The 54,165-nt window shown below is 73.1% G+C and carries 53 protein-coding genes (2 of these 53 running past the window's edge); 28 read left to right on the top strand and 25 right to left on the bottom strand.

The window, feature by feature from the left end; all coding sequences use genetic code 11:
- The 6 genes in view from bchM to bchF are tightly spaced (at most 16 nt apart) and all read right to left on the bottom strand, a layout consistent with a single transcriptional unit that may run on beyond the window.
- On the bottom strand, nucleotides 1-720 hold the 5' portion of the coding sequence (gene bchM / locus ACLBX8_RS22225) for a magnesium protoporphyrin IX methyltransferase (protein ID WP_020095253.1). 30 nt of this gene lie to the left of the window's left edge; only the first 720 of its 750 coding nucleotides appear in the window; the start codon lies at nucleotides 718-720; its stop codon lies off the left edge, out of view.
- 16 nt (nucleotides 721-736) lie between these two features.
- Nucleotides 737-1,630, bottom strand: a complete 894-nt coding sequence (gene bchL, locus ACLBX8_RS22220) for a ferredoxin:protochlorophyllide reductase (ATP-dependent) iron-sulfur ATP-binding protein (RefSeq protein ID WP_091926007.1) — start codon at nucleotides 1,628-1,630, stop codon at nucleotides 737-739.
- A complete protein-coding gene (locus ACLBX8_RS22215; RefSeq protein WP_447715754.1) occupies nucleotides 1,627-5,331 on the bottom strand; it encodes a magnesium chelatase subunit H in 3,705 nt (1,234 codons plus the stop codon). The genes bchL and ACLBX8_RS22215 overlap by 4 nt, the downstream gene beginning before the upstream one ends.
- Complete coding sequence (gene bchB / locus ACLBX8_RS22210; protein ID WP_447700685.1) at nucleotides 5,306-6,898, bottom strand: ferredoxin:protochlorophyllide reductase (ATP-dependent) subunit B; 1,593 nt, start codon at nucleotides 6,896-6,898, stop codon at nucleotides 5,306-5,308. The genes ACLBX8_RS22215 and bchB overlap by 26 nt, the downstream gene beginning before the upstream one ends.
- Nucleotides 6,899-6,902: 4 nt before the next feature.
- Nucleotides 6,903-8,177 (bottom strand): ferredoxin:protochlorophyllide reductase (ATP-dependent) subunit N, encoded by a 1,275-nt coding sequence (locus tag ACLBX8_RS22205; protein WP_020095249.1) that lies wholly within the window; start codon nucleotides 8,175-8,177, stop codon nucleotides 6,903-6,905.
- Nucleotides 8,174-8,680, bottom strand: a complete 507-nt coding sequence (gene bchF, locus ACLBX8_RS22200; protein ID WP_447700684.1) for a 2-vinyl bacteriochlorophyllide hydratase — start codon at nucleotides 8,678-8,680, stop codon at nucleotides 8,174-8,176. The genes ACLBX8_RS22205 and bchF overlap by 4 nt, the downstream gene beginning before the upstream one ends.
- Before the next feature lie 317 nt (nucleotides 8,681-8,997).
- On the opposite strand from bchF, the gene ACLBX8_RS22195 reads away from it, so the two are divergent.
- The 9 genes from ACLBX8_RS22195 to ACLBX8_RS22155 all read left to right on the top strand — a co-directional run bounded on the left by ACLBX8_RS22195 (nucleotide 8,998) and on the right by ACLBX8_RS22155 (nucleotide 17,960).
- The gene (locus ACLBX8_RS22195; RefSeq protein ID WP_447715753.1) at nucleotides 8,998-9,888 is read left to right on the top strand and encodes a cobalamin B12-binding domain-containing protein; all 891 of its coding nucleotides are present in this window, start codon (nucleotides 8,998-9,000) and stop codon (nucleotides 9,886-9,888) included.
- Between the two features lie 29 nt (nucleotides 9,889-9,917).
- Nucleotides 9,918-11,363, top strand: a complete 1,446-nt coding sequence (gene ppsR, locus ACLBX8_RS22190; protein ID WP_020095246.1) for a transcriptional regulator PpsR — start codon at nucleotides 9,918-9,920, stop codon at nucleotides 11,361-11,363.
- 348 nt (nucleotides 11,364-11,711) lie between these two features.
- Nucleotides 11,712-12,596 (top strand): chlorophyll synthase ChlG, encoded by an 885-nt coding sequence (gene chlG, locus ACLBX8_RS22185; RefSeq protein WP_091682495.1) that lies wholly within the window; start codon nucleotides 11,712-11,714, stop codon nucleotides 12,594-12,596.
- Complete coding sequence (locus tag ACLBX8_RS22180; protein ID WP_020095244.1) at nucleotides 12,596-13,927, top strand: BCD family MFS transporter; 1,332 nt, start codon at nucleotides 12,596-12,598, stop codon at nucleotides 13,925-13,927. Before chlG ends, ACLBX8_RS22180 begins: the two co-directional genes overlap by 1 nt.
- A gap of 4 nt (nucleotides 13,928-13,931) precedes the next feature.
- Nucleotides 13,932-15,158 (top strand): geranylgeranyl diphosphate reductase, encoded by a 1,227-nt coding sequence (locus tag ACLBX8_RS22175; RefSeq protein WP_020095243.1) that lies wholly within the window; start codon nucleotides 13,932-13,934, stop codon nucleotides 15,156-15,158.
- Nucleotides 15,155-15,652: a TspO/MBR family protein gene (locus ACLBX8_RS22170; protein ID WP_447700682.1), complete on the top strand. Its 498-nt coding sequence runs from the start codon at nucleotides 15,155-15,157 to the stop codon at nucleotides 15,650-15,652. The genes ACLBX8_RS22175 and ACLBX8_RS22170 overlap by 4 nt, the downstream gene beginning before the upstream one ends.
- On the top strand, nucleotides 15,652-16,023 hold the full coding sequence (locus tag ACLBX8_RS22165; RefSeq protein WP_020095241.1) for a hypothetical protein: 372 nt from the start codon (nucleotides 15,652-15,654) through the stop codon (nucleotides 16,021-16,023). The genes ACLBX8_RS22170 and ACLBX8_RS22165 overlap by 1 nt, the downstream gene beginning before the upstream one ends.
- Nucleotides 16,024-16,044: 21 nt before the next feature.
- On the top strand, nucleotides 16,045-17,661 hold the full coding sequence (locus ACLBX8_RS22160) for a cytochrome c (RefSeq protein ID WP_447700681.1): 1,617 nt from the start codon (nucleotides 16,045-16,047) through the stop codon (nucleotides 17,659-17,661).
- A 125-nt stretch (nucleotides 17,662-17,786) separates the two neighbouring features.
- Nucleotides 17,787-17,960: a YqaE/Pmp3 family membrane protein gene (locus tag ACLBX8_RS22155; RefSeq protein WP_012318839.1), complete on the top strand. Its 174-nt coding sequence runs from the start codon at nucleotides 17,787-17,789 to the stop codon at nucleotides 17,958-17,960.
- 4 nt (nucleotides 17,961-17,964) lie between these two features.
- Here the strand turns inward: ACLBX8_RS22155 and ACLBX8_RS22150 are convergent, their stop codons facing one another.
- Nucleotides 17,965-19,491 (bottom strand): L,D-transpeptidase family protein, encoded by a 1,527-nt coding sequence (locus ACLBX8_RS22150; RefSeq protein WP_447700680.1) that lies wholly within the window; start codon nucleotides 19,489-19,491, stop codon nucleotides 17,965-17,967.
- A gap of 441 nt (nucleotides 19,492-19,932) precedes the next feature.
- On the opposite strand from ACLBX8_RS22150, the gene ACLBX8_RS22145 reads away from it, so the two are divergent.
- A complete protein-coding gene (locus ACLBX8_RS22145; RefSeq protein ID WP_447700679.1) occupies nucleotides 19,933-20,184 on the top strand; it encodes a DUF1640 domain-containing protein in 252 nt (83 codons plus the stop codon).
- Nucleotides 20,185-20,241: 57 nt separating this feature from the next.
- On the opposite strand, the gene ACLBX8_RS22140 is transcribed toward ACLBX8_RS22145, so the two are convergent.
- The 5 genes from ACLBX8_RS22140 to ACLBX8_RS22120 all read right to left on the bottom strand — a co-directional run bounded on the left by ACLBX8_RS22140 (nucleotide 20,242) and on the right by ACLBX8_RS22120 (nucleotide 25,314).
- A complete protein-coding gene (locus ACLBX8_RS22140; RefSeq protein ID WP_447700678.1) occupies nucleotides 20,242-20,973 on the bottom strand; it encodes a papain-like cysteine peptidase in 732 nt (243 codons plus the stop codon).
- The gene (locus ACLBX8_RS22135) at nucleotides 20,970-21,932 is read right to left on the bottom strand and encodes an acetyl-CoA carboxylase carboxyltransferase subunit alpha (protein ID WP_447700677.1); all 963 of its coding nucleotides are present in this window, start codon (nucleotides 21,930-21,932) and stop codon (nucleotides 20,970-20,972) included. Before ACLBX8_RS22135 ends, ACLBX8_RS22140 begins: the two co-directional genes overlap by 4 nt.
- A gap of 127 nt (nucleotides 21,933-22,059) precedes the next feature.
- Nucleotides 22,060-23,268, bottom strand: coding sequence for a DUF2252 family protein (locus ACLBX8_RS22130; RefSeq protein ID WP_447700676.1), 1,209 nt, complete (start codon nucleotides 23,266-23,268; stop codon nucleotides 22,060-22,062).
- A gap of 130 nt (nucleotides 23,269-23,398) precedes the next feature.
- Nucleotides 23,399-24,772 carry a PleD family two-component system response regulator gene (locus ACLBX8_RS22125; protein ID WP_091682506.1) on the bottom strand — a complete coding sequence of 458 codons (1,374 nt, stop codon included), beginning with the start codon at nucleotides 24,770-24,772 and terminating at the stop codon, nucleotides 23,399-23,401.
- 170 nt (nucleotides 24,773-24,942) lie between these two features.
- Nucleotides 24,943-25,314 (bottom strand): response regulator, encoded by a 372-nt coding sequence (locus ACLBX8_RS22120; RefSeq protein WP_007560977.1) that lies wholly within the window; start codon nucleotides 25,312-25,314, stop codon nucleotides 24,943-24,945.
- Between the two features lie 74 nt (nucleotides 25,315-25,388).
- On the opposite strand from ACLBX8_RS22120, the gene ACLBX8_RS22115 reads away from it, so the two are divergent.
- Complete coding sequence (locus tag ACLBX8_RS22115) at nucleotides 25,389-25,691, top strand: DUF3572 domain-containing protein (RefSeq protein WP_307188484.1); 303 nt, start codon at nucleotides 25,389-25,391, stop codon at nucleotides 25,689-25,691.
- A 9-nt stretch (nucleotides 25,692-25,700) separates the two neighbouring features.
- Here ACLBX8_RS22115 and ACLBX8_RS22110 read toward each other — a convergent pair whose 3' ends face one another.
- Together ACLBX8_RS22110 and ACLBX8_RS22105 are read right to left on the bottom strand one after the other, a co-directional pair.
- Nucleotides 25,701-26,600: a cell envelope integrity EipB family protein gene (locus ACLBX8_RS22110; RefSeq protein ID WP_091682508.1), complete on the bottom strand. Its 900-nt coding sequence runs from the start codon at nucleotides 26,598-26,600 to the stop codon at nucleotides 25,701-25,703.
- Nucleotides 26,601-26,685: 85 nt separating this feature from the next.
- Complete coding sequence (locus tag ACLBX8_RS22105; protein ID WP_447715752.1) at nucleotides 26,686-28,590, bottom strand: ABC transporter ATP-binding protein; 1,905 nt, start codon at nucleotides 28,588-28,590, stop codon at nucleotides 26,686-26,688.
- A gap of 392 nt (nucleotides 28,591-28,982) precedes the next feature.
- On the opposite strand from ACLBX8_RS22105, the gene ACLBX8_RS22100 reads away from it, so the two are divergent.
- The 3 genes from ACLBX8_RS22100 to ACLBX8_RS22090 all read left to right on the top strand — a co-directional run bounded on the left by ACLBX8_RS22100 (nucleotide 28,983) and on the right by ACLBX8_RS22090 (nucleotide 29,982).
- Nucleotides 28,983-29,294 (top strand): helix-hairpin-helix domain-containing protein, encoded by a 312-nt coding sequence (locus ACLBX8_RS22100; protein ID WP_427508057.1) that lies wholly within the window; start codon nucleotides 28,983-28,985, stop codon nucleotides 29,292-29,294.
- Nucleotides 29,295-29,368: 74 nt separating this feature from the next.
- Nucleotides 29,369-29,563, top strand: coding sequence for a type II toxin-antitoxin system HicA family toxin (locus ACLBX8_RS22095; protein ID WP_447700674.1), 195 nt, complete (start codon nucleotides 29,369-29,371; stop codon nucleotides 29,561-29,563).
- A gap of 5 nt (nucleotides 29,564-29,568) precedes the next feature.
- Complete coding sequence (locus tag ACLBX8_RS22090; RefSeq protein ID WP_447683189.1) at nucleotides 29,569-29,982, top strand: type II toxin-antitoxin system HicB family antitoxin; 414 nt, start codon at nucleotides 29,569-29,571, stop codon at nucleotides 29,980-29,982.
- A gap of 9 nt (nucleotides 29,983-29,991) precedes the next feature.
- On the opposite strand, the gene trpB is transcribed toward ACLBX8_RS22090, so the two are convergent.
- The gene (gene trpB, locus ACLBX8_RS22085) at nucleotides 29,992-31,233 is read right to left on the bottom strand and encodes a tryptophan synthase subunit beta (protein WP_447683188.1); all 1,242 of its coding nucleotides are present in this window, start codon (nucleotides 31,231-31,233) and stop codon (nucleotides 29,992-29,994) included.
- A 142-nt stretch (nucleotides 31,234-31,375) separates the two neighbouring features.
- On the opposite strand from trpB, the gene msrA reads away from it, so the two are divergent.
- Nucleotides 31,376-32,104 carry a peptide-methionine (S)-S-oxide reductase MsrA gene (msrA, locus tag ACLBX8_RS22080; protein WP_447700672.1) on the top strand — a complete coding sequence of 243 codons (729 nt, stop codon included), beginning with the start codon at nucleotides 31,376-31,378 and terminating at the stop codon, nucleotides 32,102-32,104.
- A gap of 147 nt (nucleotides 32,105-32,251) precedes the next feature.
- On the opposite strand, the gene ACLBX8_RS22075 is transcribed toward msrA, so the two are convergent.
- Together ACLBX8_RS22075 and ACLBX8_RS22070 are read right to left on the bottom strand one after the other, a co-directional pair.
- Nucleotides 32,252-33,211 (bottom strand): prephenate/arogenate dehydrogenase family protein, encoded by a 960-nt coding sequence (locus tag ACLBX8_RS22075; RefSeq protein ID WP_447700671.1) that lies wholly within the window; start codon nucleotides 33,209-33,211, stop codon nucleotides 32,252-32,254.
- Nucleotides 33,204-34,319, bottom strand: a complete 1,116-nt coding sequence (locus tag ACLBX8_RS22070; protein ID WP_091682520.1) for a pyridoxal phosphate-dependent aminotransferase — start codon at nucleotides 34,317-34,319, stop codon at nucleotides 33,204-33,206. Before ACLBX8_RS22070 ends, ACLBX8_RS22075 begins: the two co-directional genes overlap by 8 nt.
- A gap of 191 nt (nucleotides 34,320-34,510) precedes the next feature.
- On the opposite strand from ACLBX8_RS22070, the gene ACLBX8_RS22065 reads away from it, so the two are divergent.
- From ACLBX8_RS22065 to cysC, 7 genes are all read left to right on the top strand, one after another.
- Nucleotides 34,511-34,804, top strand: a complete 294-nt coding sequence (locus ACLBX8_RS22065) for a hypothetical protein (protein ID WP_056523934.1) — start codon at nucleotides 34,511-34,513, stop codon at nucleotides 34,802-34,804.
- A 170-nt stretch (nucleotides 34,805-34,974) separates the two neighbouring features.
- Complete coding sequence (locus tag ACLBX8_RS22060; RefSeq protein WP_020095222.1) at nucleotides 34,975-35,142, top strand: hypothetical protein; 168 nt, start codon at nucleotides 34,975-34,977, stop codon at nucleotides 35,140-35,142.
- Between the two features lie 120 nt (nucleotides 35,143-35,262).
- Nucleotides 35,263-35,442, top strand: a complete 180-nt coding sequence (locus ACLBX8_RS22055) for a hypothetical protein (RefSeq protein ID WP_091682522.1) — start codon at nucleotides 35,263-35,265, stop codon at nucleotides 35,440-35,442.
- A 162-nt stretch (nucleotides 35,443-35,604) separates the two neighbouring features.
- Nucleotides 35,605-36,810, top strand: coding sequence for a homoserine O-acetyltransferase MetX (gene metX, locus ACLBX8_RS22050; protein ID WP_020095220.1), 1,206 nt, complete (start codon nucleotides 35,605-35,607; stop codon nucleotides 36,808-36,810).
- A gap of 5 nt (nucleotides 36,811-36,815) precedes the next feature.
- Complete coding sequence (gene metW / locus ACLBX8_RS22045) at nucleotides 36,816-37,574, top strand: methionine biosynthesis protein MetW (protein WP_447715751.1); 759 nt, start codon at nucleotides 36,816-36,818, stop codon at nucleotides 37,572-37,574.
- 573 nt (nucleotides 37,575-38,147) lie between these two features.
- Entirely contained in the window at nucleotides 38,148-39,242 is a 1,095-nt protein-coding gene (locus ACLBX8_RS22040) for a hypothetical protein (RefSeq protein WP_132367560.1), read from the top strand.
- A 90-nt stretch (nucleotides 39,243-39,332) separates the two neighbouring features.
- The gene (cysC, locus tag ACLBX8_RS22035; protein ID WP_447715750.1) at nucleotides 39,333-39,992 is read left to right on the top strand and encodes an adenylyl-sulfate kinase; all 660 of its coding nucleotides are present in this window, start codon (nucleotides 39,333-39,335) and stop codon (nucleotides 39,990-39,992) included.
- 184 nt (nucleotides 39,993-40,176) lie between these two features.
- Here cysC and ACLBX8_RS22030 read toward each other — a convergent pair whose 3' ends face one another.
- From ACLBX8_RS22030 to ACLBX8_RS22020, 3 genes are read right to left on the bottom strand one after another with little or no spacing between them, the layout of a single operon-like run.
- Nucleotides 40,177-41,544 (bottom strand): ATP-binding protein, encoded by a 1,368-nt coding sequence (locus ACLBX8_RS22030; RefSeq protein WP_447715749.1) that lies wholly within the window; start codon nucleotides 41,542-41,544, stop codon nucleotides 40,177-40,179.
- A complete protein-coding gene (locus tag ACLBX8_RS22025) occupies nucleotides 41,541-42,209 on the bottom strand; it encodes a response regulator transcription factor (protein ID WP_447715748.1) in 669 nt (222 codons plus the stop codon). Before ACLBX8_RS22025 ends, ACLBX8_RS22030 begins: the two co-directional genes overlap by 4 nt.
- Before the next feature lie 12 nt (nucleotides 42,210-42,221).
- Nucleotides 42,222-42,536, bottom strand: coding sequence for a PepSY domain-containing protein (locus ACLBX8_RS22020; protein ID WP_091980259.1), 315 nt, complete (start codon nucleotides 42,534-42,536; stop codon nucleotides 42,222-42,224).
- 112 nt (nucleotides 42,537-42,648) lie between these two features.
- Between ACLBX8_RS22020 and ACLBX8_RS22015 the strand changes: the two genes are divergently transcribed.
- Together ACLBX8_RS22015 and ACLBX8_RS22010 are read left to right on the top strand one after the other, a co-directional pair.
- The gene (locus ACLBX8_RS22015) at nucleotides 42,649-43,146 is read left to right on the top strand and encodes a thermonuclease family protein (RefSeq protein WP_447700665.1); all 498 of its coding nucleotides are present in this window, start codon (nucleotides 42,649-42,651) and stop codon (nucleotides 43,144-43,146) included.
- A gap of 168 nt (nucleotides 43,147-43,314) precedes the next feature.
- A complete protein-coding gene (locus ACLBX8_RS22010; protein ID WP_447715747.1) occupies nucleotides 43,315-43,569 on the top strand; it encodes a hypothetical protein in 255 nt (84 codons plus the stop codon).
- Nucleotides 43,570-43,628: 59 nt separating this feature from the next.
- Here ACLBX8_RS22010 and ACLBX8_RS22005 read toward each other — a convergent pair whose 3' ends face one another.
- Both ACLBX8_RS22005 and ACLBX8_RS22000 read right to left on the bottom strand, forming a co-directional pair.
- Nucleotides 43,629-44,615, bottom strand: a complete 987-nt coding sequence (locus tag ACLBX8_RS22005; protein WP_056523911.1) for a catalase family peroxidase — start codon at nucleotides 44,613-44,615, stop codon at nucleotides 43,629-43,631.
- Nucleotides 44,616-44,872: 257 nt separating this feature from the next.
- Nucleotides 44,873-47,242, bottom strand: coding sequence for a transglycosylase SLT domain-containing protein (locus tag ACLBX8_RS22000; RefSeq protein ID WP_447700663.1), 2,370 nt, complete (start codon nucleotides 47,240-47,242; stop codon nucleotides 44,873-44,875).
- 200 nt (nucleotides 47,243-47,442) lie between these two features.
- Here ACLBX8_RS22000 and dapA point away from each other — a divergent pair, with 200 nt between their 5' ends.
- The 3 genes from dapA to ACLBX8_RS21985 all read left to right on the top strand — a co-directional run bounded on the left by dapA (nucleotide 47,443) and on the right by ACLBX8_RS21985 (nucleotide 49,621).
- Complete coding sequence (dapA, locus tag ACLBX8_RS21995) at nucleotides 47,443-48,342, top strand: 4-hydroxy-tetrahydrodipicolinate synthase (RefSeq protein ID WP_447700662.1); 900 nt, start codon at nucleotides 47,443-47,445, stop codon at nucleotides 48,340-48,342.
- 15 nt (nucleotides 48,343-48,357) lie between these two features.
- On the top strand, nucleotides 48,358-48,831 hold the full coding sequence (gene smpB, locus ACLBX8_RS21990; protein WP_020095208.1) for an SsrA-binding protein SmpB: 474 nt from the start codon (nucleotides 48,358-48,360) through the stop codon (nucleotides 48,829-48,831).
- A 220-nt stretch (nucleotides 48,832-49,051) separates the two neighbouring features.
- Nucleotides 49,052-49,621, top strand: coding sequence for a peroxiredoxin (locus ACLBX8_RS21985; protein WP_091925962.1), 570 nt, complete (start codon nucleotides 49,052-49,054; stop codon nucleotides 49,619-49,621).
- A 4-nt stretch (nucleotides 49,622-49,625) separates the two neighbouring features.
- Here ACLBX8_RS21985 and ACLBX8_RS21980 read toward each other — a convergent pair whose 3' ends face one another.
- The 3 genes from ACLBX8_RS21980 to rpoZ all read right to left on the bottom strand — a co-directional run bounded on the left by ACLBX8_RS21980 (nucleotide 49,626) and on the right by rpoZ (nucleotide 53,518).
- A complete protein-coding gene (locus ACLBX8_RS21980; protein ID WP_447700661.1) occupies nucleotides 49,626-50,267 on the bottom strand; it encodes a LabA-like NYN domain-containing protein in 642 nt (213 codons plus the stop codon).
- Nucleotides 50,268-50,628: 361 nt separating this feature from the next.
- The gene (locus ACLBX8_RS21975; RefSeq protein WP_091682570.1) at nucleotides 50,629-52,902 is read right to left on the bottom strand and encodes a RelA/SpoT family protein; all 2,274 of its coding nucleotides are present in this window, start codon (nucleotides 52,900-52,902) and stop codon (nucleotides 50,629-50,631) included.
- A gap of 205 nt (nucleotides 52,903-53,107) precedes the next feature.
- On the bottom strand, nucleotides 53,108-53,518 hold the full coding sequence (gene rpoZ, locus ACLBX8_RS21970) for a DNA-directed RNA polymerase subunit omega (protein WP_010685409.1): 411 nt from the start codon (nucleotides 53,516-53,518) through the stop codon (nucleotides 53,108-53,110).
- Between the two features lie 303 nt (nucleotides 53,519-53,821).
- Here rpoZ and fabD point away from each other — a divergent pair, with 303 nt between their 5' ends.
- Nucleotides 53,822-54,165: the 5' portion of an ACP S-malonyltransferase gene (gene fabD / locus ACLBX8_RS21965; protein ID WP_447715746.1), read on the top strand. 601 nt of this gene lie beyond the right edge of the window; 344 of the gene's 945 nt are visible here — the first part of the coding sequence; its start codon is at nucleotides 53,822-53,824; its stop codon lies off the right edge, out of view.

Genomic DNA, 54,165 nt, shown 5'->3' with positions numbered 1-54,165 from the left:
ACCATCCGCGCGGTGAGGCAGGGCGCGCGTCAGCGCCACCGCGTTCGACAGGTAGAATCCGCTGTTGATCCGGTGCGACCGCGCCCAGGCGAAGCCGTCGAGGGCCCTTTCCGAGGCGATCCGCCGCCGCAGCCCGCCCTCGGTCACCGGCACGATGGCGGGCGAGCGATCGCCGCGCGGGAAGAACTTTCCGGCCGCGTGCATCACCGTCAGGAGCGCCGTGCGCGGCGCTACGGTGAACAGCACCGAGCCGTCCGTGCGCGCGCCCAGCACCGCCAGCGCCCGGGCGATGTCGGCGGCGCGGTAGTGGATCAGCGAATCCATCGCCACGACGTGGTCGAACCGGCCGAGTGCCGGATCGAGCATGTCGCCCACCCGGAAGTCGATGCGCCCCGCGCCCGCGATCGCCGGCAGCCGCTCCTGCGCCAGCCCGATCAGCGTCGGCGAGACGTCGATCGCCACCACCTCGGCGCCCCGCCGCGCCGCCTCGACGCTGAGCGCGCCGGTGCCGCAGCCGGCATCGAGCAGGCGTGAGCCCGTCATGTCGGCCGGCAGCCAGGAGAGCAGCGTCGCCCGCATGGCGTCGCGCCCGGCCCGCACGGTGGCGCGGATCCGGCTCACCGGGGCGTCCGAGGTCAGGCGCGACCACGCCTCGACCGCGGTGCGGTCGAAGTAGGTGGTCAGCTCGCCCCGGCGGGCGTCGTAGCTGGCGCTGGCCATCGGTCGAACTCCAGACTCAATCGAAACCGAGGAACTCGAACAGGTCGCGGTCCTTCATGGGGATCGCCTCGCAGGGCTCGCCCCCGGCCCAGAGCGTCTCGGCGAGCCGCATGTACTCGGCGGTCACGGCGTCGAGCTCGGGCGAGGACTCCATCTCGAACAGGGTCGACTTCTTGAGCCGCGAGCGCCGGACCACGTCGAGGTCGGGGAAGTGGGCGAGGCGCTTCAGGCCGACCGCGTCGTTGAACCGGTCGATCTCGTCGGTCTTGGCCGAGCGGTTGGCGATGACGCCGCCGAGCCGCACGCCGTAGTTCTTCGACTTGGCGTGGATTGCCGCGACGATCCGGTTCATCGCGAAGATCGAGTCGAAGTCGTTGGCGGTGACGATCAGTGCCCGGTCGGCGTGCTGGAGCGGCGAGGCGAAGCCGCCGCAGACCACGTCGCCCAGCACGTCGAAGACGACGACGTCGGTGTCCTCCAGGAGGTGGTGCTCCTTGAGGAGCTTCACGGTCTGGCCGACCACGTAGCCGCCGCAGCCGGTGCCGGCGGGCGGGCCGCCGGCCTCGACGCACATGACGCCGTTGTAGCCCTCGACCACGAAATCCTCGACCCGCAGTTCCTCCGAGTGGAAGTTCACCGCCTCAAGCGCGTCGATCACCGTGGGGGCGAGGCGCTTGGTCAGCGTGAAGGTCGAGTCGTGCTTCGGGTCGCAGCCGATCTGCAGCACCCGCTTGCCGAGCTTCGAGAAGGCCACCGACAGGTTCGACGAGGTGGTCGACTTGCCGATCCCGCCCTTGCCGTAGACCGCGAAGACCTTGGCGGTCTCGATCTTCAGGTCGGGGTCGAGGGCGACCTGAAGGCTCCCCTCCTCCTTCCGGGCGACGACGGGATTGCGGATCGCGATGTTCATGCGGCCACTCCTGCGGTGACGCCTTCCAGGCGGTCCTCCAGCTCCTCCTCGGCCCGGTCGAGGGCGTCGCGCATCTCTGCGTCGGGGGTCCAGAAGCCGCGGCGGTGCGCCTCGATCAGCCTTTGGGCGACCTTGGCGGAGGCGGTGGGGTTCAAGGCGGCCATGCGCTCGCGCATGTCCTTGTCGAGGACGTAGGTCTCGGTGATCCGCTCGTAGATCCAGGGCTGGACCGCGTTGGCGGTGGCCGACCAGCCGACCGTGTTGGTGAGATGCGTCTCGATCTGGCGGACGCCCTCGTAGCCGTGGCCGAGCAGGCCCTCGTACCATTTCGGGTTGAGCATCCGGGTGCGCGTCTCCAGCGCCACCTGCTCCTCCAGGGAGCGGACGCGCCCCTCCCCGCGGGTCTGGTCGCTGATGTAGATCGGCACCGACTCGCCCTTGGCCCGGGCCACCGCCCGGCCCATGCCGCCGAGCCCGTCGAAGTAGTGATCGACGGAGGTGACGCCGACCTCGACCGAGTCGAGGTTCTGGTAGGCCATGTCGACGGAGGCCAGCACCGCCTGCATCAGGGCGCGCTGCGGCGCCGGGCGGCCGGTGCGGCCATACGCAAAACTCTTGCGGCGCGAGAAGGTCTCGCAGAGTTCCGCGTCGTCGTCCCAGTTCCCCGAATCGACGAGGTGGTTGACGTTGGCCCCGTAGGCGCCCTCGGCGTTGGAGAAGACCCGGAGCGCCGCCGTCTCCAGGTCGCAGCCCTGCTCGGCCTGGATGGCGAGGGCGTGCTTGCGGACGTAGTTCTGCTCCAGGGGCTCGTCGGCAGTGGCGGCGAGGTACGAGGCTTCTGCCAGGAGCTTCGTCTGCAGGGGCAGGAGATCGCGGAAGATGCCGGAGAGGGTGACCACCGCGTCGATGCGCGGGCGGCCGAGGGTCTCCAGCGGGATCAACTCGGCGCCGCTCAGGCGGCCGTAGCCGTCGAAGCGGGGCGCGGCGCCGATCAGCGCGAGCGCCTGGGCGATCGGGCCGCCCTCGCTCTTGAGGTTGTCGGTGCCCCACAGGACCAGCGCGACGCTCTCCGGGCAGGGCTTTCCGTCGGCGGCGAAGCGCTCGAGGATCCGGGCGACCTGCCGGGCGCCGTCCGTCACCGCGAAGGCGGAGGGCAGGCGGTAGGGGTCGAAGCCGTGGAGGTTGCGGCCGGTCGGCAGCACGGCCGGGTTGCGCAGGATGTCGCCACCCGCCACCGGCGGCACGAAGCGGCCGTCGAGCGCCCGCAGCAGCGCCGGCACCTCGTGGTCCCGGGACAGCAGCCGGTCGGTCTCGGCGAGGTTCTTGAGTATCTCGCGGTTGGTCTCGTCGGCGGAGAAGCCGGAGGCCTTCAGCACCGCCTCGATGCCCCGGCCGGCGACGAGCGCTTCGATGCCGGCCCGCTCCGGCTTCACGCCGTGCGCAGACTCGGCGAGCGCCAGGAGCAGATCGACCCGCTCCTCTTCCGGCGTCCCCTGCCCGACCACGTGCAACCCGTGCGGGATCAGGGTCTGCTCCAGTTCCTGCAGCGCGGTCCAGAGGCCGGAGACCCGCGCCTCCAGATCGCCGCTCCAGCCCGGATCGGCCGCCGCGAGGTCGACCGCCGCGCCCTGGTCCTGGATCAGGCGGGCCAGGGTCTCGCGCTCGCCCGCCGCCTCGGGGCCGAGGCCGCGCCAGCGCTCGATCGAGCTCTTCAGGTCGATCAGCCCACGGTAGAGCCCGGCAGCCGCGAGGCTCGGGGTGAGGTAGCTCACCAGCGTCGCGGCCGACCGGCGCTTGGCGAGCGTCCCTTCCGAGGGGTTGTTGGCCGCGTAGAGGTAGACGTTGGGCAGCGCCCCGATCAGCCGCTCCGGCCAGCAGGATTCGGACAGGCCGGTCTGCTTGCCGGGCATGAATTCGAGGGCGCCGTGGGTGCCGAAATGCAGCACGGCGTCGGCGGAAAGATCCTCGCGCAGGTAGCGGTAGAAGGCCGAGAACGCGTGGGTCGGCGCGAAGCCGCGCTCGAACAGCAGCCGCATCGGATCGCCCTCGTAGCCGAAGGCGGGCTGGACCCCGACGAAGACGTTGCCGAACTGCGCGCCGAGGACAAAGATCTCGGCGCCGTTAGTCTGGTGGCGGCCGGGCGCCGGGCCCCACTGGGCCTCGATCTCGGCGAGGTAGGGCTCGCGGCGCAGGTGATCCTCGGCCGGGATGCGGGCGTGGACGTTGGCCTGGGTGCCGTAGCGTTTGGTATTGCCCTCCAAGATCGCCGCGCGCAGGGCATCGACGTCTTCCGGGATCTCGACCGTGTAGCCGTCCGCCGCCAAGCCCTTCAGGGTGTTGAGCAGCGAGGCGTAGACCGACAGGAACGCGGCCGTGCCGGTGGCGCCGGCATTGGGCGGGAAGTTGAACAGCACCACGGCGAGCTTCCGCTCGGCCCTCGCGGTCCGGCGGAGGGAGACCAGCCGCGCGACCCGCTCGGCGAGGCGGGCCGCCCGCTCGGGATGGACCCGCATGTCCCGGGCGTTGTCGCTGCCGGAAGCGGAGGACCGTCCGCCGAACACCATCGGGGCGGTGGCGCCGTCGAGTTCGGGGATCGCGACCATCATGGTCGCCTCGACCGGCGACAGGCCGCGGTCGCCCGCCTCCCACTGCTCCAGGGTCTGGAATTCCAGCGCCTGGGCGGCGAGGTAGGGCACGTCGAGCCTGGCCAGCATCGACTCGGCGGCGGCGGCGTCGTTGTAGGCGGGTCCGCCGACCAGCGAGAAGCCGGTGAGCGAGACCAGCGCATCGATGCAGGCGCGACCGTCCCTCATGAAGAAGGAATCCACCGCTGGGCGGTTGTCGAGGCCGCTGGCGAAGGCCGGCACGACGTCGAGGCCCTGCGCCTCAAGGGCGGCGATCACCCCGTCGTAATGGGCGGTGTTGCCGGCGAGCACGTAGCTGCGCATCACCAAGAGGCCGACGCGGCCCTTCGCGCCCGCGAGGCGGGGCAGCCGTGACGGGTCGGCGCCGATCCGGCCGGGCAGCCGCGGGTGGTAGAGGCCGGTCTCGGGGTAGTCGAGGGGTGCGGGCGCCGCCGGGCCGTCACGCCAGGCGGCCCGCTCGCCGGCCGCGTAGCGGTGCACGAGGAAGCGCACCAGCGCGGCGACGTTCTCGTCCGAGCCCGCGAGCCAGTATTGCAGGGTGAGGAAATAGGCGCGCACGTCCTGGGCCGAGCCCGGGATGAAGCGCAGGATCTTCGGCAGCTTGCGCACCAGGGCCATCTGCCGTCCGGCATTGCCCTGCTGGCCCGGCTTGCCGCGCAGCTTCTTGAGGAAGTCGAGGGCGCCGCGCTTGGTGCCGCTCATGTCGAAGCGGCCGAGCTTCGTGGTCTTCACCACCTCGCCGGCCGAGAGGCAGCCGACCATCGCGTCGCAGGCGTCGCGCCGCGCCGCCAGCGCCGGCAGGATCGCCCGCACGTGCTCGTCCATGAACAGCATGGCCGAGAGCACGATGTCGGCCTGCGCGATGTCGGCCCGGCAGGCCTCCAGGGTCGCGGGGTCGTTGTCCCATTCGGCCGCCGCGTGGAAGCCCAGAACCAGCCCGGGCATCTCGGTCCGGAGGCGCAGGCGCGCCCGTTCCACCGCGCTCGCCAAGTGATTGTCGAGCGTGACGATGACGACGCGGATCGGCGGCCTATCGGCCGAAATGCGCTTTGGCATCGTAGAGGGTCTCGACGGTGATGAGCGGCAGGTGCCGCTCCCGGGCGAAGGTCTCGGTGTTGGTGCGCGCCTTGCCCCGCACGAAGAACGGGATCTTCTTGAGTTCCTTCTCGGCCTCGGGCGACCACGCTGCGGCCCGGTCCAGCAGAATCGGAACGGGCGCCGGCGTCGGAGGGGTGTCGGCCGGCGCCCGTTCCGCGGCCTCGAACGCCCCGTCCGCCGGAGTCCCGTAGGACTTGCCGCCGAGATGCGAGGGGCCGACGCCGTCGTGGAATTCGGGATCCTCCCGGAACATGCCGAGGAGGTGCTCTTCGAGGCCCATCATCAGCGGATGGACCAGGGTGTCGAACAGGACGTTGGCGCCCTCGAACCCCATCTGCGGGGCGTAGCGGGCCGGGAAGTCCTGGACGTGCACCGGCGCGGAGATCACCGCGCAGGGGATGCCGAGCCGCTTCGCGACGTGGCGCTCCATCTGGGTACCGAGCACCAGTTCCGGCGCGGCCGCGCGGATCGCCGCCTCGACGTCGAGGTAATCGTCGGTGATCAGCGCCTCGATGCCGTGCTCGGCCGCCTCGGCGCGGACCTCGCGGGCGAGTTCGCGGCCGTAGGTGCCCAGTCCCACGACGGTGAAGCCGAGTTCCTTGGCGGCGACCCGGGCGATGCCGATGGCGTGGGTCGCGTCGCCGAACACGAAGACGCGCTTGGCCGTGAGATACGTCGAATCGACCGAGCGGGAGTACCAGGGCAGCCGCGAGCCGGGGCCGTCGAGCACCGGTGCCGGGTCGATCCCGGCGAGGCTCGCAACCTCCTCGACGAACCGGCGGGTGCCGCCGACGCCGATCGGGACGGTCTGCGTGAACGGCTGCCCGAAACTCTTCTTCAGGTAGTCCGCGGCCGACCGGGCGGTCTCGGGGTAGAGCACGACGTTGAAATCGGCCTCCCGGAGCCGGCCGAGATCGGCGGGCGTGGCCCCCAGCGGTGCCACGACATTCACGGCGATGCCGAGCGAATCGAGCAGCCGGCGGATCTCGATCAGGTCGTCCCGGTGGCGGAAGCCCAGCGCCGTCGGTCCCAGGATGTTGCAGAGCGGACGCTGCCCGGGCTCCCGCGCCGGATGCGGGGCGGGCGGACCGGCGAGCGCCCGGACGAGGCGGTAGAAAGTCTCCGACGCGCCCCAGTTCTCCTTCTTCTGGTAGGCGGGCAATTCCAGCGGGATCACCGGGATCGGCAGGTCGAGGGCCTTGGCGAGGCCGCCCGGATCGTCCTGAATCAGCTCGGCGGTGCAGGAGGCGCCGACGATCATCGCCTGGGGCTGAAACCGCGCGTGGGCGGCCGAAGCCGCCTGCTTGAACAGCTCGGCGGTGTCGCGGCCGAGATCCTGGGCGCGGAAGGTCGTGTAGGTGACGGGCGGGCGGGCGTCCCGCCGCTCGATCATCGTGAACAGCAGGTCGGCGTAGGTGTCGCCCTGCGGCGCGTGCAGCACGTAGTGCAGCCCGGACATCGCCGTGGCGACGCGCATCGCGCCGATGTGAGGAGGTCCCTCGTAGGTCCAGAGCGTGAGCTGCATGGCTCTACACCTCCAGCAGGGCGCGGCGGCGGAGCGGGCGCACGAACAGCTCCGCGAGGTCGCCGGCCTGCTCGTAGCCCTGCACGGGCGTGAACAGCAGCTCGATCGACCACTTGGTCGACAGCCCCTCCGCCTCCAGCGGATTGGCGAGGCCGAGGCCGCAGACCGTGAGATCCGGCCGTTCCGCCCGGCAGCGGTCCATCTGGTCGTCGAGGCTCTGGCCCTCCGTCACCCGCGTGCCCGCGGGCAGCAGCTCGATCTCGGCGGCGAGATGCCCCCGGTGCAGGTACGGCGTCCCGACCTCCACGAGGTCCGCGCCGAGCTCCCGGGCGAGGAAGCGGGCGAGCGGAACCTCCAGCTGCGAATCGGGGAAGAAGAACACGCGCTTGCCGCCGAGCCTCTCGCGGTGGGGGGCGAGCGCGGTCTCGGCGCGGGCGCGGCCCGCTTCCGTGGCCTGTTCGAAGGCGGCCTCGGAGACGCCGAACGCCTCGGCGGCTGCCCGAAGCCAGCCGGTGGTGCCTTCGGCGCCCAGAGGGAACGGCGCGGGCAGCCGGCGGGCGCCACGCTCGTCGAGGGCCCGGGCCGTGTCGGTCAGGAAGGGCTGGGCCAGCAGATAGCGGGTGTTGCGCCCAACAGCCGGCATCGCGTTCGCCCGGCGGGCGGGCAGGAACCGGACATCCGCGATCCCCATCGCGGCGAAGAGCCGGAGAAACTGATCCTCCACCACGTCGGCCAGCGCCCCGACCACGAGGAGCGAAGGGACCGCCGTCTCGGCCTCGCGGGGCAGGTCGGGCACGAGGGCGGCGAGGCAGGCATCCTCCCCTTGCGTGAAGGTCGTCTCGATGCCGGAACCCGAGTAGTTCAGCACCCGTACGGGGGCGAGCCGTCCCGACAGGCGCTGGGCCGCCCGGGACAGGTCGAGCTTGATCACTTCCGACGGGCATGAGCCCACGAGGAACAGGAGCTTGATGTCCGGCCGGCGCTCGATCAGCCGGGTCACCACCCGGTCGAGCTCCTCGTTGGCGTCGGCGAGGCCGGCGAGGTCGCGCTCGTCGATGATCGCCGTGGCGAAGCGCGGCTCGGCGAAGATCATCACGCCGGCGGCGGACTGGATCAGGTGCGCGCAGGTGCGCGAGCCGACCACCAGGAAGAAGGCATCCTGGATCTTCCGGTGCAGCCAGACGATGCCGGTCAGCCCGCAGAACACGGCCCGCTGACCCTGCTCCTGGCGGAGCTCGATGCCGCCGCAGGGTGGCTGATGGACCAGGGGAGCGTTCACGGCAGCGCCTCCGCGAGACGCGGCGCACGACTTCCGGCACTCTCCATGCGCGCGGCCCGGAGCTTCAGGAGGAACTGGGCCGCGTTGATCACGTAGGTCGCGTAGGCCGCCAGCGCGAGGAGCAGCAGCGCCTGACTCCTGAGCGCGCCCGTGGCGAGGGCCGCGAGGTAGGCGGTGTGGAGAGCCAGCACCAGCATGCTGACCGCGTCCTCCCAGAAGAAGGCAGGCGCGAAGAGCCACCGCCCGAATACGACCTTCTCCCAGATCGAGCCGGTGACCATGATCGCGTAGAGGGCCAGGGTCTTCACGACGACCGAGATCTCGGCCGCGCGCAGGCCGTCGTCGGTGGCCAGGGCGCGCACCACCAGGACGAGGCTCACCAGGAAGATCGCGAACTGGAGGGGCGCCAGCACTCCCTGGACCACGGTCCAGAGCGACGAATCGCGCCGGCGCCGTTCGGCGGGCGTGTAGAGCGGTCGTGCCGGCCGGTCCTCGGGACCCATGCATCCGCTCCCTAGTCGTCGGCGGCGCCTCAGGCTCCGTCGTTGACAGAGGCTAGGGCGGGGGTCCGGGAAGTGTCAAGTGCGCTTGACGCTTTCACGACATGACAGTGGCAGGGATATTTTTTCTTCGAATAAGATCATTGCCAAGATCGTCAGGAAGCGTATCGTCGGCCGTGGCGGCAGAGATTGCTGCCGTTCGGCTTGTCAGACTCAGGAACTGACGGACACGAAGAATAGACGGGCGAGCAACGCCACACCGAGCGCGCGAGCGGATCCGCCGGCCCTTCCGGGACGGGGCCGTCTCAGGGAGGATGCCGATGGGAAACTGGAGGCATTTCGGTGGCCGTCTGGATCACGGTCCGTCCGCGGCCGGCTGCAGCCCCGTGAGCGACGGGCTCCCCGTGTTCCGCGACGCGGCCCTCGGCTGGCCCGACCTGCACAGGCCCGTGCCCGACGCGCTCGCCAAGGTCGTCGAGGCGGAGATCCTGCCCCGCCTGATGCTCGCCCACCGGCCCGCCGGCCGCGCCGTCCCGGCGGACCGGGCGCCGAGCGCGCGGGAGATCGCCGACTTCAGCGCCCTGCTCCTGGCCTCCGGCCCGGTCGACCTCGACGCCCGCGTGGACGCCCTGCGCGACGGCGGCTTGCCGCTCCCGCGCCTGCTCCTCGACCTGCTCGCCCCGGCCGCCCGGCACCTCGGCGCCCTCTGGGAGGAGGATGCCTGCGACTTCCTGGCGGTGACCGAGGCCCTCGGGCGGCTCCACACCGTGAGCCGCCGCCTCTGCGCCGAGCTGGAGAGCGAATCGGTCCCGGCCAACGGGCGCAGCGTCCTGCTGCTGCCCTGCCCGGGCGAGACCCACGTCTTCGGCCTGTCGCTGGTCGCGAGCTTCTTCCGGGAGGCCGGCTGGGACGTGACCACCGCGGTGCCCGGGCCGGGGGTCGCCCCCCTGGACCTGCTCCGGTCCGACTGGTTCGACGTGGTCGGCCTGTCGCTCTCCTGCGACGTCCTGCTGCCGGTCCTGACGGCGACGGTGGCGGAGGTGCGCCGCGATTCGCGCAACCGGCACGTCCGGGTGCTGGTCGGCGGCCCCTTCTTCGCGCGCCACGGCGGCGAGGCGGGGATCGTCGGGGCGGATGCCTGCGCGTCGGACGCGTGCCTCGCGCCCGCCGCGGCCGAAGCTTTGCTGGACAGACAGGCCTTGGCCTGCTGAAAGGGCCTCCAACCGACTATCACATTGCGGTGACCGTGACCCCTCAGCCCCGCCCCTCCCCGCAGTCGCCGCCCGCGGCCCTGCAGCAGGTGGCCGGCCTCCTCCAGGGCGAGGCGGTCGGGCGCATCGTCGCGGCGTCCGCGGACCTCTCCCTGGTGATCGACGCGGACGGGGTGATTCGGGACGCCACGGTCGGCGCCGACCTCGCGGCCGAGACCGTGGCGGGCTGGCTGGGCCGGCGCTGGATCGACACCGTCACGGTGGAGAGCCGCCCGAAGGTCGACGCACTGCTGCGGGACGCCGGGGCCGACGGCATCACCCGCTGGCGCCAGGTGAACCACCCCTCGCCCGACGGCGCCGACCTGCCGATCCGCTACGCGTCGATCCGGCCCTCGGAGGGCGGCCCGATCCTCGTGCTCGGGCGCGACATGCGGGCGGTGGCCGCCCTGCAGCGCCGGCTGGTGGAGACCCAGCAGGCCCTGGAGCGGGACTACGACCGGCTCCGCGCCGCCGAGACCCGCTACCGGCTCCTGTTCCAGATCTCCGGCGAGCCGGTGCTGGTGGTCGATGCCGGCACGCGCCGGGTGGCCGAGGCCAACCCGGCCGCGGCGCGCCTCCTCGGGCGCCCGGCCAAGCGCATCGCCGGGCAGGACGCCGTCGAGCTGTTCGACCCCGCCAGCACCCGGGCCCTGGAGGCGCAGTTCGCCGCCCTGCGGGCGACCGGGCAGGCGGGCGAGATCCGGGCGGCGCTGCAGCACGGGCGCGGGGAGGTCACGGTCTCGGCCTCGCTGTTCCGGGGCGAGGGCGGCGCGAGCGCGCTGCTGCAGCTGGTCGCCGACCCGGCGACGGCGGCGCCCGGGCCCGACCAGGAGGCGCCCACCGCCGCGGTGATCGAGGCGATGCCGGAGGGCTTCGTGGTCACCGATTCGGCGCGGCGGATCCTCATGGCCAACGCCGCCTTCCTGGAGCTGGCGCAGCTCGCCACGGTGGGCCAGGCCCGCGGGCGCACCCTCGACCACTGGCTCGGCCGCGACGAGACCGAGGCGCAGGCGCTGTTCGCGACCCTCGTCGACCACGGCGCCGTGCGCCGCTTCGCCACCGTCGTCCGCGGCGCCTACGGCGGCATGGAGGACGTGGAGGTCGCCGCCGTGTCGGTGGCCGGCGCCCGCCCCTGCCTGGGCTTCGCCATCCGGTCGGGCCCGCGGCGGATCGCCGAAGGGCGCCCCGGGGTCGGGCGGGAGGTGCCCCGCTCGGTGGAGCAGATGACCGAGCTGGTCGGCCGGGTCTCGATGAAGACCCTGGTGCGCGAGACGACCGACCTGATCGAGAAGCTCTGCATCGAGGCGGCCCTGCGGATCACCCGGGACAACCGGGCCTCGGCGGCCGAGATGCTCGGCCTGAGCCGGCAGGGCCTCTACGCCAAGATGCGGCGCTACGGCGTCGGCGACCTGGACGGCCCGGTCGAGGACATCTGAGGATCCGGACGCGGCGGGACCCGTCCCATCCAATCCCATCCCATCCCATCCTTTCCCATCCCCCGAAGGTGCGCGCGGCGGGGCCCGCCGGACCCCCTCGGATCCCGGCACCGAAGGCCTCGAAGATCCCGGAATCGTCCTCGCGGACGGGGGTCGCCGGGAGCGCCCGGGGCGCCGCCGGAGCGCCGGAAAGCGCCCGCGCGGGCGGTCCCGCCGGCACGGTTTTTCGGTGTTCCGGATAATGTATTTCTGGTCCGCCGCTGCATTTATTCGACAAACGTCGCGCACATGCTGGCGCGCGGTGTAAATCTGGCTTGACACCCCGCCGGGCGCCGGTAGCCTCCCGTCATGACCGCTACGCCCGCCCCGAGCGCAGTCATCGAGCTGCTGAAGCCGCTCACGTGGTTCGCGCCGATGTGGGCCTTCGCCTGCGGGGTGATCTCCTCGGGCCAGCCGGCCAGCGGCCAGTGGCCGGTGATCGCCGCCGGCATCCTGCTGGCCGGCCCGCTGGTCTGCGCCACCAGCCAGGCCGCCAACGACTGGTTCGACCGCCACGTCGACGCGATCAACGAGCCGAACCGGCCGATCCCCTCCGGGCGGATCCCGGGCCGCTGGGGGCTCTACCTCGCGCTCGCCTGGACGGCGCTGTCGCTGGCGGTGGCCGCCGCGCTCGGGCCCTGGATCCTCGGGGCCGCGCTGTTCGGGCTGGTCCTGGCCTGGATCTACTCGGCGCCGCCGGTGCGGCTGAAGCGGAACGGCTGGTGGGGCAACGCCGCGGTGGCGCTCTGCTACGAGGGGCTGCCCTGGTTCACCGGCGCCGCCGTCATGGCCGCCGCCCTGCCCGACCGGCGGGTGCTCCTGGTGGCGCTGCTCTACGCGGCCGGGGCCCACGGCATCATGACCCTCAACGACTTCAAGTCCGTGGAGGGCGACCGCCGGATGGGGCTGCTGTCGCTGCCGGTGCAGATGGGCTCTGAGCGCGCCGCGCGCTTCGCCTGCCTGGTCATGGCCCTGCCGCAGGTGGCGGTGATCGCGCTCCTCGTCGGCTGGGAGCGCTACTGGCACGCCGGCCTCGTCGCCGCGCTGCTCGCCGGGCAGTTCGCCCTGATGGCCCGGTTCCTGGAGAATCCCCGGGAGCGGGCGATCTGGTACAACGGCACCGGCACCACCCTCTACGTCCTCGGCATGCTGGTCTCGGCCTTCGCGCTGCGCCCGCTGGTGGGAGGGGCGTGATGGCACCGGACCCCGGCACGGGCCTCGGCTGGCCCCAGATCGTCCGCCTCGGCCTCGTCCAGACCGCGCTGGGCAGCGTCGTCGTGCTGATGACCGCCACCCTCAACCGGGTCATGGTGGTGGAATTGGCGCTGCCCGCCCTCGTGCCGGGCCTGCTGGTCGCCCTGCACTACGCCGTGCAGGTCCTGCGCCCGCGCTGGGGCTACGGCTCCGACCGCAGCGGCCGGCGCACCCCCTGGATCGTCGGCGGCATGGCGGCCCTCTGCCTCGGCGGGTTCGGCGCCGCCTGCGGCACCGCGCTGGCGGCCGAGAGCCTCGCCCTGGGGCTGGCGCTCGCCGCCCTCTCGTTCCTGTGCGTCGGCATGGGCGTCGGCGCGGCCGGGACCTCCCTCCTCGTCCTGCTCTCGGGCGGCGTCGCGCCGGCCCGGCGGGGCGCGGCCGCCACCGTCGTCTGGGTGATGATGATCGTCGGCTTCGCCGTCACGGCGCCGCTCGCCGGGCACTTCCTCGACCCGTTCTCCGGCCCGCGCCTCGCGGCGGTGTCGGGCACGGTCTCGCTCGTCGCCTTCTGCGTGGCGGCGCTCGCGGTCGCCGGCGTCGAGCGCCGCCTGCCGGTCCGGGCGCCCGAGCCCGCGGAGGCGCGCCGCCCGTTCTTCACCGTGCTGGCCCACGTGCTGGCCGACCCCGTGAGCCGGACCTTCACGATCTTCGTCTTCGTGTCGATGCTGGCCTACAGCGCCCAGGAGCTGATCCTGGAGCCCTATGCCGGCCTCGTCTTCGCGATGAGCCCCGGCGCCACCACCAAGCTCGCCGGCCTCCAGCACGGCGGCGTGCTCGCCGGCATGCTGCTGGTGGCGGCGGTGACGCTCCTCGCCCGCGGCACCGTCCTCGCCTCCCTGCGGCTCTGGATCGGGATCGGCTGCGCCGGCTCGGCCGCCGCCCTCTTCGCCCTGGCGAGCGGCGCGGCGGCGGGATCGGACTTCCCCCTGCGCGCGACGGTCTTCGCCCTCGGGGTGGCCAACGGCGCCTACGCGGTCGCCGCCATCGGCTCGATGATGGCGCTCGCCGGCCGCGGCGACGCGCGGGAGCGCGGAACCCGCATGGGCGTCTGGGGCGCCGCGCAGGGCGTCGCCTTCGGGGCCGGCGGCTTCCTCGGGGCCGTGGCGGTCGACGCCGTCCGGCTGGTCACCGCCGAACCCGTCCAGGCCTACGCGGCGGTCTTCGCCGCGGAAGGGCTGCTGTTCCTCGTCGCGGTCGTCCTGGCGGCGCGGCTCGAACCCGCTCCGGCACCGGACACGGTGCCGCTCGATCCTGCCTTCAGCGCGAGGTGAGGCCATGGCCCGGTTGGACGATGGCGGCCCCGGCCGCGACAGCTACGACGTCGTCGTGGTCGGCGGCGGGCCGGCCGGCGCCACGGCGGCGACCGACCTCGCCCGGGCCGGCCACGCGGTGCTGCTCCTCGACAAGCCCGGCCGGATCAAGCCCTGCGGCGGCGCGATCCCGCCCCGGCTGATCCGGGACTTCGCGATCCCGGACGCGCTCCTGGTGGCGAAGATCCGGTCCGCCCGGATGGTGGCGCCGAGCGGCAAGGCCGTCGACATGCCGGTGGGCGAGGGCTTCGTCGGCATGGTCGACCGCGAGCACTTCGACCCGTGGCTGCGCGAGCGGGCCGCGGCGGCCGGCGCCGACCTGCGCGCGGCGGCCTACGACCGGATCACCCGGCCCGACGACGGGCCGCCGCTGGTCCACTTCACCACCGGCGCGGGGGCCGGCCTCGCCCGCCACGCCGTCCGGGCCCGCCTCGTCCTCGGCGCCGACGGCGCCTGCTCGCCGGTCGGCCGCGCGGAGGTGCCGGGCCACGCCAGGATGCGGCAGGTCTTCGCCTATCACGAGATCCTGCGGGTCCCGGAGGCCGGCGCCCCCGGGGCCGGGTCGGTCGACGCCACCCGCTGCGACGTCTACTACCAGGGCCGCCACTCGCCGGACTTCTACAGCTGGATCTTCCCCCACGGGGACACGCTGAGCATCGGCACCGGCAGCGCGCGGAAGGGGTTCTCGCTGCGCTCCTCGATCCGGGCCCTGCGCGCCGCCACCGGCCTCGACCACGCCGAGACCGTCCGCCGCGAGGGGGCGCCGCTGCCGCTGAAGCCCCTGAAGCGCTGGGACAACGGCCGGGACGTGCTGCTCGCGGGCGACGCCGCGGGCGTCGTCGCGCCGGCCTCCGGCGAGGGGATCTACTACGCGATGCTCGGCGGCCGGCTGTCGGCCGAGGCCGCCGCCGCCTTCCTGCGGACCGGGGACGCGCGCGCCCTCGCGGGCGCGCGGAAGCAGTTCATGAAGCTGCACGGGCGCGTGTTCTGGATCCTCGGGATGATGCAGTGGGTCTGGTACCGCAGCGACGGCCTGCGCGAGCGCTTCGTCTCGATCTGCCGGGACAAGGACGTCCAGCAGCTCACCTGGGACAGCTACATGAACAAGGAGCTGGTCCGCGCGAAGCCGGCCGCCCACGCGCGGATCTTCTTCAAGGACCTCGCGCACCTGTTCCGCTGGGTCTCGCCGTGAGCCTCGCCGCCGCCGATCTGGGACCGCCCGTGGTGGCGGCGGTCGCCGCCGTGCTGGTGGCCGTGGCCGGCGGCCTCGCGACCACGACGGACACGTGGTACCGGCGCCTGCGGGTCCCGGCCTGGAAGCCGCCGGACTGGGCCTTCGGCCCGGTCTGGGCGGTGATCTTCGCGCTCACCACCACGGCCGGCGTGCTGGCCTGGAACGGCGACGCCGACCCCGTCGCCCGGGGCGTCCTGCTGGCCGCCTACGCGGTGAACGGGGTGCTCAACATCGCCTGGAGCGTGCTGTTCTTCCGGTTCCGCCGGCCCGACTGGGCGCTGGCCGAGGTCGCGGTCCTGTGGCTGTCCATCGCCGTGCTGGTGCTGGTGACCGGCCGGGTCTCGGGCGCGGCGGGGCTCATGAACCTGCCCTACCTCGCCTGGGTCAGCGTCGCCGCCTGCCTGAACCTGCGGATCGTCCGCCTCAACGGGCCGTTCGCGGAGCCCGCCTGATGGGGGCGCTCCTCGACCCGGTCCTCGGCCCCGCCTTCGCGTCGGGCCGGATCGTCGACGGGATCCTGCTGCTCGTCGCCCTGGAGGCGCTCGCCCTCGCGTGGCTCGCCCGCCGGGGCGGCCCGCCGCTGCCGTCCCTGCTGGCCAACCTCGCCTCCGGCGCCGCGCTGATGCTGGCCCTGCGGGCGGCGCTCGTGGGGGCCGGCTGGGTCGCGGTCGCCGGGTGGATGCTCGCCGGGCTCGTCGCCCATCTCGCCGACCTCGGCCTGCGGGTCCGGGCGGCCACGGCACAACGCCGCAGCGCGGCGCCGGCCGGAACAACGCCCGCGACGGCCGCGTTCACGCGCGTCACAAGTTTCAAACAGCTCTAAAATCGGGATGGGAGACGCGGCATGCAGCGCACGAGAGCCCTCTCCTCCGGCCGCGCGGCCCCGACGCGGCTGGCCCCGATGCGGGCCGCCCCCTTCCTCGCGGGCCTGCTCCTGGCCGCGCCGGCGCTGGCGCAGGACGGCTCGGCCGACCAGATCGAGCGCGGCAAGTACCTCGTGACGATGGGCGACTGCGCGGCCTGCCACACGGCGCCGGGCGGCAAGTACCTCGCCGGCAACTACGCGCTGAACATGCCCTTCGGCGTGATCATGACCCCCAACCTCACTCCCGACAAGGAGACGGGCCTCGGCAACTGGAGCTACGCCGACTTCGACCAGGCGTTCCGGCACGGCTACAGCAAGAACGTCGGCTACCTGTACCCGGCCTTCCCGTTCGCGTGGTTCACCAAGGTCACCGACGAGGACACCAAGGCGATCTGGGCCTACCTCCAGTCGGTCCCGGCCGTGAACGAGAAGCGGAAGGAGAGCCAGATCCCGTTCCCGTTCAGCGTCCGCACGGCGCTGGTGACGTGGCGGACGGCCTTCTTCACCGAGGAGCGCTTCAAGCCCGACCCGAAGGCCAGCGCCGAGGTGAACCGCGGCGGCTACCTCGTGGAGGGGCTCGGCCACTGCGCCATGTGCCACAACGAGAACAAGCTCGTCGGCAACTCGAGCTTCGCGGGCCGGTTCGGCGGCGGCGTGATCGACGGCTGGTACGCCCCCAACATCACCCCGGACGGCCACCAGGGCATCGGCGCCTGGACCGACGAGCAGGTGGTGACCTACCTCAAGACCGGCACCGCCCCGGGCGACCGGCCGGGCGTCGCCGCCGGGCCGATGCGCCAGACCATCATGGAATCCCTCTCCAAGGTGAAGGAGGAGGACCTGAAGGCCATGGTGGCGTACCTGCGCACCGTGCCGGCCAAGCAGACCTACAAGCCGAAGGACCTCGCGGCCTTCGACACGCCCGACGCGCCCGGCGCCTCCACCTACCTGACCTACTGCTCCTCCTGCCACCAGCCCGACGGCAAGGGCATCGAGGGCGCGGTCCCGGCGCTCGCCGGCAACACCTCGGTCCAGTCCGAGGGCCCCGAGACGGTGCTGCGGGTGATCTACGGCGGGCTCGGCGCCCAGAGTGGGCTCGCCCCGATGGTGGCGATCGGTCAGCAGATGACCGACGTCGAGGTGAAGAACGTCACCGACTACATCCGCAATTCCTGGGGCAACAAGGCGCCGGTCGTGACCGGCGAGAAGGCCTCGGAGGCGCGCGCCGCCACCAAGACCATGCTGGCCGGCACGGCGCCCTGCGCGGAGATCGAGCAGGACAAGCTCAAGGCCGCCTTCGACAAGATCGGGCTGCAGGCGAGCCTGAAGGGCCTGAAGCAGCAGGACTTCGTCCCGACCCTCGCCCGGCTGGTGCAGCAGGTGAAGGCGGAGCCGACCGGGGTCACCGACGACGACATCGTCAACGGCCTGACCACGGCCTTCTGCAAGGTCGGCCGCGACGACCCGCAATACGGCAACCCGAGCTGGCCCGCGGTGATCGGCACCTTCGCGAACGTCGCCTACAGCCAGGTGAAGCACCCGGAGAAGCAGGCCGCCAACGTCCCCTCCGCCACCACGCCGCCGGCGAAGAACTGAGGCGCCGCCCCCGCGGCCCCGGCCTGCCGGGGTCTTCGGGGCCGGTTCGGGGTCAGATCGGGCGGAACGGATAAAACCGTGTTTCGTTGGAGCCGGGACGTGCCGACCTCACGCCCGGAGTCCCCGTGTCCAGCCTCGTCCGAATCCTGCTCGCGATCTTCTTCCCGCCGATCGCCGTGCTCGTCACCACGGGCTTCGGCCTTCAGTTCCTGCTGAACATCCTGCTGTGGATCCTGGGCTGGCTGCCCGGCACGGTCCACGCCCTGTGGCTGATGAACCGCGACCGGCCGCTGGTCTGAGCCGTCAGGGCTTCCGGCCCTCGGGCTCGCCCTTCCGGAGGGCGGGCTTCTCCGCCTTCGCGTCGGCCTTCGACTCACCCTTGCCCTCGACCTTCGCGGTCTTCACCGCGTGGGCCCTGGCGGCCTTCGGCGCGACCGTCTCGGCGGCGTGGGCGACCTTCGCCGGCTCCGGCGCCGCCGCGGGCACGACCGCGGCGTCGGCCGCCGGGGCCGCGGGCGCCGCCGGGGCCGGCTTGTCCTTGGCGAAGAGCTGGCCGAACAGCTTCTGGTAGCTGCTCGCGTCGCCGTCCGCGTCCGCCACCGCGATGCGGGCGGGCTTGTCGGGCAGGGCCGCCGTGGTCTCGACCTGCGCGCCGGGATCGGCGCGGTTCGCCATGAGCGTCGTGGGCGTCGTGGGCGTCGTGGGCGCCGCTGGCTCCCGCCCGTGCCCCTTGCCGCCGGCCTTCGCCGCGCGGGTCGCGGCCGCCGGCTCGGCGCCGGCCAGCATCGTGGGCTGGCCCTTCGGCGCGAGCTCGATCTCCTGCGGGCCGGCCGCCAGGGTCTCGGGCCGGCTCACGTCGCCGAGATTGTGCCGGCCGTACTCCTTGGCGTCGTAGGGCAGGACCGTCTCGGTGCCGCCGAGGCTCGCGAAGGCGCTGGCGTTCTGCGGGCGGAAGACCGGGTTCTGGCCGCCGTCCTGGTACACGACCCGCACCGCCGGCGTGCCCTTGGCGACGAGGTCGGCGACCGCGTGCGTGTCGCGCGCGCTCTTCTCGGCGACCAGCGGGTCGACCCGCGGCTTGCACGAGCCGGCGGCCGCGTCGGCCCCGCCGAACACGTACTTGGTCCCGCACTGGCCGATCTTCGGCTCCTCGTGCAGGGCCTCGAAATAGTCGGACCCCTCCTTGAGGTTCTGCCAGAAGGCGATGTTCGGGTCGTTGCGGAACTTGGCCATGTTCTCGGCCGTCATCCGGAACGGGTAGGACTGGAACTGGAAGCTGCGCTGGCCGCCAATGAACGCGTCGCGGGCGACGGCGTAGATCTCCGCGATGGTGGCGTCGGTCATGGCGAAGCAGCCCGCCGACGAGCAGGTGCCGTGCACCATCAGGTACTTGCCGGTGCGCCCGTTGGCCCGGTCGACGGCGTTCGGGAAGCCCGTGTCGAACGAGAGATAGTACGACGAGTTCGGGTTCATCAGGCCCGGGGTGATCGTGTAGAAGCCCTCGGGCGCCTGCCGGTCCCCTTCCCGGGTCTTCGGCCCGAGCTGGCCGGACCAGCGGCAGATCGGGTAGGTCTTCATGAGGGCGTAGCGGCCGTCGCTCCCCCGCTTCCAGATCTCCATCTCCGCCTCCTTCTTGAAGGTGCGGATCAGGATCGGGTCGGAGGGCTGCATCCCCTTGGACTGCATCAACGCGACGGTCTGGGGGGCGATCGGCGCGAGGCTGCGCGCGCTCGGGCCGTTGATCCCGGAACCGTCCTGGCAGGCGGCGAGCGACAGGGCCAGCAGGGACGCCGCCGCCAGCAGTCGCGCGGTCGCGAGACGCGCCGTCATGGGGAACCTCGATCGTCTTACGCGCGCCCGCGGGCCTTGCTGGCCGCGTCGGGTGCCACTCCCCAACCCAATAGGCTCGTTAAGCTTGCGCCTTCCTTACCGCAAGGACCCGGCTGCAACACTGGATTGTTCTCGGGTGTGGAGAGCCCGCGCATGCGCGCTATCCACAGCGCGCCGCGGCGGGGTCGCGGGACGGCGCCGTTCGAGCCGCAGGGCCGCGCGGCGATCCATGCTGTGCTCGTGCGCGGTCCCGCCCGCGGTCCGGCCTGCCGGCCCGGTGCGCGGACCGGTGGACTCCCTGGCGGCGCGGACGCGTGCGACCGCGCCGGGCGCCCAACTTTGCGCTGCTTGCCTCGGCGGGATGAAGGCGCCACGTTCGCGGAGGCTGCCATCCGGATTCGGCCGATCGACCCGGACGGCTCGAACACGCGAACGTCGCCCATGGCGGCCCTCTCGCTCGACACGCACGCCCTCGTCCGTCGCCTGCGGGCGACCGGCCTGTCCGAGGATCAGGCCGAGGCGATCACCGCGGCGATCCGCGAGAGTCGGGATTCCGATCTGACGAACCTCGTCACCAAGACCGATCTGGCCGAAGCGAAGTTCGACATCATGAAATGGGTGATCGGCTCGATCGGCTTCCAGACGATCGTCATCGTCGGCGCGATCGTTGCCCTGTCGCGCGCCGCGCATTGACGGCCGCCCCGGGAGCCGACCGGCCGCCGCCCCGCAACGTCGCCCCCGGGCGCCCGCTCAGGCGAACAGGTCCGGCCGCCGCGCCGCCTCGGCGCGGATGATCGCCACCAGCGCCGCGTCGTCGGCCGGCTCGGCGAGCCGCAGGCCGACCGGCTCCGAGGGCGTCTGCACGGTGAGCCAGCGCAGGGTGGGCCGCAGGTCGAGCGCCTCGACCACCGCCATGCGCGGGTGCCCGGTCTCGAGCTGCACGAAGGTCAGGTGGTTGCGGCTGGCGCGCTGCCCGAGCAGGTCGTCGATCGCCTCGACCACGTCGCGGGGCGTGTGCAGATGGGTCATCATCCAGAGGCGGTTGTCGGTGCCCGGCGTGTCGAGGGCCCGGCGCAGCCGGCGCACGCCCTCGGTGAGGAAGGCGTAGTCCGCCTCGCTCGTCGCCGGGTCGTGGTGGTTGAACACGCACTCGAGGCCGTGCCGCTCCCGGTAGAGGCGGTGGCGCCCCCGCCAGATGCCGGGGCCGCGCCGCTCGGCCTCCGGGATGCTCTCCAGCTGGCCCCGGTCGACGAGCGCGGCGAAGTCGTCGGCGAGGCAGTCCCGGGCCATGCCGGGCATGGAGAAGATCCAGTCGAGGGGCCCCGACCACTGGCGCAGGTCGAGCGTCTTGAGGACGTGCGCCATCTGGCAATTGCAGCCCAGGGAGACGTGGTTGTGCCGGCCCGGCTCCCGCGCGTCGCGCCGGCCGAGCAGCCGGCCGATCGCGCCGAACAGGCCCCCCGTCGCCCCGGGCTCGCTCACAGGGTCCGGCCGATCGCCAGGAACTTCTCGGCGCGCCGGTCGCGGATCTCGACGGGCGAGAGGCCGTCGAACTGCGCGAGGGCGTCGGCGATGGCGTCGCCCGCGGCCCGGATCGCCGCCTCGCGGTCGCGGTGCGCCCCGCCGGTGGCCTCCGGGATGATCGTGTCGATGACGCCGAGCCGCAGCAGGTCCTGGGCGGTGATCTTCATGGCGGTCGCGGCGTCCGACGCGCGGCCCTGGTCGCGCCACAGGATCGAGGCGGCGCCCTCCGGCGAGATCACCCCGTAGATCGCGTGCTCCAGCATCAGCACCCGGTTGGCGGTGGCGAGCGCGATCGCGCCGCCCGAGCCGCCCTCCCCGATCACCACGGCGACGTTGGGCACGCCGAGCGCGAGGCAGGCCTCGGTCGAGCGGGCGATGGCCTCGGCCTGGCCGCGCTCCTCCGCCTCGATGCCCGGATAGGCGCCGGCGGTGTCCACGAAGGCGAGGACCGGCAGACCGAACCGGTCGGCGGTCTCCATGAGCCGGACCGCCTTGCGGTAGCCCTCGGGCCGGGCCATCCCGAAATTGTGGCGCAGCCGCGCCTCGGTCGTGGCGCCCTTCTCCTGGCCGAGCACCAGGACCGGCCGGCCGCGGAACCGGCCGAACCCGCCCAGGATCGCCTCGTCCTCGCCGAAGCTGCGGTCGCCGGCCAGCGGGGTGAACTCGGTGATGAGCCCGTCGCGATAGTCCACGAAGTGCGGCCGCTGCGGGTGGCGGGCCACCTGGGTCTTCTGCCAGGGGGTCAGATTCGCGTAGATCTCGGCGAGCGCCTGGCCGGCCTTGGCCTCGAGCCGGCCGACCTCCTCGGCGATGGAGACCGCGCCGTCGCGCGCGCTCACGGCGCGCAGCTCCTCGAGCTTGGCCTCCAGCTCGGCCACCGGCTTCTCGAAGTCGAGGTAGGTGCGCGTCACCGCCATCGTATCACAGGTCTTCCCGGGGTCCGCCGCGCGAGAGGCGGCGGGCGCGAGGTGTTGGCGATGGCGGGGATGGTGTCAACCGGCGGCGTGGCGGAAGCGCCCCGGGTCCGGGCCGGTGAGGGCCGCGTCAGGCCGCGTCCAGCGCCTCCCGGGCGATCCGGCGGCAATGCTCCAGGTAGCCGCGCTGGTGCGCGCCCATCAGGTCGGTGACCACCGACCAGAGCCAGCCGGGGGCGTCGGGGCCCGGGCCCGGCGCCCGCACGGCGTCGATCCAGGCCCGGCGGTCGGCCGCGCCCATCTGGCGGCCGTGGGCCCGGCCCAGGATGGCGGCGAGGTGCCGGGAGACGCGGACCGCCTCGCCGCGGGAGAACTGCTCGGCGTCGATCTTGAGATCCTGCGGCAGCAGCTCGCGGACCGTGACGGGCGTGCCGCCGATGTGGCCGGCGACCATCCGGTCGCCGAGGTTGGGCGACAGCGCCCGCGCCCCCGCGACGACCCGCGCGGCGTGGTCGGGCGGCACCGCGATCCCGGCGGCGGCCGGCGCGAGGTGCGGCACCGCCTCCTTGACGTCGAGGAGGGCGAGGTTCGGGCGGTCGCCGCCCAGCACCTCCACCAGGGCGGCGTAGCGCAGGCGCCCGAGGGAGCTGCAGCCCTTGATCCAGTAGGCGGCGTCGAGCAGCCGGATCTCGGCGTCGTCGGCCGCGCTGCCGAGCGCCAGGACGAGGCGGCGGATCTCCGGATCGCGGATCAGCGCCGTCAGCGAGTCCTGCTCGTCGGCGTCGAGGTCGAAGAACCGGCTGCCCCGCGGGAGCCGGGCGGCCTTGCCCTTCAGGCGCTCGCGCGAGAGGTGGCGCCAGCGCCGGCCGAGCGCCCGCCGCTTCGTCGTGACGACGATCTCGGACGGGTCGACGCCCCGCTCGGCCCCCTCGGGATCGGCGATCCCTTCGGCGTAGCCGTCCGCCATGGCGTCCATCATCCGGGCGGTGACGATGCCCGGCAGGGTCGCGTTGAGCGCCGCGGTGACCAGGGAGAGCGCGAGCCGGACGAGGTCGAAGGCCGGGTTCGCCACCACGGTCTGGTCGAGGTCGCGGATCTGGATGTCGATCCCGCCGTCCGGGCCGGCGAGCGCGCCGAGATTGCCGAGATGCGCGTCGCCGCAGATCCAGACGGGCGGCCCCTCGGGCAGGGTGCCGGCCGGCATCCCGGCGAGCAGCTCGTAGAACCGCGCCGTGCTGCCGCGGACGTAGGCGTGCGGCGAGGACGCGATCTTGCACAGGCGGCGGTGGTTCAGCACGCTCGCGTCGCGGCCGGATCGTGCCGGTACCTGCATGTCCATGGGTTCGGTCCCGCGCGCCGCTCCGCCGGCCTCGACGGGCCGGCCGAATCCGATAACACGGCGAGGCCGGCCTTTTCATCCGCGCGCGCGGGCGCGCGTATTGACGCGGGGACGCCTGTCAGGCCGCCGGTCAGGCCGCTTGCGACTCGACCCGGTTCCGGCCCGCCGCCTTGGCCCGGTAGAGGGCGAGGTCGGCCCGGCGGAGCATGTCGGCGGGGCCGAGATCCTCGCCGCGGCGCACGGCGACGCCGATCGAGACCGTCACCGACACGGTCCGGGTCGCCCCCTGCACGGTGAACGGCACCGCCTCGACGCGCTCGCGGATGCGCTCGGCGATGCCCTGCGCCTCGACGAGGCCCGCCTCCGGCAGGATCACCACCACCTCCTCGCCGCCGTAGCGCGCCACGATGTCGATCGGCCGCGTGTGCTGGCGAACCCGCTCGGCGAAGCCGCGCAGCACCTCGTCGCCGGCCTCGTGGCCGAAGCTGTCGTTGATCCCCTTGAAGTGGTCGATGTCGAGGATCAGCGCGGCGAGGCTCGCCCGGCGGGCGGCCTCGTCGCCGAACAGGGTGCCGAGGTGGCTGTCGAGGTAGCGCCGGTTGTGCAGGCCGGTGAGCGCGTCGGTCACGGCCATCTGCAGGGAGGCCTGCATCGCCCCCCGGAGCGCGTCGGTGAAGCGCTTGCGCTTCACCTGGGTGCGGACCCGGGCCATCAGCTCGTTGCGGTCGACCGGCCGCATCAGGAAGTCGTGCACGCCGAAATCGAGCCCGCGGACCACCCGGGCGCGGTCGTACTCCTCGGCGAGCATGATCAGCGGCATCGCCCGGGTCCGGTCGAGGGACCGGAGCTGGCTGCACAGGCGCAGGCCGTCGAAGCCGGTGAGGTCGAGGCTCACGAGGGCGAGGTCGAAGGACTCCTCGGCGGCGAGGCGGAGGGCCTCCTGCGGGTCGGGCTCGACCGTGACCACGTGGTGCTGGCGCAGGGCCCCGGCGAGGCGCTCGGCCGAGCCGGGCCGGTCCTCGATCAGCAGGATCCGGGCGTCGAGGCCGGTCTCGGCGGTGGCGAGCGCCAGGGGATCGCCGATCCCGAACTCCCGGGAGGCGAGCGCGCGCTGGCGCAGCTCGTCCGTCACGGCCTTGAGCCGCACGAGGCTGCGCACCCGGGTGAACAGGGCGGTGTCGTCCACCGGCTTGGTCAGGAAGTCGTCGGCCCCGGCGTCGAGGCCGCGCAGGCGGTCCGCGGGTTGGTCGAGGGCCGTGACCATCACCACCGGGATGTGGGCCGTGAGCGGGTTGTTCTTGAGGTGCCGGCAGACCTCGAACCCGTCCATGCCGGGCATCATCACGTCGAGCAGGACGAGGTCGCAGAGGCCCTTCTCGCAGATCGCGATCGCGTCCCGGCCGTTCATGGCCGCGAGCGTGTCGAAATATTCCAGGCCGAGCTTCGTCTCCAGAAGCCTGACGTTCGGGAACAGATCGTCGACGATCAGGACACGGGCCGACATGGTTCCTCGTGCGGGCGCGGGTGAGCGGCCCGGACCGGGCGCCGTGTGCCGTGGGGGCGCGCCGCCGGTCGGCCGCCGGGGCCGGGGCGGACACGACGGGACGGACGGTTGAACCGGTCACCCGGCCCGGCGCGGCCGGGGGTCCGGTTCAACGGCACGCCTCGCCGGCGTCAACGCGGTTCAAGATAGGCCCGAACCGTTGCCAAAAACTTCGCGACCGAGATCGGCTTCGACAGGTAGGCCTCGCAGCCGCCCTCGCGGATCCGCTCCTCGTCGCCCTTCATGGCGAAGGCCGTGATGGCGATCACCGGGATGCTCTTGAGGTCGTCGTCCTCCTTGAGCCACTTCGTCACCTCGAGGCCGGAGACCTCGGGGAGCTGGATGTCCATGAGGATCAGGTCGGGGTGATGGGCGCGCGCCAGCTCGATCGCCTCGATGCCGTGGGCGGTCTTGAGCGTCGCGTAGCCGTTCGCCTCCAGGAGATCGTTGAACAGCTTCATGTTCAACTCGTTGTCCTCGACGATCAGCACCGTCTTCTTCATGATCCGTTGTCCCGGTGCGCGCCGATCATGATTAGCGGGCCGTGAAGCCCCTCCGTCACCTTTGTAGCGTTCACATGTTGATGAATGGCAAACCTCTTCAAGGGCATGAGTCGGCCGAACGGCTCGCCCTGGACGTTCTGTTGTGGATCGCTGGGGACGACGACCGTCTCCTGCCCTTCCTGGCGGCGAGCGGCCTGAGCCCCGACACGCTCCGCGCGAGCGCCCGGGAGCCGGCCTTCCTGGTCGGCGTCCTCGACCACGTGATGGGCGACGAGAACGTGCTGGTCGCCTGCGCGAACGGCCTCGGGATCAAGCCGGAGCGGATCGCCGCGGCCTGGCAGGCGCTCTCGCCGCGGCCGGACGACGCATGGGCGTGAGGCGGGGCCTCAGGGCGTGCAGCCCTTCCCCGCCTCCCTGTCGGCCCGCCCCGCCTTGGCGTCGATGTCGAGGGCGGTCATGTCGCCCAGGATGGCGAAGTCGCCGTAATCGAGCTTGAGCGCGCCGCTGACGCCGTTCTCGTAGAGGTCGAAGCCGAGGGTGTAGATCGGCGTCCGCTCCCCGGCGCCCTCGGTGTAGTAGCTGAGGCGGACCGGCCAGCGCGGCATGGTGGCCAGCGACCCGTCGCGCAGGGGCTTGTCGCGGGTCGAGCCGGAGGCCGGGGCCGGGCCGGTCGCGGCGTGGCCGATCACCGCGAAGGTGTCGTAGACCTTCCGGCCGTCGTCCGAGCCGTCGAAGACCTTGACCGCGAGGGTCGACTGGCCGGCCCGCGCCGCCTCGATCAGGCGGCGCATATGCTCGCTCGGGAACAGGACCGGCCCCTCCACGGTGAACGGCTTAGGGCCGCCCTTCAGCTTCACCGTCAGGGCGTCGCCCTGCTCGGAGGCGGTCCCGTCCACGGGGGCGGCGGGCTTGTTGTTGGTGAGCGTCGTCGTCTTGAACCGGAACTCGCGCCCCTGCCCGCCCTCGAAGGTGGTGCTGCGCATGTCGGACAGGCGCGCGCCGGTCTCGCCGGAGGACAGCTCCGTCACTTGCCGGGTCTGCATCGTGTAGCCGCGGCAGGCGTCGCCCCGGAAGTCGATGACGATGCGCCCGCGGGCGCTCTCCACCGAGCGGGTGCCGCCGCCCTCGGCCAGCGACAGGTCGTAGACCGCGCGGTGGTTGGCGAGCACGATCTCGGGCGCCGGCGGCTTGGCCTCCGGTTCGGGCGCGGCGGGCGGGGCCGCGCGGGCGGGCCCGGCGCAGACGAGAAGACCGGCCGTCAGCAGTGGGAAGAGGCGCAGGCGCATGGACAACCCCGGTTCGGTCCGCCGCAGATAGCAGGCTCAGGGAATCGGGCAATGCTTGGACCGCCCCGGCGACGCGCCGGCCGGCCTACCGGTAGCCCTCGGCCTGGAGGGCGAACAGCTCGGCGTAGCGGCCGCCCCGCGCCATGAGGGCGGCGTGGCTGCCCTCCTCCAGGACCCGGCCGCCCTCCAGGACGAGGATGCGGTCGGCCATGCGCACGGTGCAGAAGCGGTGCGAGATCAGCACCGTCGTCCGCCCGACCGACAATTCCCGGAACCGGGCGAAGACGTCGTGCTCGGCCCGGGCGTCGAGGGCGGCGGTCGGCTCGTCCAGGATCAGGATCTCGGCCTCGCGCATGTAGGCCCGGGACAGCGCGACCTTCTGCCACTCGCCCCCGGAGAGGTCGAGGCCGCCGGCGAAGCGCTTGCCCAGCGGCTGAGCGTAGCCCCCGGGCAGGCGCTCGATCACCGGGGCCGCGAGCCCCCTTGCCGCCGCGGCCGCGATGCGGTCCGCGTCGTCGGCGGCCGCGATCCGGCCGACCGCGACGTTCTCCCCGGCGGTGAGGTCGAAGCGGACGAAGTCCTGGAAGATCGCCCCGATCCGCGCCCGCAGGTCGTCGAGGTCGTAGGCGGCCAGCGGCACGCCGTCGAGGAGCACGCGGCCCTCGTGCGGGTCGTACAGCCGGGTCATCAGCTTGACGATCGTGGTCTTGCCGGCGCCGTTGCCGCCGACCAGCGCCACCGTCTCCCCGGCCCGGACGGCGAAGGAGAGGTCGCGCAGCGCCCAGACCTGCGTGCCCGGGTAGCGGTAGCCGACCCCCTCGAAGACCAGCCCCGCGCGGATCGGGCTCGGCACCGGCGCGGGCCGCGCGGGCGAGCGGATCTGCGGCCGGATCGCGAAGAAGGCGTAGAAGTCCTCGAGGTACTGCGCCTGGCCGGTGATCTGGGTCAGCCCGAGGAGCAGCCCCTCCAGGCCGCCGCGCAGCCGCTGGAACGCGCCGGCCAGGAAGGCGAGGTCGCCCACCGAGAAGGCGCCCGCCACCGTGCGCCAGACGATCACCGCGTAGGCGGCGTAGTAGGCGAGCGTTCCGAGGCTCGCGAAGGCGAAGCCCCAGCCGGCCCGGGCGACCGCGAGGCCGCGGTTCTCGGCGAGCAGCCGCCCCGCCACCGCGGCGTAGAGCCCGGTGACGTAGCCCGCGAGGCCGAAGAGCTTGATCTCCTTGGCGGTCTCGACGCTGGCGCCGAGGTAGCGCAGGTAGTCGATCCGCCGCCGCTCGGGGCTGCGGATCCAGGCGAGGCGGTAGCCGGCCTTGGTGAAGTGCCACTCGTTGAGCACCGCCGGGACCAGGGCGGCGGCGATCAGCACCACGAGCCAGGGCGTGAAGGCCGCGACCCCGACCGCCAGGGTCGCGAGGGTCAGGAGGCCCTGCAGCTGGCCGAACACCGTGCCGATGAGGCCGGTGCGGCCGCTGACCTGCCGGCGGGCCCGCTCCAGCCGGTCCTGCTGGGCGCTGTCCTCGAACTGGGCGAGGTCGAGCTCGGCGGCGTGCGCCATCAGCCGCAGGGAGGCCGCGTTGGCGTAGAGGTCGCCGATCAGGGTCTCGACGAGGCTCGAGAGCCGGCCGGTCAGGTCCGAGAGCAGGGCGAGGCCGAACTCGGCGGCGACGAGGCCGGCGAGCCGCGCCCGGCCGGGATCGGCGAGCCACGAAGCGAGCCCCGCCTCCGGCGCCGGCCGGGCGTGCTCGGCCACGATCCCGTCGAGGATCAGCTTGGCGAGGTAGAGGGTCAGGACCGGCAGGCAGGCCGCCACGAGGCGCAGCGACAGGCTCGCCGCCAGCAGGCGCGGGCTCGCGGCGGCGATCTCCCGGAACAGGGTCGGCAGGTAGCGCAGGGCGCCGACACGCTCGCCCAGGCGATCGCCCAGGCGCTCGCCGAGTCGCTCGCCGAGTCGCCGACGCGGGCCCGCCCCCGGCCGCGGCGCGGGCCCGCTCATCCCCTGGGGATGACCCGCCGGGTTTCGGGCATGGATTGGACGAGGCGCAAGGACATCATTAACTGTAGATGCATATAGTTTTAATCCTCGTCGAGTGGTGCGTGCTCAGCGGTCCTGCAATCCTCAGAGTTTCGGTTCTCCTCATCATTGCCGGCATCCTCGCGGCGGTGGTGCAGGCCCTGCTGCCGAGCCCCGCGCCCGGACCGGCGATTCCGCCCGCGTCCGCTCCGGAAACACCGGCGGCCCCCCAGCCCTCGGCGACGGTCCGGCGCGTCGAGCCGCCTCCTGCGGCTCCAGTGGCTCCCGCGGCGCCGCCCGCCCCGGCCGCCCCGCCCGCGGCGGCGGTCGAGCCCGCCCCCGCCCCGCCCGGTGGCGCTCCGGCGCCGACGCGGATGCCCTCCGACGCGACGGCCTTCCCCGCCGAGCCGCTCCCGCGGGAGGCGCAGCCCGATCCGTCGGCGCAGGAGGCGGCCGGTCAGGCCGAGGTGGACCGGGCGGAGGACAGCGCCGGTCCCCGGGCCCTGGCCATCCTCGATCTCAACACCGCCTCGGTGGCGGATCTCAATCACCTGCGCGGCGGCGGCGCCATCGGCCGGGCGATCGTCGCCAAGCGGCCCTACACGTCGGTGGAGCAACTGCTGTCGAAGCGCGTGCTCAGCCGGCCGGTCTACGAGAAGATCAAGGATCAGGTGACTGTGCGGTGAGGCTAGCTCCGGTCGATGGACCGCTGGCTTTCCAGGGAGTGTGCCAATAAATACACACTCCGCCGGAGGCTGCGATGCCGCGGGTCCAAACCGATCGCAAGACTATCGTGAACCGCCTCCGTCAGGAGGGGTGGATCGGCGAAGGCGGCGCCAAGCACGAGAAGTTCGCGCACCCTGACCGACCGGGAATCAAGATCATGGTGCCGCGTCACCGCGTGCTCTCGCCGGGTGTCGCACGCAACATCGGCGCAGCGGCGGGCTGGATCTGAGGAGGATGCGGATGTCCCGCTATACGGTGTTGATCGATGGGGCGGCCGGCGCTTACGGCGTCGCGGTGCCTGATTGCCCCGGTTGCACCGCGATGGGTGCGACCATCGATGAGGCGATGGCGAACGCCACCGCCGCCCTCAGCGAGTGGATGGGGGATCGCATCGCGGCGGGCCTCGCGCCACCGGCTCCGCGCGCGCCCGACGCGGTCCGGGCTGACCCGGCGCTGGCCGAGGCTCTGGAAGAGGCGACGCTCGGCCTCGTTCCCCTTCTCCTCGACTCCGGCCGGCCGGTGCGGGTCAACGTCTCGCTGGATGCCGCGGCCCTCGCTGAGATCGATTCCGCGGCGCGGGCGCGGGGCCTCACCCGGTCGGCCTTCCTCGTCTCGGCCGCGCGGGACAAGATCCAGGCCGAAGGTTGAGCCGCGTCCTCAGAGCTTCGTGCCGAAGATCTCGGCCACCTGCGGGATGTCCTTGTCGCCGCGGCCCGACATGTTGAGCACCATGAGGTGCTCGGCCGGGCGCTGCGGCGCGAGCTCCAGGATCTTGGACAGGGCGTGGGCCGGCTCCAGGGCCGGGATGATCCCCTCCAGCATCGAGCAGAGCTTGAACGCCTCCAGCGTCTCGGAATCGGTCGCCGACAGGTACGTGACCCGGCCCATCTCGTGCAGCCACGCGTGCTCGGGGCCGATGCCCGGATAGTCGAGGCCCGCCGAGATCGAGTGGGCGTCGGCGATCTGGCCGTCGCCGTCCATCAGCAGGTAGGTGCGGTTGCCGTGCAGCACGCCCGGCTTGCCGCCGGTCAGCGAGGCCGCGTGCAGGCCCGACTGGACGCCGTGTCCCGCGGCCTCGACGCCGAAGATCTCGACCTCGCGGTCGTCCAGGAACGGGTGGAACAGCCCCATGGCGTTCGAGCCGCCGCCGATGCAGGCGACGAGGGAATCCGGGATCCGGCCCTCCTGGGCGATCATCTGCTCGCGGGTCTCGCGGCCGATCACCGACTGGAAGTCGCGGACCATGGCCGGGTACGGGTGCGGGCCCGCCACCGTGCCGATGCAGTAGAACGTGTCGGCGACGTTGGTGACCCAGTCGCGCAGCGCCTCGTTCATGGCGTCCTTGAGGGTCTTGGTGCCGGATTCCACCGGGATCACCTCGGCGCCGAGCATCTTCATGCGGAAGACGTTGGGCGCCTGCCGGGCGACGTCGACCGCGCCCATGTAGACGACGCACTTGAGGCCGAAGCGCGCGCACAGCGTCGCGGTGGCGACGCCGTGCTGGCCGGCGCCGGTCTCGGCGATGATCCGCGGCTTGCCCATGCGGCGGGCCAGCAGGATCTGGCCCAGGACGTTGTTCACCTTGTGGGAGCCGGTATGGTTCAGCTCCTCGCGCTTGAAATAGACCTTGGCGCCCTGCCCCGCCGGCGCCTTGGCGCGCAGGTGCTCGGTGAGGCGCTCGGCGTAGTAGAGCGGGCTCGGCCGGCCGATATAGTGGGTGCCGTAGCTCTCCATCTCGGCCTGGAAGGTCGGGTCCTGCTTGGCCGCGTCGTAGGCCGCCTCCAACTCGAGGATCAGCGGCATCAGGGTCTCGGCGACGAAGCGGCCGCCGAAGATGCCGAAGCGGCCGCGCTCGTCGGGGCCGGTGCGGAAGGAGTTGGGCTCGGGGGCGATGGTCACGGGACGGATCCTGCGCGCGCGTGTCGATCTGTTGCCGGGTGCCTAGACCCATGTCGCCGTCACCGCAATGCGGCCAGCCGCGCGCGTAACCGGATCAGGCGCCGGCGCGAACGGGCTGTCAGCATCCGGCAGGAGGTTGACCATGGCCCTTCGCGACACGTTCCGCACCCTCTCCCGCCCGATCCTCGGGGCGGGGCTCGGGCTCGGGCTCGCGGGCGCCGTCCTGCTCCCCCGGCTCCCGGCCTTCGCCGAGGAGGCGCCCCGGCGCCTGCCAGAGGCCGTGACCCGCTCCGCCGAGCCGCCGGGGCCGCGCGTGGCCGTCTTCGCCGGCGGCTGCTTCTGGGGCGTGCAGGGGGTGTTCCAGCACGTGCGCGGGGTGAGCGGCGCGGTGTCGGGCTACGCCGGCGGCACCCGCGCGGAGGCCGATTACCGCACCGTGAGCGGCGGCGGGACCGGCCACGCCGAGGCCGTGTCGGTCACCTACGACCCGTCGGTCATCCGCTACGACGAGCTGCTGCGGATCTTCTTCTCGGTGGCCCTCGACCCGACCCAGGTGGATCGCCAGGGACCCGATGCCGGGCGCCAGTACCGCTCGGCCCTGTTCCCGCAGGACGCCGACCAGGCGCGGGTGGCCGGGGCCTACATCGCCCAGCTCGACGCGGCCCAGGCCTACGCGCGGCCGGTCGCCACCCGGATCGAGCCGGGCGCCGCGTTCTACCCGGCGGAAGGCTACCACCAGGACTTCATGGCCCTGCACCCCGGCCACCCGTACATCGCCGCCAACGACGCGCCGAAGCTCGAGGCGCTGCGGACCCTGTTCCCGGAGCGGACGGCGCCGCAGCCGGTGCTGGTCAACCGCCCGCCGGCTTGAGCGCCCCCCGTCATCGCGAGCGCAGCGAAGCGACCCAGGGCAGCGCGACATCCCCCACAGCGTAGAGCCACCCTGGATTGCTTCGCTGCGCTCGCAAAGACGGCGCTGAGGGACCCAGTCCGTGTGAGGGTCGGTCCGCCGCCTTCCCTATTCCTCCGGCGGACGCGGCCGGCCGAAATCCGGGGCCGCGGTCTCCTGGCCCTGCGCCACGATGCTGCGCCGGATCGCCCGGGTGCGGGTGAACATCGCGTGGAGCGCGTCGCCGTCGCCCCAGCGCACCGCCTTGGCGAGCGCCGACAGGTCCTCGTTGAACCGGCCGAGCATCTCCAGCACCGCCTCGCGGTTGTTGAGGAAGATGTCGCGCCACATGGTCGGGTCGGACGCCGCGATGCGGGTGAAGTCGCGGAACCCGCTCGCCGAGAACTTGATCACCTCGGACTGCGTCGCCGCCTCGAGGTCGGCCGCGGTGCCCACGATGTTGTAGGCGATCAGGTGCGGCAGGTGGCTGGTGATGGCGAGCACGTGGTCGTGGTGCTCGGCGCTCATCGTCTCGACGTCGGCGCCCATCCCCGCCCACAGGGCGCGGACGGTCTCGATCGCCGCCGGATCGGTGCCCTCGGGCGGGGTCAGGATGCACCAGCGGCCCTGGAACAGGGTCGCGAAGCCCGCGTCCGGCCCCGAGAACTCGGTCCCGGCGATCGGGTGCCCGGGGACCAGCGCGACGCCCTCGGGCAGGTGCGGCCGGACCGCCGCCACCACGGCGCCCTTCACCGAGCCGACATCCGACACGATCGCGCCGGGCTTGAGATGCGGCGCCATCTCGGCCGCCGCCGCCCCGATCGCGCCCACCGGCACGCACAGGATGACGAGGTCGGTGCCGGCGGCGCCCTCCGCCGGGTCGCCCGTGACGACGTCGGCGATGCCGAGCTCGCGCACCCGGGCGCGCACGGCCGCGTCGCGGTCCACCGCCACGATGGTCCGGGCGAGGCCGTAGCGGCGCGCCGCCCGGGCGATCGAGGAGCCGATCAGCCCGAGGCCGACGATGGCGAGGCGGCCGACGGCGGGCGCCTCGGTCCCGGGCGTCCCGGCCACGGACGTCTCAGCCATGCCGGCCCCGCACGAAGTCGCCGAGCGCGGCCAGGAAGGCTTCGTTCGCCTCGGCGCCCGCCACCGTCACCCGCAGGGCGTTGGGCAGGCCGTAGGCGGTGACCCGCCGGGTGATGAGGCCGCGCTCGGTCAGGAACGCGTCCGCGTCCTCCGCCGAGCGGCCCGGCGCGTCGGGGAAGTGGATCAGCAGGAAGTTCGCGACGCTCGGCGTGACCTCCAGGCCGAGCGCGCGGGCGCCCTCGGTGAGCTTCGGCAGCCACTCGGCATTGTGGGCGGCGGCGGCGGCCATGTGCGCCTCGTCGGCGATGGCGGCCGAGCCCGCGGCGATCGCCGGGCCCGAGACGTTGAACGGGCCCCGGATCCGGTTGACCGCGTCCGCCACGTGCGCCGGCGCGACCATCCAGCCGATCCGCACGGAGGCGAGGCCGTGGATCTTCGAGAAGGTGCGGGTCATCACGACGTTCTCGGCCTCGAGGGCCAGCTCGAGCCCGGCCGAGTAGTCGTTCGCGCGGACGTACTCGGCGTAGGCGCCATCGATCACCAGCAGCACGTGCGGCGGCAGGCCGGCGTGGAGGCGGCGGATCTCGTCGAAGGGCAGGTAGGTGCCGGTCGGGTTGTTGGGGTTCGTGACGTAGACGATCCGGGTCCGGTCGGTGACCCGGGCCAGGATCGCGTCGACGTCGACGGTGAGGTCGCGCTCGGGCGCGACCACGGGCTCGCCGCCCGAGGCCAGGATGGCGATCCGGTAGACGAGGAATCCGTGCTCCGAGTAGATCCCCTCGGTGCCCGGCCCGCCATACGCGTAGGCCAGCAGCGACAGGAGCTCGTCCGAGCCCGCGCCGCAGACGATCCGCTCGGGATCGAGCCCGTAGCGCCGGGCGATGGCGGTGCGCAGCACCGTGGCGCGCCCGTCCGGGTAGGTCTCGAGCTTGGCGGTCGCCGCGTGGAGGGCGGCCAGCGCCGCCGGGCTCGGGCCGAGGGGCGTCTCGTTGGAGGACAGCTTGTAGACCTTGCCGCCCCCGGGCCGCCCGCTCTTGCCGGGCACGTAGGTGTCGATCGCCAGGACGCCGGGACGCGGTTCCGGACGGGCGGGTCGGGGGGCGGACATTGCGGTGCGACTCGGGATGCGCGGGGTTCGGTCGGTTCCGCGCCCGTCTACAGCATTTCCTCGGCCGGTGAACCCGGGGCCGACTCCGGAGGTGGCGGCCCGACCCGGCCGGGGCGACTTGTCCGGCCCCACGGAGTCGTGCCTGTATGCCGGCGCTCCGCCGACAGGCGCCCAACACGAAGGATTCCCGCATGCCCCTCGAACGCTACCTGGACGGCGGCGCCCACATCCTCCCCGCCGACGACTCGCTGATCCGCTTCGCCATGACGAACGGCCAGCGGGTGATCGCGGTCGAGGTCCCGGTTCCCGTGCTGCGCCAGCAGTTCGGCGGCGCCGATCTCGCCCCCCTGGAGCTGTTCGCCCGCAATCAGGCGGTGATCGAGGCCGCGGCGAGCCAGGCCTACGACCGCACCGAGACCCCCAACGACCTCCTCGATCTGGGCCCGGAGGATTTCGACACCCGGCCGGCCTCGGCCAGGACCTGATCGGCGGGACTTCATCGGCGGACTTCAACCAGCGCGATCCATCCGGGGCGCCGCGGCAAATCGGCGACGCGCAAATGCCGCGGGGCACTCGCCACGTTTCGGCCTGTTGAACCGGGAGAACAGGGGCGCGTCGGGCGTGCCCCGACCCGCAACCCCTGGATGGATCGACGATGCCCGGTGACCTGATCCCCTGCAGCCTCTTCCTGATCGGGATCCTCGTTTCGGTCGCCGCGGATTGCCGCCTGCGGCGCGCCGAGGCGGCGCCCTGGGCCAACGGCTGCATCACGGCCGCCGGCGCCGCCCTGGTCTTCGCGGCCTGCGCGGCCGCCATGCGCTGAGGCGCCGGCTGAGGCGTCGGCGAGGAACCGTCAGACATCGGACGGACTTTCCCAGCGGCAACCGGGGCGCGCCGAGACGCGCGGCGCCCCCGGTCGCGCGGCTGTCCGGGCGAGGTTCCCATGGTTTCGATGCAGGCCCTGATCGGCTGTGGTCTCGTGCTCACCGGCATGCTGATCGAGAGCGCGGCGAGCCGGCACTGGCGGGCGGGCGTCCGCGCGGACCGTCTGGATGCCCGGGCCGCCCTCGCGCTCGGCCTGCCCGCCCTGGGGCTCGCCGTGATGGCCGCCCCGATCGCGTGAGCGACCCGACCGGGCCTGACCGTCCGGCCCGCCCGCGTTGACGCTCGGCCCCCCGCGCATTACCTCGGCGGGGCTGGCCGCGTCGGGCGAGTGCGGCGCGTCAGGCGATCCCGTGCTCTCCCGGTTCGGATCCGAACCGATACACGGTCGTCAAGACCCGCCATGGACACCCAAACGGACACGGCCCTGAGGCCGGACCCGATCGACGAGCCGGCGCGGCGCGCGTCCGAGCGCTCGCAGGCGCTCGACCCGCGGAGCCCGGTGGCGCGCTTCGCCGCCGACACGCCCCTGCTCACCGACGCGGGCGTCGAGCTCGCGCCCTTCCAGATCGCCTACCAGACCGCCGGCACGCTCAACGCCGCGCGCTCGAACGCGGTCCTGATCTGCCACGCGCTGACCGGCGACCAGTACTTCGCCCACACCCACCCGGTGACCGGCAAGCCCGGCTGGTGGGAGACGCTGGTCGGCCCCGGCAAGCCGATCGACACGGACCGCTACTTCGTCGTCTGCTCGAACGTCATCGGCTCGTGCATGGGCTCCACCGGCCCGGCCTCGATCGACCCGGCGACGGGGCGGCCCTACGGGCTGAACTTCCCGCTGGTGACGATCCGCGACATGGTCCGGGCCCAGGCAATGCTGCTGGAGCATCTCGGCATCCGGGACCTGTTCCTGTGCATCGGCGGCTCGATGGGCGGGATGCAGGTGCTGCAATGGGCGGCGCTCTATCCCGAGCGCGTCTTCGCCGCGATGCCGATCGCCACCGGCGCCCGCCACTCGGCGCAGAACATCGCCTTCCACGAGGTCGGCCGGCAGGCGATCATGGCCGACCCCGCCTGGGCGGACGGGCGCTACCTCGAGGCGGGCACCCGGCCCGCCAAGGGTCTCGGCGTCGCCCGGATGGGCGCGCACATCACCTACCTGTCCGAGCCGGCGCTGCACCGGAAGTTCGGCCGGCGCTTCCAGGGCGGCACGGCGCCGACCTTCTCGTTCAACGCCGATTTCCAGATCGAGAGCTACCTGCGCCACCAGGGCCTGAGCTTCGTCGAGCGGTTCGACGCCAACGCCTACCTCTACCTGACCCGGGCGATGGACTATTTCGACCTCGCCGAGGACCACGGCGGCGTGCTCGCCAACGCCTTCCGGGGCACCAAGACCCGCTTCTGCGTGATCTCGTTCACCTCGGACTGGCTGTTCCCGACCCGCGACTCCCGGGCGATCGTCCACGCGCTCAACGCCGCCGCGGCGCCGGTGGCCTTCGTGGAGGTGGAGAGCGACAAGGGCCACGACGCCTTCCTGCTCGACGAGCCGGCGATGTTCTCCGCGGCCCGCGGCTTCATCGACGCCGCCGCCCGGGCGCGCGGGCTGTGACGCGGATGGCGAGCGGCGGGTCCGGCAAGATGACCTTCGGCAAGCTGCCCCTGGGCAAGATCTCTTTGGGTAAGATCGCCTCGGGCAAGGTCCGCCACGGCGCCCCCTGGGAGGGCGCGGACGCCCTCCCCCACGCGGCCGAGGGCGGCGGCGCCCGCGTCGACCACCTCGTCGTGCTCGGCCTCGTCCCGGCCGGCGCCCGGGTGCTCGACATCGGCTGCGGCGACGGCTCGCTGCTGGCGCTCCTGCGCGACCGCCGCGGCATCGACGGGCGCGGGATCGAGCTGTCCCGCGAGGGTGTGAACGCCTGCCTCGCCCGGGGCCTGTCGGTGATCCAGGGCGACGCCGACACCGACCTCGCCAACTACCCGGACGGCGCCTTCGACGTGGTGGTCCTGTCCCAGACCATCCAGGCGACCCGCAATCCCCGGGTGGTGCTGGAGCACCTGCTGCGCATCGGCCGGCAGGTGATCATCTCGTTCCCGAATTTCGGGCACTGGCGGGTGCGCTCCGAGCTGGCCTTCCGCGGGCGGATGCCGGTCACCGAGATCATGCCGGACGCGTGGTGGGAGACGCCCAACATCCACCACTGCACGATCCGCGACTTCGTCGGCCTGTGCCGCCTGATCGGCGCGCGGATCGAGCACGCCACGGCGCTGGACGCCCGCGGCCGGCCGATGCGGTTCTCCATGCCCTGGTGGGTCTGGAACCTGTTCGGCGCGCAGGGCGTGTTCCTGCTCCGGCGCGAGGATGCCGGGCCCTAGAACCGCTCCCGAGCAAGGCGCGGCGGTGGCGCGTCGAGCCCGTGCCGGACGAGGCGCGGGTCCCCTCTCCCGTGCGGGAGAGGGTCAGGGTGAGGGATCAGCTCCGTCCGGACGAGGCACACCCCCGTCGCGCCGTGATGGCTCGCTCGACCTCGAAGCGTCCTGTCCCTCACCCCAACCCTCTCCCGCACGGGAGAGGGGGCGTGGCGCGGATGTCTCGACCGGGGTCGTCGTCCTTCCCAACCGTTGCAACACGATCGGAAGCGGCCCCAGCGTCGCTGTTGTCCGGCGCTCGAGGGTCGCCGCGCGGCGCTGTCTCTCCCGGGCGCACCCGCGGCGCCCCGGCCCGGCGATTCCGCAATCCGTCTGAAATAGAGCAGAAACGGAGCTTGGCTATTTCTGGTCGCGTTCCCGTGATCGGACCGTGATTACGGATTCGTCCGGCGTTCATCCCGAGACGTGCGGGTCCACGAGGGGTCGTGGACTGTGCCCGGCTGCGCGGAAGACTTGCCGCAACCGCGAATTCCAGCAGGGTCGACAGGACACGTGCGCCGCGCGATCGTTCACATCGGGATGCCCCGAACCGGCTCCACCGCGTTCCAGGAGGTGCTGGCCCGCCTGCGCCCCCGCCTCGCCGCGGCCGGGATCTGCTACCCGAACCTCGCCCCGCCGGGCGCCCCCGGCAGCGACGACGTCAACCACTACCGGCTCGGCCAGGCGCTGGACCGGCGCCGCGGCGCCGCGGAGCGCCGCGAGGCCCTCGCGCGGCTCGACGCGATCCTGGCCGCCACGCCGGCCGACACGGTCCTGCTCTCCTACGAGGACTTCTCCGTCCAGCGCCCGTTCTGGCGCGTTCCCGAGATCCTGTCCGACCTGTTCGCGCGCCGCGGCTTCGCCCTGGAGGCGGCGCTCGTGGTCAAGCCGCAGGCCGAGCAGCTGGCCTCGGCCTACGCCCTGCGGGCGCAGGTCGTCGCCGAGGGCCGCACGTTCCGCGGCTTCCTGCGCTCCGAGGGTGGGTCCCGGCGCTACGACTACGCGGACCGGCTCGAGCCCTGGCGCCGCGCCGCCGCGGGGCGCGTCACCGCCCTGCCGTACCGCGACCGGCGGTCCGACGCGCCGCTGCTGGCGCGGCTGGTCGACGGGCTCGGGCTGGGCGAGCGCCTCGCGCCGCTCCTCGGCCCGGCCGACCTCGCCTACCGCACCAACCGGAGTTCCGGGCCGGTCGCGGTCGAGGCGTCGCGACGCCTGTACCGGCTCGGCGTGCACCGGCAGGTGACCGGGCATCGCCGGCTGCTCGGCCACGTCCTCGACGACTGGGCCTGGGCGCGGGGGCTCGACGCGGAGCGGTTCCGCGGCGACGCCCCGGAGGGGCTGGCCCGCGTCGCGGCGCGCTACGCGGCCGGGAACGCGCGCTTCGCCGCCGCCTGCTGGGGGCAGAGCTGGGACGCGGTGATCGCGGCCGCGCCCGCCGCGCCGCCGAACGAGCTCGCCGCCGGGCCGGTCGCGCCCGAGACGGAGGCCGCGGTCGAGGCGCTGGTGCGGGCGGCGGCGGCGCGGGCCGCCTTCCGGTCCCCGCCCGCGTGGCGGCGGCGGACGGCCCACATCCTGGAGGAGTGCCGGGAGCGCCTCGGCGAGGCCGTCGGCTACCCGGTCTGGCGCGTGCCCTAGGGCCCGCGCGTGTCGATGTCCGAGAACCGGCGGCCGCCCCCGCGGACGCCGCCCCAGGCGTGTGACCAGGCGTGTGACCAGGCGGTGGATATGTGCGTCGTGCAGAAGATCCCGCAGATGGTTCCGGCCGGCCTCCCTCCGGGCCCCGTGACCTGGCACCCCCTCCAGGCGCGGGAGGCGCGCTGGGCGCGCCTCGGCCAGGTGCCGGTGATCGCGTGGCTGACCGGCCTGTCGGGGGCGGGGAAGTCGACGCTGGCGGCGGAGGCCGACCGGACCCTGGTCGCGGGCGGCCGGCACAGCGCGGTCCTCGACGGCGACAACCTGCGCCACGGGCTCAACGCCGACCTCGCCTTCTCGCCGGAGGACCGCGCCGAGAACGTCCGGCGCACCGCCGAGGTGGCGCGGCTGATGGCCGAGGCGGGGACGGTGGTGATCGTCTCGCTGATCTCGCCCTACCGGGCCGACCGGGCGCTGGCGCGCCGGATCGCCGGCGACATCCCGTTCCTGGAGGTGTTCGTCGACACGCCGCTGGGCCTGTGCGAGGCCCGGGACCCGAAGGGCCTCTACCGGCTGGCCCGCGCCGGCCGTATCCCGGGCTTCACCGGCATCTCGGCGCCCTACGAGGCGCCGGAGCGGCCGGACCTGACGATCGCCACCGAGGGCCGCGGCACCGCGGCCTGCGCCCGCGCCCTGAGCGCGCGGCTGATGCGGCTGAGCCGGGCGGGCGCGGGTGCGAAGCCGGGGCGGTGAGCGTGTGGTTCCCGACGCGCACACCGGGTCCTCCCAGCCATCCCCTCATCCTGAGGTGACCGCAAAGCGGGGCTCGAAGGAGGGTTCCAGCCGGCCGCGCGATCCCTGGAGCCCGCCTTCGAGGCCTGCGCTTCGCTCCGGCACCTCAGGATGAAGGCGCGAGTCGGGAGGCGCCTGGCTCGCCCTACCCGCCCGGCCAGCGCAGCTCCGCCCGCAGGCCGCCCAGCTCCGAGCGGCCGAAATCGAGCCGGGCGCCGGCGGCCTCGGCGACGTCGCGGGCGATGGCGATGCCGAAGCCGGTGCCCGGCCGGCTCTCGTCCCAGCGCTGGCCGCGCCCGATTCCCGCGATGGCCGCGGCGCTCATGCCGGGGCCGTCATCCTCGACGGCGAGACCCGGCTGGCCGGCGTCCGTCCCGGCTTCCGTCCCGGCTTCCATCCCGGTGATCCGGACCCGCCGGTGCGCCCACTTCCGGGCATTGTCGAGGAGGTTGCCCAGCACCTCCATCAGCTCGCCCTCCTCGCCCGGATAGGCGAGGGTCCCGGGCACCGCCACGGCCCAGTCGAGGGACCCGCCCTCCGGCAGCCGCCGCAGGGTCGCGACGAGGCGCTCCGCCACCGGGGCGACCGGGCAGGACCGCCGCCGCAGGTCGCCCGCGGCCGCGACCCGCGCCCGGGCCAGCGCCCGCTCCACCTGCCCGCCCATGGCCCGCGCCTGCTCGGCGATCTCGGCCGCCAGCGCCGGGTCGGCCGGCCCGGTCCGGCGCGCCAGCGCGTCCAGCACCGCCAGCGGCGTCTTGAGGCCGTGGGCCATGTCGGCGGCGGCGTCGCGGGCGCGGACCAGGGCGCGCTCCTGCGCGTCGAGCAGCCGGTTGAGATCGGTGACCAGCGGCCGGACCTCGTCGGGGAACTGCTCCGGCAGCCGCGCCCGCCGCCCGGCATGGACCGCCAGGAGCTCCGCCTGCAGCACCCGGAACGGGCCGAGCGCCCGGTGCACGAACAGGCCCATCGCCAGGGTCAGGACGACGAACAGGGCGACGAGCGCCGGGACGAGCAGGCGCAGGAAGGTGGTCCGGCTCGCCGCGAGGCCGCGCCGGTCCTCCGCCACCGCGACCCGCAGCGCGGTCTCGGCGCCCGGCGCGCCGATCTGCAGCGGCCGCACCACCGCGATGAGCCGGCCGCCGTCGGGCCCGGTCGTGTCGAGGGTCGCGGGGACCTGCGCGCCCGCCCCGGCCTGGCCCAGGTCGAGGCTCCTGTCCCAGAGGGAGCGCGAGCGCAGCGCGCGCGATCCCGCCTCGACCTGCCAGTACAGGCCGCCGTAGGGCGTGGCGAAGCGCGGGTCCGGCAGGTCCCGGGACAGGGTCGGCGTCCCGTCCGGCGCGAGGCCCACCCGGCCGGCGATGAGCTTGGCGGTCCGGTCCAGATCCGCGACGGTGCGGGCGTCGAGCACCCGGTCGAGGATCACCGTGAGGCCGATCCCGGCGAGCACCAGCGCCAGCGCGATCAGCGCGGCCGCCGCGAGGCCGAGCCGCAGGCGGAGGGAGTCGCGCCTCACGGCCCGTCCGGTCCGGCGATCAGGTAGCCCTGGCCGCGGCGGGTCTCGATCACCCCCGGCCCGATCTTGCGGCGCAGGCGCGTCAGGAGCGCCTCCAGGGCGTTGGCCTCGCGCTCGGTCCCGACGCCGTGAAGGTGGTCGAGCAGCTCGCCCGCGGGCACGACCTGCCCAGGCCGGTGCAGCAGGAAGGCCAGCAGCCGGTATTCCAGGGCGGTCAGCTCCGTGGGCCTGCCGTCGACGCTGACCGCGCGGGTGCGGGTGTCGAGTTCGACCGTGCCGGCGCGCAGCACCGGCGCGGCGTGGCCGGCGGTGCGCCGCAGGATCGCCCGCAGCCGCGCCACCAGCTCCTCCATGCGGAACGGCTTGGCGAGGTAGTCGTCGGCGCCGGCGTCGATGCCCTCGACGCGCTCGCGCCAGCCGTCGCGGGCGGTGAGGATCAGGACCGGCAGGGCGATGTCGGCGGCGCGCAGGCGGCGCAGCACGCCGAGCCCGTCGAGGCGCGGCAGGCCGAGATCCAGCACCATGGCGTCGTACGTCTCGGTCTCGGCGCGGAACCACGCCGCCTCGCCGTCCGCCACCACGTCGGCGACGTAGCCGGCCCTCTCCAGGCCCTGCCGGATGTCCGCCGCGATGCGCGGCTCGTCCTCGACGATCAGGACGCGCACGGGCCGGCCTCCTCAATCATCGTCGTCCTCGTCCAGGATCTTCAGCGTGCCGGCATCGACCTTCACGGTCCGGCGCTTCCCGTCGGGCCCGAGGATGCGCAGCTTGTACAGCCAGTGCCCGTCGTCGCGCTTGAGGTCGACCGACACGACGTCCCCCGGCACCGCCGCCCGGGCCGCCGCCAGCACCGCGTCGAGGGGGCGGATCTCGCCGCTCTCCAGCGCCCGGCGGGCCCGGTCGGCATCCTCGGAGGCGTGCAGGGGCCCGCCCGCGAGGGCGGCCAGCAGGCCGAGGGCGAGAACGAGGCGGCGGGGCGGGAACGGGCTCATGCGGGCGCAGGCTAGGCCGCGCCGCCTGACGGGACGCTGACAGCCGGCGTCAGGATCGTGGGGCGGGGCTTCGGCACAAGGGCCGCCATAGCTCTTCCGGAGACCTGAGACCATGTCGCTCTACGTCGGTATCCTCCTCGCCTGCGCGGCCGGCCTCGCCGGCACCCTCCTCTGCCCGGACGACAGGGGCGGCCGCTCGCGCCTGCCGCTCCTCGCTGCGCTCCTGATCGGCGGCCTGTCCTGGCACGCCCCCGCCCGGGCCGGCGAGATCCTGCGCGGCCCCGCCCAGGTGATCGACGGCGGGACGCTGCGCGTCGGCGGACGGCCGGTGAGCCTGTTCGGGATCGCCGCGCCGGAGGCCGACGCGACCTGCGCGGACGCCCGGGACCGGCCCTACCCGTGCGGCCGCGACGCCGCCCGGGCGCTCGCCGACCGGATCGGCGGGGCGGCCGTCGCCTGCGAGCCGCGGGGCGAGGCGGGCGCGGCGCTCTGCCGAGTCGGCGAGGCGGATCTCGGGGCCTGGATGGTGGCGCAGGGCCTCGCCCTGCCCGACCGGGACCTCGCGCCGGACTACGCGCCCGCGGCGACCGGGCCTGGGGGCGCCGCCTAGGCCTGTGGTCGGGGGTGTTCCAGGATCCCGCCGAGCGGCGGGGCCGCCGCGCCGCCGCCGCGCTTGGCGCCGCCGGGTGACAGGCCGGTCGTCAGCGGGAACGCTGCCGGGCACACCCGGTTGGACCGGCAAGCCCGTCCGGGGCGCACGAGGACTCGCGGAGGCCCCATGAGGTTCCTGAACCGTACGATGCTGCTCGCCGCCCTGCTCGCCTGCGCGGCGGGGGCCGCGGGTGCCGCCGAGGGCCGGGGCAAGGCCGAGGGACGCAAGGATGCCGGCGCGCCCACGACCAGCATGGGCGCGGGCGGCCTCAGCGGCACCGGCGCCACCCGGGACGGCGCCCGCACGGGCTCGGTCGAGAGCAAGGGGCAGCCGGGCGGCGCGAAGCCGACCTCCGCCCCGAAGGCCGGGACGGGCCGCTGATCCGCTCCGGCACCGCGGGATGAGGCGACGGGTCGGAGACTCCGTCCGGCCGGGCCGCGCTACTGCGAGCGGCGGCTGAACGAGACCGCGTAGGCCTGGACGCGGGCGTCGATCAGCGGGTCGTCCGAGACCTCGATCCCGTCGGTCAGGTTGTTGGGCATGAACAGCAGCGCCTTCTCGGCCTCGGCGCTGTCGGGCACGACCTTGCTCACCGTCACGGTGCCGAGATCGACCGTCTTCCGGTCGTCTGGCCAGGGCTTGGTGGCGTCGTTGGTCGGGTCACCCGGCTCGGCGAGTTGGGCCAGCATCCGGAACCTCGCCGGAGTCTTGGCGACCCGCGGGCCGATCTCGGCCATCAGGAAGTTCGGGTCGCGCTTGGCCGCCTCCTCGGGTGGGAGGATCTCCTCGCCCTCCACCGGCACGAAGCGGAACCGGAACGGCTGCCGCTTGCCGGCCGCGTCCACCAGGATGAAGGCGTTGACGCCGTTGTAGGTCTGCCGGGCGAGGCTCGACGGGGTCCTGGCGGTCCCGCCCGCGGTGGCGGCGGCCGGGTGGGCGGCGGCGAAGCGCTCCAGCGCGGTCGGATGCGCGGCCTTCGGGCCGCTCTCGGCGGCGGCCTTCAGGAGGTCGCGGAACTCCTCGCCCGTGGCGACCGGGAAGTACTTCAGCGAGTTCGTGACGACGTCCATCTCGGAGCCGTCGCTCAGCTTGAACTTGAGAGCGAGGCCGTGCGGGTTGGCGTCGGCCGCGCCGTCCGGGATGGTCGGGACGCCGGTGGCGTCCGAGAACCGGATCGTCACCGGCACCGCCGGCCCCTGGAACAGGGAGGCCTTGCTGATCTTCGCCGCCTCTGGCGACGGGGTGAAGCTGCCCTCGGCGACCACGCCCTTGGCGTGGTTGGCCCGGGCGCCCGGATGCTTGCCGAACAGCGTGTTCATCACGTCGATCGTCTGCTCGGCGGTGGAGGCCTCCTGGGCCAGGGCCGGGGCGGCGGCCGCGAGCGCGGTGCTCAGCAGGAGGGCGAAACCCGATCTCGAACGCAGCATGGGAACCTCTCGGCAGCGCGGGCTCTCGGGAGCCGGTCAATGCGGACCGGCCCATCTTCTAGGGAGCGAGGCAGCGAGGGCACAACCAAAAGCTATGCCGCGGCGGAGCTGAGGTGTGGGTTACGTCCCGGCGGCAGGCCGCAGATCGAGAACTTCGTCTCTGCGAGCGGAGCGAAGCGACCCAGTCACGCCAGACCGCCGGTCTTCGCGTTGCCCTGGATTGCTTCGCTACGCTCGCAAAGACGGTGAGGAGCCCGCTACCGCGCGCCGCGGTGGAGGTCGCCCTCGATCAGCAGGGCGCTGCGGCTGTCGAGCCGCGAGCGGTAGACCTGCAGGTTCTCCATGACCCGCTGCACGTAGTTGCGCGTCTCCGTGAAGGGGATGCGCTCCACCCAGTCGATCACGTCGACGTCGCCCTTGCGCGGGTCGCCGTAGGCGTCGATCCACTTCTTCACGTTGCCGCCGCCCGCGTTGTAGGAGGCGAAGGCGAGCACGTAGGAGCCGCGCCAATCCTCCATCAGCTCGCCGAGATGGGCCTGGCCGAGCCTCGCGCAGTAGGCGGGGTCGCTGGTCAGGCGGTCGACGTCGAAGGCGGTCGAGACCCGGCGGGCGGTGCGCTGGGCGGTGGCCGGCATCATCTGCATCAGCCCCCTTGCGCCGACGCCCGACTGGGCGCGCGGGTCGAACTGGCTCTCCTGGCGGGCGATGGCGTAGACCATGGCCCGCTCGACCTGCGGGACCGCCGTGAAGGTCTCGTAGGTGGGAATGCCGATCGTCGGGTAGGCGTGGGCGTCGAGCGGCAGGCCGCGCTGGACCGCGAGCTTGCCGATCGCCACCAGGGCGCGGGCGTCCTTCATGTCGGTGGCGAGGTCGCCGAGCGCCTGGAGCTCGCGCGGGTCCGAGAGGTCCCGGGCGGCGTCGATATAGAGCGGCAGGGCCAGCTCCTTGATCCCGGCCTCGCCGAGCAGGCGCAGGGCGCGGATGGAGAGCCGCCCGTCGAAGGCTTGGCGCTCCGCGCCCTCGAGGTCGGCCGGCGCCCGCAGGGGCAGGCTGGTCTGGCCGAGCCGGGCCCGGGCCACCTGGCCGTAATAGGCGATCGGCTGCAGGGCGGCGCGCTCGTAGAAGCGCTTCGCCTCCTCCGACTGGCCGAGCGCCTCGGCCGCCCGTCCCTGCCAGTAGGCGGCCCGCGCCACCGAGATCGGGCTCTCGGCGATCGCCGCCACCCGGGCGAAATGCTGCGCGGCGGCGGCGGGATCGCCGGCGAAGCGGAGCGCGATCCAGCCGGCGTGGAACTCGGCCTCGATGCGCTTCTCGGGCGAGCGCGCCGCCGGCTGGCTCGCCACCACGTAGGCGGTCTTGGCATCGCCGAGGTCGAGGAGCTTGCGCGCCACGATCCGGCGCTCGATCCACCACTCGTCGCCGTCGACCAGCACGTCCGGGTTGCTCGGCGCCGTCGCGAGCACGGCGGCGGCCGCCTCGGGCTTGTCGGCCCGGCGGAAATACTGCGCCCGGGAGAAGATGTAGGACGCGTCGCTGCGCAGCGACGGCGGCACCGCGGCGAGCGCGGAAGCGGCGCCGGAGGACTTGTCCTCCACGGCCCGGCGGGCGCGCACGAGGCTGGCATAGGCGCCGCCCGCGTAGCCGGCGGCCCGGCCGGCGCTCTCCCAGTCGTCCTTCAGGAGCGCCCGCTCCATCCGGTAGCGGTGGTCGACCCGGGTCAGCGCGTCCGGGAAGGCGTCGAGCACCTTCGCTTCCAGGCTCCGCCCGAAGCTCTCGGTGCGCCAGAGGTCGCGGACCATCTCGGCGGCGTCGGCGTCGCAGCCGTCGGCGCGCAGGGCCAGCGCCAGGGCGAACTTGCCCGGCGCGCTCACCGGCTTCGCCGTGGCGAAGTAGGCCCGGACCGTCGCGGGCGCCTTCTTCTCGGAGAGCAGCGCCTCCTCGGCCCGGCGGCGCAGCAGCGGACCGGCCGGCCAGTCCGGATTGGCCCGGACGAAGGCCACGGTGCGGTTGAAGCCGATCCCGGCGCCCGCGCGGATCGCCACCCACTCGAGAAGCGCCTTCGCGGCCGGGTCGGTGAAGCCGTCGCGCATCCGGTCGCCGTCGGCGACCCGGCCCTTGCGGTAGAGGTCGATGGCGCCGCGCAGCAGCGTCGGGTCGGTGTCGCCGGAGACCTTCGGGCGCGCGGGATCCGGCACCTCGGGCACCGGGGCCGCCGGGGTGACCGCGGCGTCCGGCAGCGGGAAGGCCACCGGGGCGTCGGGGTCAGCGGAGGCGTAGGCCGAGGCCGCGGCCGGCAGCGTCCGGGCGGGCTCCTCGCCCTTGTCGTCGCCGCTCGAGGCGTGGACCGGGTCGAGCTTCAGGGCGTCGGCCGCGACAGGGTCGCTCGCCTTCACGGCCTGCGCGCCCCGGACCTGGGCGGTCGAGAGGGCAGCGTCGCTCGCCGGCGGCGCGGGCTGTGTCGCTGGCTGCGTGGCCGGCGGCGTCGTGGGCGCGTCGATGCCGGCTTGGCCGGCTTGGCCGGCTTGGCCGGCCGGGCCGGCGAGCGCCACGCCGACGGTGGCGACGAGCGCGGCGGCGGTGAGGGACGTGCGCTTCGGGGCCGGATGCGAGGCCGCGGGTCGGATCACGATTCCCCCCTACTGATCACCGGAGCGGGAAAGGTCGAGGATCGGGCCGTGACCATTAAGATCGCGTTAACCGTCCCCACGATCTGTTTGCGCGCCGTGACGCGACCGCCTATGTCTGCCGGTCCGTGCCCGTACGATGCGGACCACGCGCGGCGCCGAGACCGCCGAAATCCCAGCTGGGACCCTTTGGGACGCCTGAGATGACCGAGATGACCGGGAGCCGCCTGCGGGGCTCGCTCACCGCGCTTGTGACGCCCTTCCGCGACGGGGCCTTCGACGAGGCCGCCTTCCGGAAGTTCGTGCGCTGGCAGATCGAGCAGGGCAGCCACGGCCTCGTGCCAACCGGCACCACCGGCGAGAGCCCGACCCTGACCCATTCCGAGCACGACCGGGTGGTCGAGGCCTGCATCGACGAGGCGGGCGGGCGCGTGCCGGTCGTGGCGGGCGCGGGCTCCAACTCCACCGCCGAGGCGGTCGAGCGGGCGCAGCACGCCGAGCGCGCGGGCGCCGACGCCGTCTTGGTTGTGACGCCGTACTACAACAAGCCGACGCAGGCGGGCCTCTACGCCCACTTCAAGGCCGTCAACGACGCGGTCGGCATCCCGATCATCATCTACAACATCCCGCCGCGCTCCGTCGTCGACATGAGTGTCGAGACGATGGCCCGGCTCTTCGAGTTGAAGAACATCGCCGGCGTGAAGGACGCGACCGCCAAGATCGACCGCGTCAGCCAGCAGCGTCAGGCCATGGGCGCGAGCTTCGTCCAGCTTTCGGGCGAAGATGCGACGGCGCTCGGCTACAACGCCCACGGCGGCCACGGCTGCATCTCGGTGGTGGCGAACGTCGCCCCGCGCCTCTGCGCCGACCTGCAGGAGGCGACGCTCGCCGGCGACTACGCCAAGGCGCTGACCCTTCAGGACAAGCTGTTCCCCCTGCAGACGGGCCTGTTCGCCGAGGCCAACCCGGCGCCGGTGAAGTACGCGCTGTCGCGGCTCGGCTACATGACCGACGAGCTGCGCCTGCCGCTGGTGCCGGTGACCGAGCCCACCAAGCGCATCGTCGACGACGCCCTGCGTCACGCCGGCCTTCTGGTCGACTGAGGGAAGTCACGCATCATGGCCCCGAAACCGGAGCCCAGTCGGCGCATCGTCGCCGACAACCGCGCCGCGCGCTATCACTACACGATCGAGGACACGCTCGAGGCCGGCATCGCGCTGACCGGCACCGAGGTGAAATCCCTGCGCGGCGGCAAGGCGACGATCGGCGAGGCCTATGCCGGACCCTCCGGCAACGACCTGATGCTGTTCAACGCCTACATCCCGGAATACCTGGAGGCGAACCGCTTCAACCACGACACCAAGCGCCCGCGCCGCCTGCTGCTGCACCGCCGCCAGATCAACAAGCTGATCGGCGCGACCCAGCGCCAGGGCTACACGGTGGTGCCGCTGAAGATCTACTTCAACGACAAGGGGCGGGCGAAGGTCGAGCTCGGCCTCGGCAAGGGCAAGCAGGCCCACGACAAGCGCGAGGCGGTCAAGGAGCGCGACTGGCAGCGCGACCGGGCGCGGCTGCTGCGCGACCGGGGCTGAGGCCGGGCCGTCATCGCGAGCGCAGCGAAGCGACCCAGGGCAGCGCGACGTCCGCGGGCGTGGTGCCGCTGGATTGCTTCGCTCCGCTCGCAAAGACGATCGTTCCGACAGGGGGCGCGTGCAGGCCGTGATGCGCTCGCCTTGCGCTGACCGCGCGATGTCACAAGATCCCGGATTAGCCGGTGCGGCGTCCCGAGCCTGCGATCCTGCGGAGCGACCCATGCCCTCCACCCACGATACCCTGCCCGACGACCTGCCGGTCCCCGTCGACGACGGCGCGGCCGATCACCTGCGCGGGATGCGCCTGCCCGACGTGGCGCTCACCGCCACGGACGGCCGCACGGTCTCGCTGGCGCGGCTGCCGGGCCGCACCGTGGCCTACGCCTACCCGCGCACCGGCGAGCCGGGCCAGCCGGGCCTGACGCCCGACTGGGACGCGATCCCCGGCGCCCGGGGCTGCACGCCGCAGGCCTGCGATTTCCGCGATCACCACGCCGCGCTGACGGCCCGAGGCGTCGCCCAGGTCTTCGGCCTCTCGACCCAGACGAGCGCCTACCAGCGGGAGGCGGCCGAGCGCCTGCGCCTGCCCTTCCCGCTGCTGGCCGATCCGCACCGGGCCTTCGCGATGGCGGCGCGCCTGCCCACCTTCGAGGCCGGCGGCCAGGTGCTGCTGCGCCGCCTCACCCTGGTGATCGACGACGGCGTCGTGAGCGAGCTGTTCTACCCGGTCTTCCCGCCGGACCGGAGCGCCCGGCAGGTCCTCGACTGGCTCGACGGGGGCAGCGCCTGAGGCGCTACTCCTCCTCGACCTCCGGCTGGCGGATGCCGTAGCGGTTCTCCAGGCCCGGATTGGCCCTTCCCTCCCCGCGGTAGCGGGTCGGCGCCTCGCCGGAGGCCCGCGCTGGGCGCTCGCCGGGCTCGCGCCCGATCCGGCCCGCGAGGCTCGCGAGGTCGACGAACTCGTCGGCCTGCCGCCGCAGCTCGTCGGAGATCATCGCCGGCTGGGTCTGGATCGTGGAGATCACCGTCACCTTCACGCCGCGCCGCTGCATCGCCTCGACGAGGGAACGGAAATCGCCGTCGCCGGAGAACAGGATCATGTGGTCGATGTGCGGGCTGAGCTCGAGGGCGTCGATCGCCAGCTCGATGTCCATGTTGCCCTTGTACTTCCGGCGCCCCATCGAGTCCGTGAACTCCTTCACGGGCTTGGTCACGACGCGGTAGCCGTTGTAGTCGAGCCAGTCGATCAGCGGCCGGATCGAGGAGTATTCCTGATCCTCGATCATAGCCGTGTAGTAGAATGCCCGGAGGAGGTTCTCCCGCGACTGAAATTCTTTGAGCAGCTTCTTGTAGTCGATGTCGAAACCGAGGGCCTTGGTGGTGGCGTAGAGGTTGGCGCCGTCGATGAAGATGGCGCTGCGCTGGGTGACTGGCATGAACAGGTCAGGTCCCGAAAAATCGTGGGTGACAGGAAATCGTCTGAACAATCGGTCAGGGTTCGCCCGGGGCGAAAGGCCGGGGCGCGTGGCCGGGACGGTGCGCCGCGATCGCGGCCGCCGCGCTCTGCAAACCGGGGTGGACCGGCGCGGTCGATGACCCGCGCCACCGACGCCCCGTCCGCCGGACCATTCGTTTCAAACGGGTCCGTGTCAAGCAGAGCACGGGATTGTGCGGTCGTGAAAAACTGAACTCTCGGGGCGGATTAATTGACCACGACAGGGCTTCGTCGTGAAAACGGTGGTTTACGTAAGTTGATCCTGTAAACCTCAGATGCGCCGCGCGCCCCGCCCCTCGACCTCAGCCGTTCACGCGCTCGACGCTGTTGACCGGGCGCTTGCCGCGCAGTTCGGCGATGATCGCGTTGAGATGCTGGAGATCCCAGACCGACAGGTCGATGGTGATGTCGGTGAAGTCCTGGGTTCGCCGCTTCATCGAGATGTTGTCGATGTTGCCGTCGTGGTCGGCGATCACCTGGGCGATCTGGGCGAACACCCCGGGCTCGTTGATCGACTTGAGCGCCAGCCGGGCGGGGAAGCGCTCGCCGCCGAGCGCCTCCGTGTCCCAGCGGACGTCGAGCCAGCGCTCCGGCTCGTTGTCGAAGGCCGCGAGTGCCGCCGACTGGATCGGGTAGACCGTCACGCCGACGCCGGGGGTCAGGATGCCGACGATCCGGTCGCCCGGGACCGCGCCGCCGTTCGGCGCGAAGGTGACCGGCAGGTCGCCCGCGAGGCCGCGGATCGGGATGGCATCGCTGCGATCCGCGTCCTCCCCCTCCTTGCCGCCTTCCTTGCCGCCCTCGGCGCCCGGGAAGGTCAGCCGCATGGTCTGGTCGGAGGAGCGCACGAGCCGGCCGGCGCCGCTGGCGGCGCCCTGCGCGGCGGAGGGCCGGCGCTCGTCGCGATGGTCGGGATAGACGGCGCGGACGACGTCGCCCGAGAACATCTCGCCCCGCCCCACGGCGGCGAACACGTCCTCGGTCGTCGCGCGGGCGAGCCGCGGCAGGGCGCCCCGGAGCTTGTCCTCCGAGAAGGTCTTGGCGGCGCGCTCGAAGGCCCGGTCCAGGATCTGCCGTCCGAGGCCGGCATATTGCCGCCGCACGGCGGTGCGGGTCGCCCGCCGGATCGCCGCGCGGGCCTTGCCGGTCACCACGAGGGATTCCCAGGCCGCCGGGGGCGAGGCCCCGTCGGAGCGGCTGATCTCGACCTCGTCGCCGTTGGCGAGTTCGTGCAGCAGCGGCGCCATCCGGCCGTTGATCTTGGCGCCCACCGCGGTGTTGCCGACGTCGGTGTGGACCGCGTAGGCGAAGTCGATCGGCGTCGCGCCGCGCGGCAGGGCGATCAGCCGGCCCTTCGGGGTGAAGCAGAACACCTGGTCCTGGAACAGCTCCAGCTTGGTGTGCTCCAGGAACTCCTCGGGGCTGTCGCCCTCGGCGAGGAGCTCGATGGTCCGGCGCAGCCACTGGTAGGCGCCGCTCTCCGCGGCGAGCCGCGGATGCACGCTGCCCTCGGCGCGGGCCGGGTCCTTCACCAGCTCGGTGCCGATCTCCTTGTAGTGGGCATGCGCGGCGATGCCGTACTCGGCGATGTCGTCCATGGCGCGGGTGCGGATCTGCAGCTCGACGCGCTGGCTCTTCGGCCCGATCACCGTGGTGTGGATCGAGCGGTAATCGTTCTGCTTCGGGGTCGAGACGTAGTCCTTGTACCGGCCTGGAACCATCGGCCAGCTGGTGTGGACGATGCCGAGCGCCGCGTAGCAATCCTGCACGGTGTCGACGACCACGCGGAAGCCGAAGATGTCGGAGAGCTGCTCGAAGGCGACGGACTTGCGCTCCATCTTCGACCAGATCGAGAACGGGCGCTTCTGGCGGCCGCTGACCTCGGCGGTGATCCCCTGCGCGCCGAGCTTCTCGGTGAGCACCTGCGCGATGGTCTCGACGACGGTCTCGGACTTGGCGGAGAGCCGCGTCAGGCGCTGGGTGATGGTGGCGTAGACCTCCGGCTCCAGGTTGCGGAAGGCCAGATCCTCCAGCTCCTCGCGCAGCTCCTGCATGCCCATGCGGCCGGCGAGCGGCGCGTAGATGTCCAGGGTCTCCTGCGCGATGCGGCGACGCTTGTCGTCGCGCATGTGCTGGAGAGTCCGCATGTTGTGCAGGCGGTCGGCGAGCTTGACCAGCAGCACGCGGACATCCGCCGCGACCGCGAGCAGCAGCTTGCGGAAGTTCTCGCCCTGCGCGGCCTGCTTGGAGACGAGGTCGAGGCGCTTGAGCTTGGTCAGACCGTCGACCAGGGCGCCGATCTCCGGCCCGAACAGCCGGCGGATCTCCTCGAGCGTCGCCTCGGTGTCCTCGACGGTGTCGTGCAGCACCGCGGCCACGATGGTGGCGTCGTCGAGGTGGAGGTCCGTGAGGATCGCCGCCACCTCGAGGGGGTGGGCGAAGAACGGATCGCCCGAGGCGCGCTTCTGCGTGCCGTGCGCCTGCATGGCGTACACGTAGGCGCGGTTGAGCAGCGCCTCGTCGGCGGCCGGGTTGTAGCGCTTGACCCGCTCGACGAGCTCGTACTGGCGCATCATCCGCCGGGACGGGGCCGGCGCGTCCGGCGTCGTGCGCGGGGTCTGGATCACGCGCGATTGTTCCGCAACCGCCGGGACGGCGCCAGCCCCCGGCGGCGGGGCCGCGTCGGATGCCGGCGGGCCGGCCACGGAACGAGAGAACCCGGCGTCTCCGCCGGGTCCGGTCTCTGTCAGGTCGCGCCCATCCAGGCCCACGTGTCCAGGCTCACTCGCCCTCGTCGTCGGTCTCGACCGGCGGGGCGAGGTTCTCGAGGCCGCGCAGCAGGTCCTCCTCGCTCATGCGGTCGAACTGGACCGCCGCGTCGTCGCTGGAGGATTGCGGCGCCACCGCGGCGGCGGCCGGCGAGCTCGACAGCAGCGGCACGGTCTCGGCCTCGGGCTCGTCCACCTCGACGTACTTCTGCATCGAGTGGATCAGCTGCTCCTTGAGGTCGTCGGCCGTGATGGTCTCGTCGCCGATCTCGCGCAGGGCCACGACCGGGTTCTTGTCGCGGTCGCGGTCGATGGTCAGCGGGGCGCCGGCGGCCAGGAGGCGGGCCCGGTGGCTCGCCAGCAGCACCAGCTCGAAGCGGTTCTCGACCTTCTCGATGCAGTCTTCGACGGTGACGCGCGCCATGCGGGGCGGCTCCTTGGGCTTGAGCGACGGGTGATGTCGGGTATGACCCCACTCTACACCGGATGCCGTTGTGCAACAAGCACAGCGGGTTGCGCAGGGCGCGCGTCCGGCGCGAACCCGGCGCGCGTGCCGGTCCGGTAGGGCCGGACGCCGAGGGGCCGTAGGACCGCGTCGCTGCGGCATCATGGTGCGGCGCATTGTTGACACCCAGCGCCGCGGGTGCGAGTGCGCGCGCCATTCCAGAGTTTCGGCCGACACGGGCGGCGTTCGCGCGCCGCGCGGCGCCGGCGACCAGGACGCAACATGCGCGCACTCATCTTTCCGGGCCAGGGCAGCCAGGCGGTCGGCATGGCGCGGGACCTCGCCGAGGCCTTCCCGCAGGCCCGGGCCGTGCTCGACGAGGTCGACGCCGCCCTGGGCGAGAACCTGTCGCGGCTGATGTTCGAGGGGCCGGTCGAGGCGCTGACCCTCACGACCAACGCCCAGCCGGCCCTGATGGCGGCGAGCCTCGCGGTGCTGCGCGTGCTGGAGGCCGAGCGCGGCCTCGACCTCGGGCGCGACGTCGCCTGCGTGGCCGGCCACTCGCTCGGCGAGTACGCCGCGCTCGCGGCCGCCGGCAGCCTCACCGTCGCGGACGCCGCCAGGCT

The sequence above is a fragment of the Methylobacterium sp. D48H genome (genome assembly GCF_053345715.1).
Note: the sequence above shows the minus strand (reverse complement) of the source record. Positions and strands in the feature narration are given on the sequence as shown.

Excerpts from the sequence above, each read along its gene's own strand:
- metX (WP_020095220.1), top strand. The coding sequence starts at position 35,605 with ATGGACACCCAAACGGACACGGCCCTGAGGCCGGACCCGATCGACGAG.
- bchB (WP_447700685.1), bottom strand. The coding sequence starts at position 6,898 with ATGCAGCTCACGCTCTGGACCTACGAGGGACCTCCTCACATCGGCGCG.
- ACLBX8_RS22100 (WP_427508057.1), top strand. The coding sequence starts at position 28,983 with ATGCCCTCCGACGCGACGGCCTTCCCCGCCGAGCCGCTCCCGCGGGAG.
- smpB (WP_020095208.1), top strand. The coding sequence starts at position 48,358 with ATGGCCCCGAAACCGGAGCCCAGTCGGCGCATCGTCGCCGACAACCGC.
- ACLBX8_RS22160 (WP_447700681.1), top strand. The coding sequence starts at position 16,045 with ATGCAGCGCACGAGAGCCCTCTCCTCCGGCCGCGCGGCCCCGACGCGG.
- ACLBX8_RS22065 (WP_056523934.1), top strand. The coding sequence starts at position 34,511 with ATGCCCCTCGAACGCTACCTGGACGGCGGCGCCCACATCCTCCCCGCC.
- ACLBX8_RS22195 (WP_447715753.1), top strand. The coding sequence starts at position 8,998 with ATGGGAAACTGGAGGCATTTCGGTGGCCGTCTGGATCACGGTCCGTCC.
- ACLBX8_RS22020 (WP_091980259.1), bottom strand. The coding sequence starts at position 42,536 with ATGAGCCCGTTCCCGCCCCGCCGCCTCGTTCTCGCCCTCGGCCTGCTG.
- ACLBX8_RS22075 (WP_447700671.1), bottom strand. The coding sequence starts at position 33,211 with ATGGCTGAGACGTCCGTGGCCGGGACGCCCGGGACCGAGGCGCCCGCC.
- ACLBX8_RS22135 (WP_447700677.1), bottom strand. The coding sequence starts at position 21,932 with ATGGCGGTGACGCGCACCTACCTCGACTTCGAGAAGCCGGTGGCCGAG.
- ACLBX8_RS22110 (WP_091682508.1), bottom strand. The coding sequence starts at position 26,600 with ATGCGCCTGCGCCTCTTCCCACTGCTGACGGCCGGTCTTCTCGTCTGC.
- ACLBX8_RS22120 (WP_007560977.1), bottom strand. The coding sequence starts at position 25,314 with ATGAAGAAGACGGTGCTGATCGTCGAGGACAACGAGTTGAACATGAAG.
- ACLBX8_RS22165 (WP_020095241.1), top strand. The coding sequence starts at position 15,652 with ATGGGGGCGCTCCTCGACCCGGTCCTCGGCCCCGCCTTCGCGTCGGGC.
- cysC (WP_447715750.1), top strand. The coding sequence starts at position 39,333 with ATGTGCGTCGTGCAGAAGATCCCGCAGATGGTTCCGGCCGGCCTCCCT.
- ACLBX8_RS22130 (WP_447700676.1), bottom strand. The coding sequence starts at position 23,268 with ATGGACATGCAGGTACCGGCACGATCCGGCCGCGACGCGAGCGTGCTG.
- ACLBX8_RS22015 (WP_447700665.1), top strand. The coding sequence starts at position 42,649 with ATGTCGCTCTACGTCGGTATCCTCCTCGCCTGCGCGGCCGGCCTCGCC.
- ACLBX8_RS22090 (WP_447683189.1), top strand. The coding sequence starts at position 29,569 with ATGCGGATGTCCCGCTATACGGTGTTGATCGATGGGGCGGCCGGCGCT.
- ACLBX8_RS22010 (WP_447715747.1), top strand. The coding sequence starts at position 43,315 with ATGAGGTTCCTGAACCGTACGATGCTGCTCGCCGCCCTGCTCGCCTGC.
- ACLBX8_RS22115 (WP_307188484.1), top strand. The coding sequence starts at position 25,389 with ATGTTGATGAATGGCAAACCTCTTCAAGGGCATGAGTCGGCCGAACGG.
- metW (WP_447715751.1), top strand. The coding sequence starts at position 36,816 with ATGGCGAGCGGCGGGTCCGGCAAGATGACCTTCGGCAAGCTGCCCCTG.
- ACLBX8_RS22175 (WP_020095243.1), top strand. The coding sequence starts at position 13,932 with ATGGCCCGGTTGGACGATGGCGGCCCCGGCCGCGACAGCTACGACGTC.
- ACLBX8_RS22180 (WP_020095244.1), top strand. The coding sequence starts at position 12,596 with ATGGCACCGGACCCCGGCACGGGCCTCGGCTGGCCCCAGATCGTCCGC.
- bchF (WP_447700684.1), bottom strand. The coding sequence starts at position 8,680 with ATGGGTCCCGAGGACCGGCCGGCACGACCGCTCTACACGCCCGCCGAA.
- bchL (WP_091926007.1), bottom strand. The coding sequence starts at position 1,630 with ATGAACATCGCGATCCGCAATCCCGTCGTCGCCCGGAAGGAGGAGGGG.
- ACLBX8_RS22070 (WP_091682520.1), bottom strand. The coding sequence starts at position 34,319 with ATGTCCGCCCCCCGACCCGCCCGTCCGGAACCGCGTCCCGGCGTCCTG.
- ACLBX8_RS22055 (WP_091682522.1), top strand. The coding sequence starts at position 35,263 with ATGGTTTCGATGCAGGCCCTGATCGGCTGTGGTCTCGTGCTCACCGGC.
- dapA (WP_447700662.1), top strand. The coding sequence starts at position 47,443 with ATGACCGAGATGACCGGGAGCCGCCTGCGGGGCTCGCTCACCGCGCTT.
- ACLBX8_RS22150 (WP_447700680.1), bottom strand. The coding sequence starts at position 19,491 with ATGACGGCGCGTCTCGCGACCGCGCGACTGCTGGCGGCGGCGTCCCTG.
- ACLBX8_RS21980 (WP_447700661.1), bottom strand. The coding sequence starts at position 50,267 with ATGCCAGTCACCCAGCGCAGCGCCATCTTCATCGACGGCGCCAACCTC.
- ACLBX8_RS21985 (WP_091925962.1), top strand. The coding sequence starts at position 49,052 with ATGCCCTCCACCCACGATACCCTGCCCGACGACCTGCCGGTCCCCGTC.
- ACLBX8_RS22125 (WP_091682506.1), bottom strand. The coding sequence starts at position 24,772 with ATGTCGGCCCGTGTCCTGATCGTCGACGATCTGTTCCCGAACGTCAGG.
- ACLBX8_RS22095 (WP_447700674.1), top strand. The coding sequence starts at position 29,369 with ATGCCGCGGGTCCAAACCGATCGCAAGACTATCGTGAACCGCCTCCGT.
- ACLBX8_RS22040 (WP_132367560.1), top strand. The coding sequence starts at position 38,148 with ATGCCCCGAACCGGCTCCACCGCGTTCCAGGAGGTGCTGGCCCGCCTG.
- ACLBX8_RS22005 (WP_056523911.1), bottom strand. The coding sequence starts at position 44,615 with ATGCTGCGTTCGAGATCGGGTTTCGCCCTCCTGCTGAGCACCGCGCTC.
- ACLBX8_RS21975 (WP_091682570.1), bottom strand. The coding sequence starts at position 52,902 with ATGATGCGCCAGTACGAGCTCGTCGAGCGGGTCAAGCGCTACAACCCG.
- msrA (WP_447700672.1), top strand. The coding sequence starts at position 31,376 with ATGGCCCTTCGCGACACGTTCCGCACCCTCTCCCGCCCGATCCTCGGG.
- rpoZ (WP_010685409.1), bottom strand. The coding sequence starts at position 53,518 with ATGGCGCGCGTCACCGTCGAAGACTGCATCGAGAAGGTCGAGAACCGC.
- ACLBX8_RS22215 (WP_447715754.1), bottom strand. The coding sequence starts at position 5,331 with ATGCCAAAGCGCATTTCGGCCGATAGGCCGCCGATCCGCGTCGTCATC.
- ACLBX8_RS22145 (WP_447700679.1), top strand. The coding sequence starts at position 19,933 with ATGGCGGCCCTCTCGCTCGACACGCACGCCCTCGTCCGTCGCCTGCGG.
- ACLBX8_RS22060 (WP_020095222.1), top strand. The coding sequence starts at position 34,975 with ATGCCCGGTGACCTGATCCCCTGCAGCCTCTTCCTGATCGGGATCCTC.
- ACLBX8_RS22105 (WP_447715752.1), bottom strand. The coding sequence starts at position 28,590 with ATGAGCGGGCCCGCGCCGCGGCCGGGGGCGGGCCCGCGTCGGCGACTC.
- chlG (WP_091682495.1), top strand. The coding sequence starts at position 11,712 with ATGACCGCTACGCCCGCCCCGAGCGCAGTCATCGAGCTGCTGAAGCCG.